Raw genomic sequence first — 57,671 nt, forward strand, 5'->3', positions numbered from 1 at the left:
GCAAACGTCACGGCTTCCGCACACCCATCCACATCCTCAATGACATACTCACCAAACCACCCACTGTTGCATCGACCGCGTGAATCCGCCCAAGAACCGAACAGCACCAGTTCCCCCTCGATCACGCCCGGCGCGGTGGGTCAGGGTTTGCGGAGGGCGGACATGAACATGGCGTCGGTGCCGTGGCGGTGCGGCCAGAGTTGGGCGGTGGGGCCGTCGCCGATGTCGGTGACGCCGGGGAGGAGGTCTCGGGTGTCGAGTTGTTCGGCGCCTAGGCGGCGGACGGCGTCGGCTACGACTACTACGGTTTCCGAGAGGTGGGGGGAGCAGGTGGAGTATAGGAGGACGCCGCCTGGGCGGAGAAGATCCCATGCGGCGGTGAGCAATTCGCGCTGCAGGGTGACCAGTTCGGCGACGTCGGCGGGGGTGCGGCGCCAGCGGGCCTCGGGGCGGCGGCGCAGTGCGCCGAGGCCGGTGCATGGCGCGTCCACCAGGATGCGGTCGTAGCCGGGGGTGAGTCCGCTGTCGCGACCGTCTGTGACGTGGACGTCGACGGGCAGGCCGTGCACGGACTTGCGGACGAGTTCGGCTCGGTGTTCGGCGGGTTCGACCGCGTCGACGCGGAAGCCGTCGATCGCGGCGAGGGAGCCGAGCAGTGCGGCCTTGCCGCCCGGCCCGGCACACAGGTCCAGCCAGCGGCCGCCGTCCGGCCCGCGCAGTGGCGCGCGGGTCAGCGCGAGCGCGACGAGCTGACTCCCTTCGTCTTGCACGCCGGCCATGCCGTCGCGGACCGGTTCGAGCTTGCCGGGATCGCCGCCGTCCAAATAGACCGCGTACGGCGACCAACGGCCCTCTTCACCACCTGTGACCAGCGCCAATTCTTCGGCGGTGATTTCACCGGGCCGGGCAACCAGATGGACCGCGGGCCGCGCGTCATCGGCGGCCAGCGCGTCACGCAGCTCACCCGCCCGTGCGCCGAGCGCGTCGGCGAATGCCTGCGCGATCCACACCGGATGCGCGAACTCGAATGCCAACCGCCCCACCGGATCCGACGGCGCGAGCTGCTGCACCCACTCCTCGACCGTCTTCTCCCCGGCGCGCCGCAGCACCGCGTTCACGAATCCCGCTTTGCCCGCACCGAATTCGGCACGCGCCAAAGCGACCGAGGTATCCACCGCCGCGTGCGCTCCGATCCGAGTCCGCAGCAGCTGATAAACCCCGAGCCGCAACACATCGAGCAACGGCCCATCGATCTCCGCGATCGGCCGCCCCGCTCCCGCCTCGATCACCGCGTCGAGCAACCCGCGCGAACGGCACGCCCCATAGGTGAGCTCAGTCGCCAACGCCGCGTCCCGCCCCGTGATCCGCCGCTCCCGAAGCAGCCCGGGCAGCACAAGATTCGCGTACGCGTCCCGCTCCCGCACCGCCCGCAACACATCACGCGCGACCATCCGAGGCGCGTCGACAGAATCGCTCGCACCAGGACGTCCACCCGAGGCAGTTCCCCGATCCTTCGATCCGCCACCACGTTTCGCCGACGCGGCGGGCCGACCGGCCTGCTCCGAGCGGGAACCACCTCGAACCGCCCCGCCCCGGCCCGATTCCGATCGGCCCGCCGAGGTCCGAGCGCCGCTTCCGCTCGGCTTCGACGATCCCGTCCGCCGCGCCGGGCGGTCACCATTCAGCTCGTCGGAACTGCCCGACTTCGCCCGTGCAGGGCGCTGATTCGCGCCGCTTGGCCCTCCGCGAGAGTCCTCGCGCCGTGGGGCAGACTGTCGCGGCGCGCCTCCCGCACGGGCACTATTCGCTCTAGCGCCCGCACTCCCGCGCCCCGATTCGCTACCGTTCGACCGATCACCACGCGAACGCTCAGACTCGCGAGACTCGTTGCCGCGCTTGCGTTCCGGGGGCGTCATTCGACCACCGCGCGCTGCTCGAAACCAGCCCCGTCGGCCAGGGTAATCCCGCATCGTGCTGTCATGCTCCACCGCTCTCGTCGAGGTCGCGGCGCATCGCCACGGATAGAAAGACCGCGTGCCATCGGCCGCGCTCGGGTCTGACGATCGAGGATCGTCACTCGACCACCGCGCCCGGCTGCAATCGCGCGCCGCGCGCCCAGTCGAGGGCCGCCATCATGCGTTTGCCTTGCGGCTGAACTTGATCCAGGCGCAGGGCCGTCGTTGCGGTGCCGACGTAGACACCGGACTTGCGGACCTCGATGCGCCGCGGTGGCAGCTCTTCCTCGACCATTTCGACAGGACCGAGCTTCAGTCGATTGCCATCGACCTCGGTCCACGCGCCGGGGGCCGGGGTGACGGCGCGGATGCGGCGGTTGATGGCGAGCGCGGGCAGATCCCAGCGGATGTGCGCGGCGTCGGCGGTGATCTTGGGGGCGTGCGAGACGCCCTCGGTGGCCTGCGGAACCCCTTGCAGGGTCCCGTCTTCCACTCCATCGAGGGTCGCTTCGAGCAGTTGCGCGCCGCTGATGGCGAGCCGATCGAGCAGCCCGCCCGCGGTGTCGGTGACGGCGATCTTCTCGGTCACCATGCCGAACACCGGACCGGTGTCGAGCCCGGCCTCGATCTGGAAGGTGGACGCGCCGGTGAACTCGTCGCCCGCGTCGATCGCGGCCTGCACCGGCGCCGCACCGCGCCACGCGGGCAGCAGCGAGAAGTGCAGGTTGATCCAGCCGAGCCGGGGGATGTCGAGCACCCGCTGCGGCAGCAGCGCACCGTAGGCCACCACCGGACAGCAGTCGGGGGCCAGCTCGGTGAGCTGTTCGATGAACTCGGGTTCGGACGGTCGGCGCGGCGTGAGCACCGGAATTCCGTGCTCGTCGGCCAGCAGTCCGACCGGTGATCTCGTCACCTTCCTCCCGCGACCGGCGACGGCGTCGGGCCTGGTCACCACGGCGATGACCTCGTGGCGATCGGATTCGATCAACCGCCGCAGCGAGGGCACGGCCGGATCCGGCGTGCCCGCGAAGACGATGCGCATCAGCGACCTCGCCCGAACGGATTGGCCTGACCCGAACCACTGCGTATACCCACCCCGCCGGCCGCCGTCCCCCCGGCCGACCGCGACGGTCGCGCCGTCACACCCGCACTGAACCAATCGGATTCACGAATGGTCCGCATCGCGTCCTTGCGATCGGCCGGGTCGAGCCGATCGATGAACAGCACACCGTCGAGATGGTCGGTCTCGTGCTGCACACACCGGGCGAGCAGTCCCTCGGCGGTGAATTCGACCGGCGCACCGTGCATGTCGACGCCGGTCGCCCGCACCCGCAACGCGCGCCGTGTGTCGTAGCGCACCCCCGGAATCGATAGGCAGCCCTCGGGCCCGACCTGCTCCTCGTCACCGACCACTTCCCACCGCGGGTTCACCAGATGCCCCACGGCGTCACGAGTGTCGTACACGAAAACACGCAACCCCACTCCGATCTGCGGTGCGGCCATGCCGACGCCACCATCGTCGTGCATGGTGTCGGTCAGGTCGGTCACCAGCTGCTGCAGGTCCCGGTCGAATGCGGTGACCTCCGCCGCGCGGGCGCGCAGAATGGGATCGCCGAACAGGCGAACAGGCTGAATGGTCACGGCAAACTCCCGGAAGCGGACGAACACGGTCGTCTCATTCTAGTGAGACGACCGAATGTCCCCGATCCAGCAGCCCGAAGCTGGTAGAACTCCATTGCGGTCGGTCGGGGTGAGCTGTCCCCCGCCCGGCCGCCCTGCGCCCGGCTCTCTCACGAGTTCCCGGCGATGATCACTTCCGGAATACCGGTGCCGAGCATCACCGGACGGCAGACCGGCGCCGGGATGCTCGGATCCAGCACGGTCAGCAGCAGCTGCTGCACGTATGGGTCGTAAACCATGTGGAAGTGTCCGGTCAGGTCGACCGGGCACCGATCCTGCAAGGAGATGTTCTCCGCACCGGGCCCGCGCAAGGCGATGTTGCTGTTCGGCTGGATCATCTCGTCGACCTTGCTGCCGATCGTCGTGTACTTCGGCCCTGGCACGGTGTCCCCGCCCGCGTTGAGCTCGACCATGACCTGCGAACCCTGCGCCTGCTGCACCGCGGCGAGCGAGGTCACCCGCGCGAACGCCTGCAATCCGCCCGGCACCGCCTGCACGATGGGCACCAGTCCGTACATCACCCCGCCGTAGCTCGGTGACGCGAGGCCGATCCACTTGCCGACCTTCGGCGCGCCACCGAGCTTGTTCACATAGAACCGGGTCACCGTGGCGCCCTGGGAGAAGCCGACCAGGTCGACCTGGGTGGCGCCGGTCGCGGCGAGCACCTGGTCGACGAAGTCGCCGATCTGGTACGAGCTGAGCACCACGTCCTCGGTGCCGTAGCTGTCGGCCCCCGGGCTGCCGCCGTAGTTGAGCGCGAAAACGCAGAATCCGGCGGCGGCGATCTGCGGCGCGATGGCCGAGTAGTCCGAATAGGCGTTGGAATCGGTGCCGTGTGCGAGCACCACCGGCCGCGGGTGCGCGGCGTTCGGCTTGCAGCCGAAATCATTGGTGCGCAACGGAACCACGTTCGTATGATTCTTCAGATACGCTGCCGCGCCGAGATGATCGGACTGCGGCGGGCCGGGCTGGGTGGGGATCTCGGGTGGGCGGTAGCCGGTCGGCGCGGCCTGTGCCGCACCGGCGCCAACGATCGCAACTATGGCGAGTGCGGCGACCAGCATCACCCTACCCAAGTGTGAAATTCCCCAAACCCACAAACCCCGAAACTGTCGCATCTCACAATGATCTACTGAACCCGCCCCAAATGCGCGCTCCAGCGGGGTGTTTCACCCCCCGTTACTTTTCGGGGGTCTCATCTTCGGCCAGGATTCGGTAAAGGGACTTTCTGGTCTCGGTGAGCAGCTCCGCCGCCTTGGCCGCCTGACCGGGCGTACCGGCCTGCGCGACCTGCGCGACCGCGCCCATCAGCTGACCGACGAGTTCCCGCAGGTCGATGGCCTGCGCGCCAACGTCTTCCTTGACGTCCGCCCACGGGTCACCCAGTTCGTCCTTGTGCTCGGTGACGTAAGTGGTGCCCGTCTCGGTCAGCTGGGCCGTCTTGCGCCCGGCGACCTTCTCGATGAGGACAAGGCCCTCGTCCTCCAGCTGTGCCAGCGCGGGGTAGATCGACCCCGGGCTCGGACGCCAGACGTCGTCGCTGCGCTCGCGGATCTGCTGGATGAGCTCGTAGCCGTGCATCGGCCGCTCGGTGAGCAGCAGCAAGACTGCCGCCCGCACGTCGCCGCGCCTGCCACGACCGCCGCGGCCTCGACCGCGACCGAAGTGCGGGCCGAAGCCTGGCCCGAAACCTGGGCCGAAGCCCGGTCCGAAGTCGGGACCGTGACCGTGCCGTCCGCCGCGGCGGAATCGCTGACGGGGATCTACGTCCTCGCCCTGACGCTGCCAGGGGCCGCGCCGTCCGAATTCTCGATGTCCTTGGTTTTCCATGAATGCCTCCTCAGGCTCTCGTGTTCGTTTCATGTTATCGACGATATATCGCCAATGCATCGAACGCAAGGGTCGATTCGAGAAATCCTGAGGGCCCAGCGGCTCACGGCACCAGCGAGTCGATCCAGCGCGCCAGCCGATCCCCTTCCGTCACCATCAGATCCGGCTCACGAAAGGTGTTGGTGAGCAACGAAATTCCCTGGTACGCGGCGAAAAGTGCGACGGCGAGCTCCCTGGCGTCCGGGCGGCCCATGGCCTCGAACTGCCCCTCGATCCAGTCGACCAGCTGGCGCATGACGTCCGCTAGCTCGCGGTCGAGGCCGTCCGCGCGCTTGTCCAGCTCGGTGGCGAGGGTGCCCGACGGGCAACCGAACCGGGCGGCCGTCTCGCGCTCATCGACCCAGCCGCCGATCAGCGCTTTGAGCCGATCCGCTGGCGTCGGCAGCTGTTCGAGCATCGCGATCAGGACGCTCAGCGCCTGGTCGTGCGCGCCGATCGCGGCCCGGACCAGCTGGTCCTTGGTTTTGAAGTAGTAGTAGACGTTGCCGACCGGGACGTCGGCGGCGCGCGCGATGTCGGCGATGGTGGTCTTCTCGACCCCCTGCTCGTGGAACATGCGAGCCGCGGCGGCGCCGAGTCGCTCGCGTTTACCACCCTTCGGGCGATCCTGGGCTGCTGAGTTAGTCACGTAACTAACTATAGACATGCTGGGTGTTCATCCGATAGCTTCATTTAAGTCAGCCAACTAACTAAATGGAGTGAGCAAGATGATCGTGGTTACCGGAGCAACGGGAAATATCGGCGCGCACCTCGTGCGGGACCTGGCCGAGGCAGGTCAGGAGGTCACCGCGGTCTCGCGCGGCAGCAGGGACGTCGAATGGCCTGACGGTGTGCGCTCAGTGGTCGCCGATCTGGCCGATCCGGACAGCCTCGCCCCTGCCGTCGCGGGTGCCGACGCACTGTTTCTGCTCGTCACCGGCGAGCAGCTGATGAGTGGGCCGGATCCCGAGCGAGTGCTGGAGGTCGTCGCGGCGGGCGGTGTCCGGCGGGTGGTGTTCGTGTCGTCGCAGGGCGTGGCAACCAGGGCCGGTACCGATGGGTATGCCCGGCTGACCGCTTACGAGCAGGCCATTCAACGGTCCGGGTTGGACTGGACCATCCTGCGGCCGTCGGGCTTCTTCGCCAATACCTATGCGTGGGCGGAATCCGTGCGGGCCGAGCGGACGGTGGCGGCACCGTTCGGTGCGATCGGTTTGCCGTCCATCGATCCGGCCGATATCGCCGCGGTGGCGGCCGCCGCGTTGTCCGAGGACGGGCACGCCGAGCAGATCTACACGCTGACCGGACCCACCCTGAGCACGCCACGGGAGCAGGCCGAGGCGATCGGCGCCGCGCTCGGCGCACCGGTCCGATTCGTGGAATTGACTCGGGCGCAGGCGTATACGGGGATGTCGCAATTCATGCCCGAACCGGTGGTCGAGCACACGCTGTCGATTCTCGGCGAACCGACCGCCGCCGAGCAGGAAATCAGCCCGGACGTACGGCGTGTACTCGGCCGGCTGCCCGCGAGTTATGCCGAGTGGGCACAGCGCAATCGGGCCGTGTTCGCCTGAGCGGTGCTAGCCCGAGAGGTCGAAGACTCGAATGTGCTGCTCCCCCCGGCGATCCCGGACGTCGATGCCGAGTTCGAGCAGTTCCTCGTCGAGTTCTTCGACGTCGAGGGGCTTTTCGTCGGCGAGCGCGCGCCGACGGGCGCGCAGGGCGGTGTCGATGGCCTGCCCGGTCTCCGGGCGGCCCTCGACCCAGCGGATGTAGTCCGGGCCGAACGGGTCGTTCTGATCCAGCCACGGATAGCCGTGATCGCGGAAAGCGTTCTCGATGTCGGTGCGGCTCAGGTCGTTTGCGCCGAATCGCGCGAGTCGGCGTTTGTTCCGGTCGGTGAGCACCAGGTCGGCGCCCTCGCGGAACACGGCCGCGACTCGCTCGCGTGGCACGTGCTGCGCGCGACCATCTTTCACCAGCTCGACGTGGTCGTCGGCGACGGTGAGAACGAGGCTTTCGGTGCGGGCCGCCTCGTAAAGCACAACGCCCGCAACAGCTCCGACGAGCGTGGTGACCACAACGAGCCACCCCGCCGGCACGCTCATCGCCAGTTTGAGCGGGCCGGGGCTCCCGTCGAAGGTGTCGGTGACCCAGCGGCCGACGGGATGCACGGCGAACCCGATGCCGCAGCCGACGGCGAGCCCGCCAACCGCGAACAGCCAGGCCCAAACCCTGGAAAAGCGCAGCACGGTGGGCGCGGAGGTGGTCGTCATGGATGCTCCGTTTCGATCGGTCGCAGCAGCCGGGACACGGTCGCGCGCACCAGCGGGCGCGGGTCGTATGGGTCGGCGGGATCAGTGTTGAGAAAGGCGCCGTCGACGACGGCGAGAATCCAGCGCGCGGTTTCCATGGGTTCGAAGCCCGGGTCGATCTGCCCGGCATGGATACCGCGATCGAGTAGCGCGGCGAGGGCCTCGGCGCTGAGCCGCGCGTCGTCCAGCACGATCTTCGCCAATTCGTCGTCGTGGCCGAGGCGGCGCAGCAGTTCGAACATCAGCCCGGGTGCCGACGGGTCCAGCACCTCGCCGGCCAGGCCGTCGACGATGTCGAGAATGGCAGCGAGGCAATCGGTTCGGTCGATGTGGCGCGCGATGAGTTCGGTGTGCTCGGGAATCGACCGCTCGAAGATCGAGCGGAAGACGGCGGCCTTGTCCTTGAAGTAGTAGAAGACGCTGCCCGAGCTGAGTCCGGCGGAGCGGGCGATCTGGGTGGCCGTGGTGCGTTCGTAGCCGTGGTCGGCGAACAGTTCGGCGGCGGCCAGGGTGATGGCGCGGCGGCGTTCGGCAACACGATTCGGGTCGACGGTGCGGGCCATACGGCGATCGTATCATTAACTGATCGGCCAGTTAAAGAATTAACCGGGCTTCAAACGCGCGCTCGGCACCGGGGTGTTCGTGGTGTGCGACAGCAATCGGGAACGCGGCGGCAGCTACGACTTTGGGGTTGCCCGGTTGAGTTGCTCGCCACGGTCGAGCGCGAGATCGAGGCGGTGCCCGCCCTAGAAGACCGGGGTGGTGCGGGCGCTCAGTTCACACTTGTTGCCGAACGCCTTGCGCCAGTCCACCTGCTTGCCCTGCCAGGTGCCGGTCACCGCGGCATCGACCGGCTCGAAGACCTGCACGCAGACGGCGGTGGGATCGCCGGTGAGCTTGTCGAAGTCGCCACCCACCGCCGCCAACGCGGTGCAGGCCGCTTCGGCGTTGGCGTGATCGCCGCCGGTCGGCTCGCACGTCAGGGTCACGTGCGTCGGCGCCGACCCCGGAGCCGCCGGTGTGACGGTCAGGTTCAGCGTGGACTTCGGCGTCTTGGGATCGTCCGAGGAACAGGACGCCAGTCCGAGCGCAACGACCACAAAGCACGCGGTCGCGAAGGTGCGGCGAAGCGAGGGTGTCGTCATCGGTCCACTCAATCACGCCGCCCCGCACGTGCCCGTGAACTGCAGGCTAACTCGCCGCATGACACGCCGCGGGCGTGCCGACCGGCAACGTCTCGCAGGGCGTCAGCCGATGTCGACCGGGTCGATCTGTACGCGCAGTGGTGCGTCGGAGCGGTGGGTGCTGCGGATGGCTTGGGCCGCGGTGAGGGCGCGGGCTAGGGCGGCACCGGATTTGCGGTCTACGCGCAGGAGGATTCGTTCGACTTCGGCCGGGGTGTCGCCGGAGGAGAAGGGTTTGCGGGCGCCGGGCGGCAGGGGTACTGGACCGAGCACCTCGACTTCGGTGGGAAGGTCGGTGGCGGAAAGTAATTCGGCGATGGAGTCGGAGGTGCCGTCGACCGCCGCCATGCGGACGGCGGGCGGGAAGCCGACCTCGGCGCGGGACGCGCATTCGACCCTGGCATGGCCGACCGGGTCCCAGCGGACCAGGGCTTGCACGGTGGGGATGCCCGGATCGGCCATCACGATGACCTGACCGTGCGAGCGCACTAGAGTCGCGGCGGTCATCCAGCGGCGCAGCGCGTCTTCGGAGGCTCGCAGGTCGGCGCGGCTGAGCAGCGCCCAACTGTCGAGCAGCAGCGCAACACCGTAACCACCGGGCAGGACCGGTTCGGCACCAACGGTCGCGACCACCACCTGGGGGCCGGGTTCCACCGTGTCGAGCATCGCGCCACCACCGGACCCGCGAATCGGCACGCCGGGGAAGGCCCGGCCGAGTTCCTCTGCGGTGCGGGTCGCGCCGATCACCACGGCACGCAGTGCCCGCGAACCGCAGGACGAGCAGCGGAACGCCGCCTCGGTGATGCCACACCAGCGACAGCTCGGGCTGTGCGCGGCATCGCCCTGCGAATCACTGTGCCGCGCACGACCATCCGGCAGTGCCAACGGTCCGTTGCAATGCCTGCACCTGGCCGGGGTCCGGCATTTCGCGCAGGCCAGCGATGGGACGTACCCGCGCCGAGGCACCTGCACCAGCACGCCCGCGCCCTCCTTCAGCGCCGCCCGCGCCGCCGCGTAAGCCACGCCGGGAATGCGGACCGCGCGCGCGACCGGATCCCGCTCCATCGCGATATCGGTATCGCCGGGCACGCTGATCCGCGGCGCCGCATCGCGCACCACCATTCGGTCAGCTACCAAATCGTGCGCCCAGCCGGACTCGACTACCGCCTGGATCTCCGCGGTCCGCGCGAATCCGGCCGCGACGAACGCCGCCCCCGTCTCGTGCGACCGCAGCATCGCCACCTCGCGCGCATGCGGATACGGCGAACGCGGCTCGGCGTAGGTGTCGTCCCCGTCATCCCAAATCGCGATCAGCCCAAGATCTTTCGCCGGTGCGAACACCGCACTACGCGTCCCGACCACCACTCGTGCGGTCCCCCGCAATACCGCAAGCCACCGCCGATACCGCGCCGCCGGACCGAGCCCCGCCGACAGCCCGACCGCTGAATCCCCCATCAGCCGCGTACATTCCGCCAACACCCGATCCAGATCTCGCTGATCCGGCACCATCAAAATCGCGCTACGCCCCTCCGCTGCGACAGCCGCCGCCAACTCCGCCAACCGCCGCGGCCAGTCCTCCCCCGGCAACGCCTGCCACGCCGCCCGCGGCCCCTTCCCACCCGCCAACGCGGTCAGAAATGCTGGGCCGTGAATGTATCGCCCCCAAGGCCCATGGTCGACGGGGGCAGCGGCCTGCTCAGCACCGTCCGATCCCGACTCTCCCCCGCCCTCCTCGGAACCTGGTTCGTCCGACGGTTCGGACGGGTCTCCTTGCGCCGCTGCGGAACTAGCCGCATCCGCGGTGTCAGTGGCAGAACTCTCGTCAACCGCGCGACTACGCATCGCCGAATCAGACTCGACGCCTGCGGGGTCACCATCAGATGGAGCAGCGGGCAACGGCTCTGACGATGCGACACCGCCGGACTGCCTACGCGGATCTTCTTGCGTCGCCGCCGACCCGGAAGCCAGTTCGGCCGTGGCCTCGACTGTCCCATCGACTTCGATCGAATCAGCTTCGGCACCAGCGTAATCAGTAGTCGAGGGCACCGATTTCGATGACTTTGCCGACCGCATTGGCACATTCGCGCCGGACGGCGCGGGCCGGACAGGTGGCGACCCTGCGGAACCTGCCGCGTCGGAAGCGGCAGTGCTAGAACTCGCATCGATCGGAGCAGCCTGCGTCACCGAATCTGCCTCAGCATCAGCGGAATCGACAGGAGACGTTGCATCGGGCATAAAGTTGACCCGGAGTGGGGCTTTCGCGGCCGAATCATCTTGCTCAGCTTCAGAATCCGCCGACTTCTTCTTCGCCCCACCGACCTCGGTACGCGCATGACGGGGCGGAATAGCCAGGCGCAGGACGTCGGCGCGGGTGCCTGCGTAGCGGGCGGCCACCGCGGTGGCCAGCTGCACGATCTCGGGTGTCAGGACGCGCTCGGCGGAGACGACCCGTTCGAGTTTCACCAGTTTGCCGCTGTGGTCGCTGTGCGCGCGACGTTCCAGCAGGTACCCGTCGACCAGGCGTCCCGCGAAGCGGACCCGGACCCGGACGCCGGGCTGGGCGATGGCGTCCAGCTCGGGCGGGACCAGGTAGTCGAAGTCACGGTCCAGGTGGGCCGGAGACAGCAACGGGAGCACCCGAGCGATCGGGTGCTCCACGGCTGCGGGGCCCGCCGGCGGGACCCCCGGGATGGCGGGGGTGTCCGCCGCGGGTTTGTTCACTCGGTGCGGTCGGGCCTACAGGCCGACTGCGGCGCGGAGTTTGTCCGCCCGGTCTGTGTGCTCCCAGGGCAGGTCGACGTCGGTGCGGCCGAAGTGGCCGTACGCGGCGGTCGGCGCGTAGATCGGGCGCAGCAGGTCGAGGTCGCGGATGATCGCGCCGGGGCGCAGGTCGAAGACCTCGGAGATGGCGGCCGAGATGCGGGCCGGGTCGACCTTCTCGGTGCCGAAGGTCTCCACGAACAGGCCGACCGGCGCGGACTTGCCGATGGCGTAGGCCACCTGGACCTCGACCCGGTCGGACAGGCCGGCCGCGACGACGTTCTTGGCGACCCAGCGCATGGCGTACGCGGCCGAACGGTCCACCTTCGACGGATCCTTACCGGAGAAGGCGCCGCCGCCGTGGCGAGCCATGCCGCCGTAGGTGTCGACGATGATCTTGCGGCCGGTCAGGCCCGCGTCGCCCATCGGACCGCCGAGCACGAACTTGCCGGTCGGGTTGACCAGCAGCCGGATGTTCGAGGTGTCCAGCGAGGGCAGCTCGAGGTCGGCGATCACGGCCTCGACGACCTTTTCCTTGATGTCGGGCGCGAGCAGATTGTCCAGGTCGATGTCGGCCGCGTGCTGGGTGGAGATGACGACGGTGTCGAGCCGAACCGGGCGGTCACCCTCGTATTCGATGGTGACCTGAGTCTTGCCGTCGGGCCGCAGGTACGGCAGCACGCCGGACTTGCGCACCTCGGTGAGCCTGCGGGAGAGCCGGTGCGCGAGCGCGATCGGCAGCGGCATGAGCTCGGGGGTGTCGGTGGTCGCGTAGCCGAACATCAGGCCCTGATCGCCCGCGCCCTGCTTCTCGATCTCGTCGTCGGACCCACCGACGCGTGCCTCGTGCGAGGTGTCGACGCCCTGCGCGATATCGGGCGACTGCGCGCCGATCGCGATGTTCACGCCGCAGGAGTTCCCGTCGAAACCCTTTGCGGACGAGTCGTATCCGATTTCCAGCACCTTTTCCCGGACGATGCGGGGAATGTCGGCGTATGCCGAAGTGGTGACCTCACCCGCGACGTGGACCTGGCCGGTCGTCACGAGGGTTTCCACTGCGACCCGGCTGCGCGGGTCCTCGGTCAGTAACGCGTCGAGAATGGAATCGCTGATAGCGTCACAGATCTTGTCCGGGTGACCTTCGGTCACGGACTCACTGGTGAATAGCCGGCTGCCGGACGTGCGCACAGTTCTTCCCTCTCCCTCAACGGGTATTTCGTCTCGGTTTGCGACAGTAACGCGATGCCGTTGCCGCGCAACCCTTCATTCCAGACTATGGCAAACCACCGACGTACCGCGGCCCGAGAGACCACTATCTCAGACAGTTCGTCCGATTTGTCTCCCGGTCAGCGCGCCGTCGATGGTTGATTACTGGGTCATCATCCCAGTCTCACAACGGTTTTCAGCGCAACAGCGGGCCGAGCGCGTCGAGCACCCGGCTGGCGAGCAACGCCTTCGACCCGTGATCGAGCGACTGTTCGGTACCGTCCGCACCGAGCAGCCAGCCGTTGTTGGTGTCGACCTCGAACGCCTTGCCCTCGCCGACCGCGTTGACCACCAGCAGGTCACACCCCTTGCGCGCCAGCTTGGCCCGCGCGTAGGTGAGGACGTCGCCGTGCTCGTCGCCGGTCTCGGCGGCGAAGCCGACGATCGCGGTGCCCGCCAACTGCCCGTCGCTACGCGCCTGCACCAGACCGGCCAGGATGTCGGTGGTCTTGGTGAGCGCGATGACGTCGGGTTCCCCGGCGCCCTTCTTGATCTTGGCCGCGGCCACATCGGTGGGCCGGAAATCCGCCACCGCCGCCGCCATGATCACCGCGTCGGCGCCGACCGCGTGCTTGTCCACGGCGGTCTTGAGCTGTTCGGCGGTGGTGATGTGCACCAGGTCGACGGCCGCGGGCGCGGCCATCTCGATCGTGTTGCCCGCGATGAGCGTGACGTGTGCGCCGCGCTGGGCCGCGACCCGGGCCAGGGCGTAACCCTGCTTCCCGGAGCTGCGGTTGCCGAGGAATCGCACCGGATCCAGCGGTTCCCTGGTACCGCCCGCGGTGATGACCACCCGGCGGCCTTCCAGGTCGCGCGGGATGGCGTCGGCGCGTTCCAGCAGCAGCGTGGCGAGCCCGAAGATCTCCTCGGGCTCGGGCAACCGGCCGGGACCGGTGTCGGTGCCGGTGAGCCGGCCCGACGCGGGTTCCATCACGATCGCGCCGTGCGCGCGCAGCGTCGCGACGTTGGCGATGGTCGCCGGATGCTCCCACATCTCGGTGTGCATCGCGGGGGCGAACAGGATCGGACATCGGGCCGTCAGCAGCGTGGCGGTGAGCAAATCGTCGGCGCGACCCTGGGCCGCGCGCGCCATCAGGTCGGCGGTCGCCGGGGCGATGACCACGAGGTCCGCCTCCTGGCCGAGCCGGACATGCGGCACCTCGGGCACATCGGTGAACACGTCGGTGTGCACCGGGTTCCCGGACAGTGCCTCGAAGGTTGCCTTGCCGACGAATTGCATCGCCGCCTCGGTGGGGATCACCCTGACCTGGTGTCCGGTCTCGGTGAACCGCCGGACCAGCGAACAGGCCTTGTACGCGGCGATCCCGCCGCCGACACCGACAACGATCCGTGTGGTCACTACGCCTCCGGCCTAATTGTTGTCACAGAACTCGCCTGGCTACTCGCCTTCGGCGTGCTCGAGCAGGTCGGAGTGGATCTCGCGCATGGCGACCGAGAGGGGCTTTTCCTGCAGGCCCGGCTCGACCAGCGGGCCGACGTACTCGAGGATGCCGTCGCCGAGCTGGTTGTAGTAGTCGTTGATCTGACGCGCGCGCTTGGCGGCGTAGATGACCAGGGCGTACTTGGACGAAGTGCGCTCCAGCAACTCATCGATCGGGGGGTTGGTGAGGCCGATCGGGGTGTCGTATGCGGGAACGACTTTGCTGTCCGTACTGCTCACTAGGGGTGCTCCTGCGGGTCTGGGGGCTGGCAGCCGGTGAAGCCGGCCGGGTCTGTGTTACGAACTCGAATTTGTGCTAACGAACAAGGATACCAACTGCTCGCAGGCGCTGGTCACCTCGTCGTTCACGATGACGATGTCGAACTCGTCACAGGCCGCCAATTCGATCCTGGCGGTTTCCAGCCTGCGCTCGATCACTTCCGGTGATTCGGTGCCCCGCGAGGTGAGCCTGGCGACCAGTTCGTCCCAGCTGGGCGGGGCGAGAAAGGCGAGGATCGCTTCGGGGATGGCCTTGCGTACCGATCGCGCGCCTTCTAGATCGACCTCGACCAGTACGGGCAAACCCTCTGCGAGGGCGGCCCGTACCGGTGCGGCCGGGGTGCCCGAACGTTGCAAACCACCGTGTATATCAGCCCACTCGAGTAGTTCGCCCGCCGTGATCATGGCGTCGAACTCTTCCCTGGACACGAACCGATAGTCGAGGCCGTCGACCTCCCCGGGCCGAGGGGCCCGAGTCGTTGCCGACACACTGAAGATCAGGTGCGGCAGTCGCTCGCGGACACAACGGACCACGGTCGACTTGCCAACGGCCGAGGGGCCGACCAGTACAACCAGCCGACCCTTTCGCGTATGTTCGACCACCCTCGTTATCAGGCGTCGAAGTCGAACCGGGCGAGCAGCGCCTTGCGCTGCCGATCGCCGAGTCCGCGCAGACGCCGGGTGGGGGCGATCTCCAGTTCACTCATGATTTCCGCTGCCTTGACCTTGCCCACCTTCGGCAAAGCCTCCAGCAGCGCCGACACCTTCATCTTGCCGAGAATCTCATCGGACTCGGCATCGGTGAGGACCTGCTTCAGGTTGGTGCCGCCTCGCTTCAGGCGCTCCTTGAGCTCCGCCCGAGCGCGGCGAGCGGCAGCCGCCTTCTCCAAAGCAGCGGCGCGCTGCTCGTCAGTCAGCTGGGGAAGGGCCACGGTTCCTCCGTCTCATCGTTCATTGCATCAACTCCTGCCGGTAACCCGGCAGTCTCAGCGACCGTACCCACGGCATCCGCAGATTGCGAACCCACCCCCCAGGTCAGCGCATGATTCCGGATGCCGTAGACGCGAGAGCGGGGCGATCCGCACTGCTCCTCTGTCGCTGCGCAGATCGTACCGCCGAAATCGCGAAATGCCTCCTCAGCAGGGAGTTTTCACGATTGACACAGGTTAGCGGGAGGGTTGCTATGACGTGACATGGGTCGCCAGCAAACCCATGCCTGCGCGACCAGGAACTTTCTCGAAAATTCCCGCGTGTCGCGTTGTCCTTCAGCGTGTCGTGGGCCACAGACAGGTCGAACGACCGATTCGGACGGACTCCGACACCGATCGATTGTCGAGGTGCACGGCCGAGTTTGTCGACCTGCACTGATCACATCGCGCTTCTGGGCCGATCCGAGCCCGTCAGCTCATCTGGGCACCATTTGGGCGGGAAACGGGCGCAGCAGGGCACCCAGACCCCGCTACGGACCACATGCACGCGTGCACATGACCGCACTCGGCCGGGAAAAGAGCCGAGACCGGCGCGATCGCGCCGGTCTCGGTGGGTTATTTCCGCAGGAACGCGAACGTCTCTTGGAGTTCGCTCACTCTGGCGCGTAACGCGGGGACCCCCGGTCCGTCGCGCAGCACCTCCCGCGAGGCGGTCGGCACCGCCGCCGCGAACATCGCCTCCGGGACCAGGTCACGGACGTTTTCCGGGCCCCCGCCCTGGGCGCCGACGCCCGGCATCAGGATCGGCCCGTTGAGCGCGGACAGGTCAGGCGCCTCGGTCAATGTCGCACCGATCACCACGCCGACCGATCCGAATTCCACCCCTGCGTTGCGGGCGGCGGCCGCGTCGACCATCGTCTGCGCGATGGTGCGGCCGCCTCCCGTGATGACCCGTTGCACCTGCGCCCCTTCGGGATTCGAGGTCGCCGCGAGCACGAAGACGCCACGGTTGTTGGCCTCGGCCAACTCCAAAGCCGGTGCCACCGAGCCGAATCCGAGGTACGGCGAGACCGTCACCGCGTCCGAGCCGAGCGGCCCGTCGCCGAGCCAGGCGTGCGCGTAGGCGTCCATGGTGGAGCCGATGTCGCCGCGCTTGGCGTCGGCGAGCACCAGGGTGCCCGAGGCCCGCAGCACCTCGATCGTGCGCTCCAACACCGCGATTCCGGCCGAGCCGTAGGTCTCGAAGAACGCGACCTGCGGCTTCACCAGCGCGACGCGGCCGTCGAAGGCCTCGACGCAGATCTCCGCGAACTTCTCCAGTCCGTCCGCGTCGGCGGTCAGACCCCACGACTCCAGCAGACCCGGATGCGGATCTATGCCGACACACACCGGACCGAAATGCCCCATGGCGTGCTGCAATCGAGCGCCAAAACTCTGCACCTCATCGACTCCGTCCAGGTCAGCCACGCAACACCGAATGCAGTTCCTGCAGCGAACGCACCCCGATCCCGCCGTTGATGCTCGCCTCGATGCCCTGCACGGCGGCGGCCGCGCCCTGCACCGTGGTGATGCACGGGATGTTCACTCCGACCGCGGCGCTGCGGATTTCGTAGCCGTCCACGCGCGGGCCGGAGTTGCCGTACGGGGTGTTGAACACCATGTCGATCTCGCCGTCCCTGATCTGTTCGACGATGGTCGGCTGCGGCGCATCGCCATTGGCGTCCACCGTATCCGGGTCGGAGTGCTTGCGCACCCGTTCACACGGAATACCGTTGCGGCGCAACATCTCCGCGGTGCCCTCGGTGGCCAGGATGCGGAACCCGAGGTCGTGCAGGCGCTTGACCGGGAACACCATGGCGCGCTTGTCCCGGTTCGCGATGGAGACGAACACGGTGCCCTCGGTGGGCAGCGAACCGTAGGCGGCGGTCTGGCTCTTGGCGAAGGCCGTGCCGAAGTCGGCGTCGATGCCCATCACCTCGCCGGTGGACTTCATCTCCGGGGAGAGCAGCGAATCCACGCCGGTGCCGTCGGCCTTGCGGAACCGGTGGAACGGCAGCACGGCCTCCTTCACGGCCACCGGCGCGTCGAGCGGGACGTGCCCGCCGTCGCCCTCGCCCGGCAGCATGCCTTCCTTGCGCAGGTCGGCGATGGTGGCGCCGAGCATGATCCGCGCGGCCGCCTTGGCCAGCGGCACCGCCGTGGCTTTAGAAACAAATGGCACGGTACGGCTTGCCCGCGGATTCGCCTCCAGCACGTACAGCACGTCGTCCTTGAGCGCGTACTGCACGTTGAGCAGGCCCTTGACGCCGATGCCCTTGGCCAGCGCGACGGTCGAGCGGCGCACCGCCTCGATGTCGCTGCGGCCCAGCGTGATCGGCGGCAACGCGCAGGCCGAGTCGCCGGAGTGGATGCCGGCCTCTTCGATGTGTTCCATCACGCCGCCGAGGTAGACCTCCTCGCCGTCGCACAGCGCGTCGACGTCGATCTCGATGGCGTCTTCCAGGAACCGGTCGACGAGCACCGGGTGCTCGGGGCTGAGCTCGGTGGCCCGGGAGATGTAGCCCTCCAGGGAGTTCTCGTCGTAGACGATCTCCATGCCGCGCCCGCCGAGCACGTAGGACGGGCGGACCAGCACCGGGTAGCCGATGCTCGCGGCGATCTTCTTGGCCTGCGCGAAGGTGGTCGCGGTGCCGTACTTCGGCGCGGGCAGCCCGGCCGCGGTGAGCACGTCACCGAATTCGCCACGGTCCTCGGCCAGGTCGATGGCGGCGGCGCTGGTGCCGACCACCGGGACACCGGCGTCGGTGAGCCGCTGGGCAAGGCCGAGCGGGGTCTGCCCGCCCAGCTGCACGATGACGCCCGTAACGTGCCCCGACTCGCTTTCCGCGTGATACACCTCGAGCACGTCCTCGAAGGTGAGCGGCTCGAAGTAGAGCCGGTCAGCGGTGTCGTAGTCGGTGGAGACGGTCTCCGGGTTGCAGTTGACCATCACCGTCTCGTACCCGGCCTGCGAAAGCGTCTGTGCCGCATGCACACACGAGTAGTCGAACTCGATGCCCTGGCCGATCCGGTTCGGGCCGGAGCCGAGGATGATCACCTTGTCGCGCTCGCGCTGCGGCGCGACCTCGGATTCCGCGGCGGGATCGAGCTCGTAGGTCGAGTAGTGGTACGGGGTCTTGGCCTCGAACTCGGCGGCGCAGGTATCGACCGTCTTGAACACCGGACGGACACTGAGCCGGTGCCGCAGCGCGCGAACGCCGGTCTCCCCGGCCAACTCCGGGCGCAACGCGGCGATCTGCCCGTCGGACAGGCCGTAGTGCTTGGCCCGGCGCAGCAGCGTCTCGTCGAGCACGGGCGCTGCCATGAGCTCCGCGCGCAGCTCGACCAGACCGGCGACCTCGGCGACGAACCACGGGTCGATTCCCGAAGCGGCGGCGACGTCTTCGATACTCGCACCGAGCCGCAGCGCACGCTCGACCTGGTAGATGCGTCCCTCGATGGGCGTGCGCAGGTCGGCCAGGATCGCTTCGACGTCAGTCCATGCGCCGTCGTCCTGAGTCCAGAACCCGGCGGCCTTGGTCTCCAGCGAACGCAGCACCTTGCCGAGCGCCTCGGCGAAGTTGCGCCCCAACGACATTGCCTCGCCGACCGACTTCATGGTGGTGGTCAGCGTCGGGTCGGCACCGGGGAACTTCTCGAACGCGAACCGCGGCGCCTTGACCACCACGTAGTCCAGCGTCGGCTCGAAGCAGGCCGGGGTCTCCTTGGTGATGTCGTTGACGATCTCGTCCAGGGTGTAGCCGATGGCCAGCTTGGCGGCGATCTTGGCGATCGGGAAACCCGTTGCCTTGGAAGCCAATGCGGACGACCGCGAGACGCGGGGGTTCATCTCGATGACGATCAGGCGGCCGTCGGCCGGGTCCACCGCGAACTGGATGTTGCAGCCGCCGGTGTCGACGCCGACCTCACGCAGGATGTCGATGCCGAGGTCGCGCATCTTCTGGTACTCGCGGTCGGTGAGCGTCATGGCGGGCGCGACGGTCATCGAGTCGCCGGTGTGCACGCCCATCGGGTCGACGTTCTCGATCGAGCAGACGATGACCACATTGTCGTTGCGGTCGCGCATCAGCTCGAGCTCGAATTCCTTCCAGCCCAGGATGGATTCCTCGATGAGCACGTTCGCGGTCGGCGAGGCGGACAGGCCGCCACCGGCGATGCGGTCGAGATCCTCGTCGTTGTAGGCCATTCCGGAGCCGAGGCCACCCATGGTGAACGAAGGCCGCACCACCACCGGGAAGCCCAGCTCGGCGACGGTGTCGCGCACCTCGTCCATCGTGTAACAGACACGGGAGCGGGCACTTTCGCCGCCGACCTTGGCGACGATGTCCTTGAACTTCTGCCGGTCCTCACCGCGCTGGATGGCGTCGAAGTCGGCGCCGATCATCTCGACGTTGTACTTCGCCAGCACCCCGTTCTCGTGCAGCGCGACCGCGGTGTTCAGCGCGGTCTGGCCGCCCAGGGTGGCCAGCACGGCGTCGGGGCGCTCCTTGGCGATGACCTTCTCGACGAACTCCGGCGTGATCGGCTCCACGTAGGTGGCGTCGGCGAACTCGGGGTCGGTCATGATGGTCGCCGGGTTGGAGTTCACCAGTGAAACCCGCAGGCCCTCGGCCCGCAGCACCCGGCACGCCTGGGTGCCGGAGTAATCGAACTCGCAGGCCTGTCCGATGACGATCGGGCCGGAGCCGATCACCAGGATGTGCTTCAAGTCATTACGACGTGGCATCAGATTCCCTTCCGCTGCGCGGCAGGGCCGCCTTCCATGAGACCGGCGAACCGGTCGAAGAGATAAGCAGCGTCGTGCGGTCCGGCGGCGGCCTCGGGGTGGTACTGCACGGAGAACGCGCGGCCGTCGATGAGGCGGACGCCCTCGACCGTGCCGTCGTTGGCGCAGACGTGGCTGACCTCGGCCTTGCCGAACGGGGTGTCGAACTGCTCGCCCTGCTCGCCCTCCAGCGCGAAGCCGTGGTTCTGCGCGGTGATCGCGATGCGGCCGGTGCCGTGCTCGATCACCGGGATGTTGATGCCGCGGTGGCCGAACTTCATCTTGTAGGTCTTGCGGCCGAGCGCGCGGCCGAGGATCTGGTTGCCGAAGCAGATGCCGAACAGCGGCAGGCCGCGCTCGAGCACGCCCTCGGTCAGCGCGACCGCGCCGTCCTGGGTGGCCGGATCGCCGGGGCCGTTGGACAGGAAGACGCCGTTCGGGTTCAGCGCGAGGATCTGGTCGATCGAGGTGTTCGACGGCACCACGTGCACCCGCATGCCGCGCTCGGCGAACATGCGCGGGGTGTTGGTCTTGATGCCGAGGTCGACCGCGACCACGGTGAAGCGGGGTTCGGCAGCGCCTTTCCCGCCCGCCGCCCCCACGGCTTCGATGGTGTAGATCGAGTCGGTGCTCACCTCTTCGGCCAGGTCGGCGCCGAGCATGGACGGCTGGCCGGTGACCCGGCCGAGCAGCTCGTCGGTGTCGGCGAGGGCGGCACCGGAGAAGATGCCCGCCTTCATCGAGCCGCGGGTGCGCAGGTGACGCACCAGGGCGCGGGTGTCGATGCCAGCGATGCCGACGATGTCCTGGCGTTGCATCGCCTCGGGCAGCGTGCCGGTGGCCCGCCAGTTGGAGGCGCGGCGCGCTGGGTCGCGGACCACGTAGCCGGCCACCCAGATCTTGCCGGACTCGTCGTCCTCGTCGTTCCAGCCGGTGTTGCCGATCTGCGGTGCCGTGGCAACCACGATCTGGCGGTGGTAGCTGGGGTCGGTGAGGGTCTCCTGGTACCCGGTCATCGCGGTGCAGAACACCGCCTCACCGAGCGTCTCGCCCACGGCGCCGTAGGCCGAACCGCGGAAAACCCGGCCGTCCTCCAGCACTAGAGCAGCGTCTTGTTGCGTCATCCCTCGTCGTCTCCCGTCGTAGTGCTGTTGTTCGCCTGCCGCGTCCAAGCCGGGTACACCGACTTGTCGTCACCTCGGAAACCGGTATCTATCTCGGTTCCGGTGGGCAGCTTCCAGCGAACTACCAGCACACCATCTGCTGTCATTACTTTGCCCGCGTGCCCGCGCTCGGTGCGCACCGCGGTGATGGACTCCTGCGGGATCCAGATCACCGTCGCGCCGTCGCGCTCGAGCAGAATTCCTCGTTCGAACCGGGTGAGTTCCGCCGTGGCCCGGAAACCCAAGTCGCCGACCGCGATCCGGTTCTGCCAGCTGGGCGCCATGGTGCTGCCGAGATACAGTCCGGTGGTCGGCTCCAGCACCTGTGCACCGAGATCGGCGGGCACGGTGGGCAATTCACCGATGCTGGCCTCTTGGCGCGCGGCCCGGTTCTGCCAGCCCCGGTACATCAGCCAGACGCACAGGGCGAACAGCGCGAGCAGCCCGATAACCCACAGTGTTCTCTCCACTTACGGACCTCCTCGGATCCCCACCGCTTTACCGTCGCGAGCAGTTACCCGACCCCGGAGCAACGTCGTTGTCACTCGGGCCGGGAACGTCATGTCCTCGAACGGTGTGTTGTTCGAGATGCTGGCGAGTTCCTTCGCGCGCACCGTCCAGCTGGCTTCGGGGTCGACCAGCGTCAGGTTCGCGGGCTCACCGACCTCGATCGGCCTGCCGTGCTCGTCGAGGCCGACGATCGCGGCGGGCTGCTCGCTCATCACCCTGGCGACGCCGCGCCAGTCCAGCAGGCCGGGTTCGACCATGGTCTGCACGATGATCGAGAGCGCGGTCTCCAGGCCGAGCATGCCGGGGCGGGCCGCGGCGAACTCGCAGCACTTGTCCTGTTCGGCGTGCGGGGCATGGTCGGTGGCGACGCAGTCGATGATCCCGTCGGCCAGCGCCTGGCGCAGCGCGGCGGCGTCGGATGCCTCACGCAGCGGCGGGTTCACCTTGTTGACCGCGTCGTAGGTCTCCAGGCGCGAGTCGTCCAGCAGCAGGTGATGCGGGGTGACCTCGGCGGTGATCGAAATGCCTTGCGACTTGGCCCATTTCACCAGCTCCACGGTGCCCGCGGTGGAGGCGTGGCAAATGTGCACGCGCGCACCGGCATCGCGGGCGAGCAGCGCGTCGCGGGCCACGATGGACTCCTCGGCGGCGCGTGGCCAGCCGGCCAGGCCGAGCCGGGCCGCGGTGGGGCCCTCGTGCGCGACCGCGCCTTTGGTGAGTCGCGGCTCCTCCGCGTGCTGGGCGATGAGCACGCCGAGGGTGTTCGCGTATTCCAGTGCGCGCCGCATGAGCAGCGGGTCGTAGACGCAGTGACCGTCGTCGGAGAACATCCGCACCGCGCCGGCACCGCTTGCCATGGTGCCCATTTCGGCGAGCTGCTTGCCTTCGAGGCCGACGGTGACCGCACCGACCGGGTACACGTCGACCAGGCCGACCTCCTGGCCGCGGCGCCACACATGATCGGTGACGACCACCGAGTCCGCGACCGGGCTGGTGTTGGCCATCGCGAACACCGCCGTGTAACCGCCCAGTGCGGCTGCGGCGGAACCGGATTCGATGGTCTCGGTGTCCTCGCGGCCCGGCTCGCGCAGGTGCGTGTGCAGGTCGACGAAGCCGGGCAGCAGGATTTGGCCCTGAGCGTCAATGACTTCCGCGTCGTCGGCGCCGAGATCGGCACCGATCTCCCGGATCACCCCGTCGGCGACCAACACGTCGACCGGTTCACCGGCGCCGTAGATCTTGGCGCCCTTGATCAGAAGTTGCGTCATGCCACCGCCTCCTGCGTACCGACCAGCAGCCGGAACAGGACGGCCATGCGCATGTGTACTCCGTTCGTCACCTGTTGCAAGATCGCGGCCTGCGCGGAATCGGCTACCGGCGAGGCGATTTCCATGCCGCGCAGCATCGGGCCGGGATGCAGCACCGTCGCGTGTTCGGCCAGCAGGGCGAGCCTGCGTTCGGAAAGTCCGTAATTGATCGAGTATTCGCGGGCCGACGGGAAAAAGCCGCCGTTCATCCGCTCGGCCTGCACGCGCAGCATGAGAACCGCGTCGGCACCGGGCAATTCGGCGTCCAGCGAATGCGCGATCCTGGCAGGCCAGGCGTCCACGCCGACCGGCAGCAGGGTGCGCGGGGCGACCAACACCACTTCCGCGCCGAGGGTGTTCAGCAGAAAGACATTGGAGCGGGCGACCCGGCTGTGCAGGATGTCACCGACAATGACGACCCGCTTGCCCTCGATATCGCCGAGCCGCTGACGCAGGGTCAGCGCGTCGAGCAATGCCTGAGTGGGGTGCTCGTGGGTGCCGTCACCCGCGTTGATGATGGCAGGCCCGGAGTTACCCGACGAGAGCGCCCAGGCGTCCATCCAACGCGCGATCTGGTGTGCCGCACCGGAAGCCGGGTGCCGCACGATCAGCGCGTCCGCGCCCGCAGCGTGCAGGGTGAGCGCGGTGTCGCGCAGGGATTCGCCCTTGGAGACCGAGGAGCTGCTGGCGCTGACGTTGATCACGTCAGCGCTCATCCACTTGCCCGCCACCTCGAAGGACACCCTGGTGCGGGTGGAGTTCTCGTAGAACACCGTCATCACGGTGCGTCCGCGCAGCGTCGGCAGCTTGTGTACTTCGCGGCCGAGTAAGGCCTGCTCGAAGCGCTCGGCCTCGTCCAGCAACTCCGTCGCGGTCGCGCGATCAAGATCACCAACGGTAAGCAGATGCCTCACGACTCCACCTCGCTGACGCTCGGCTCCGTCGTTCGGCACCAGGCCGCTGTGTTATCGGTTCGCTCGCTGCGCTCACTCACGACTCCACCTCGCTGACGCTCGGCTCCGTCGTTCGGCACCAGGCCGCTGTGTTATCGGTTCGCTCGCTGCGCTCACTCACGCTTCAGCCTCCTGACGCAGGTAAACGCCGTCGCGGCCGTCGTGTTCGGTGAGTAGGACCGAGATGTCTTCGGAGCGCGAGGTCGGCACGTTCTTGCCCACGTAGTCGGCCCGGATCGGGAGTTCGCGGTGACCGCGGTCGATGAGCACCGCGAGCTGCACGGCGCGGGGGCGGCCGAGGTCGCGCAGCCCGTCGAGTGCGGAGCGGACGGTGCGGCCGGAGAAGAGGACGTCGTCGATCAGCACGACCAGCGCGTCTTCGATGCCGCCCTCGGGGACCGAGGTGCGCTCGAGCGGCCGGTGCGGCCGGGTGCGCAGATCGTCGCGGTAGAGGGTGATGTCGAGCGAGCCGAGGGCCGGGCGGACGCCGGAGAATTCCTCGATCTTGTCCGTGAGCCGGGCCGCCAGGGAGGTGCCTCGGGTGGGAATGCCGATGAGCACGACGCGCGGTGCGCCCTGCTCGCCCGCGTCCAGCGCGGTCTTTTCGATGATCTGATGCGCGATGCGCGCGATGGTCCGACTGACATCGGAAGCCGACAACAGCTCCCGCCCCGCCTCCACCCCCTCGGGGGTGTGTCGCTGCGATGTTTCGGCAGCGCCGGACTTGGCGGCCCGTTCGGGCACGGCCATGCCGACCTCCTTCCCCGCCTCACCGGACGGTCCGTTAAAGGATGTCTTATGGCAAGCAGCGTAACAGCGGCCGGAGGCGGGCTTTCACCAGGTGCGGTGCGGTGTGAGCCGAGCCACGGGAAGGGAGTGGGCCCGGCCACAAGAGCGGGCGTTCCGGTTACTCGCGAACCGCGAGCACCAGGCCGACCTCGGGGTCGCCGATTGCCGCGGGGCGGCCCAGTGCGGCGACTAGGTCGTCCCAACTCCGGAAGCTGGTGCGCCAGCCGCGGGCGGTGAGCCAGCTCTCGGCGTCCGGCCCGAGTCCGCTCAGGTCACGACCTTCGCCGTGGTGCTCGCCACCGACCAGCCGTCCGAGTTCGGTGTAATGCGGCAGATTCCGGTCGACGTGAAACCGGCCCGCCCCGAATTGGCTTCCGGGAGCGGAGAGTTCGGTGAGGCTTTCGGCGACCCGCAGTGCGTCGCCGCGGCTCAGATATCCGAGCGATCCTTCATCGACCCAGTAGGTCGGCACGTCGGCACGAAAGCCGTTGGCGCGCAGCGGCTCCGTCCAGTTCCGGCGGAGATCGCCGGCGATGACTCTGCGGTCGTGCTTCGGTGCGACACCCGCGGCAGCCAGCACCGGCTCCTTGAACGCGAACAGTTCCGGCAGATCGATCTCGAAGAACCGAACGTCCGCGGGCAGCGTCAACCGGAACGCTCGGGTATCCAACCCCGCGCCGAGGATGACGATCTGACGGCAACCGGCCGCCACCGCCGCCACCATCCGATCGTCGACCAGCCGGACGCCGACGCTGCGCCCCTCGAAGAACGTGTCGGCCAGCGCTTCCAGCCGCGCCCAGCGCTGCTCCCCTTCCGGCGTCGCCCCGAAGCTGCGCCGCGCAGCGTCGGCGAAATGTCGCGCCAGCGGATCGTCGTACAGCCGATCCGACCTGATCGATTCCCGCGCCCGAATCACCGCCACCCCGATGGCCGTCATCGCCACACCCGCCGTCGGTGCCTCCGGCTCAGTCATGATCCCTCCAAATTAACTTGTCGACCGGCTAGGTATCTCGCCGCAGCCGTCACGCTAGGCTCCAACTAGCCGGTCGTCAAGCAAAAGGAGAGCCATGGATCGCCGTCGCAGCGACATGCGCGAACGAATCCGCGCGGTGGCGATGGAGTTGTTCTCCGAGCGCGGTTATGAGAAGACGTCGCTGCGGGAGATCGCCGAGCGCCTCGAGGTGACCAAAGCCGCGCTGTATTACCACTTCCGCACCAAAGAGGACATCGTCGCGAGCCTGTCCGACGACCTGCGGCGCGGCATCGACGACATCGTCACATGGGCCGAGACCGCACCGACGGGACCCGAACGCGCGCAAGAGATTCTCGACCGCTACGGCGCATTACTGCACGGCATCGGCCGCGACATGGTGCGCTTCATGGCCGAAAACCAGCCCGCCTTCCGGGAACTCGGCTTCGGCGTGAGCCTGCGTTATCAGTTCCGGGTGCTGGCCGACCTGATGACCGAGCCGAACCACGCGCCGCGCGCGGTTTTTCATGCCAGGCAGGCGCTGCTGGCCATCAGCTGGAGCACGGCCATGATGGGCGATCTGCCGCTGACCGACGACGAGTGCTACGCGGCGTCGGTCGACATCGCGCGCGACATCCTCGCCAGGAATTGACCGTCACGTCCGATTGTCGCTAGCACATACGTTCGATTGCGGGTAGATTCGCTGGCATGTCGACACCGCTGCAGGGATCACTGCTCGACGGGTTCGGTGATACCGAATTCGGGTCGCTTCGTGCCGCGCGCCGCACGGTCCTCGAGCACGGGGCCTGGGTGGATGTGCTGCCCGGCTGGCTGTCGGGCGCCGACGCGCTGTTCGATCGGCTGGTCGGCGATGTGCCGTGGAAAGCCGAGCGACGTCCGATGTACGACCGCATGGTGGACGTGCCCCGGCTGCTGAAGTTCTATGAAGAGCACGAGCCGCTGCCCGATCCGGTACTGGCCGACGCGCGGGAGGCCTTGACCGAGCACTACCGCCGCGAACTCGGTGAGTCGTTCCGCACCGCAGGCCTGTGCTACTACCGCGACGGACAAGACAGCGTCGCCTGGCACGGCGACAATTTCGGCCGCGGCGCGACCCAGGACACCATGGTGGCGATCGTGTCCATCGGCGCACCACGCGCATTACTGCTGCGTCCGCGCGGCGGCGGCGAGAGCCTTCGATTTCAGGTGGGCCACGGCGATCTACTGGTGATGGGCGGCTCATGCCAGCGCACCTGGGAGCACGCGGTGCCCAAGACCCGAAAGCGGACCGGGCCGCGGATCAGCATCCAGTTCCGCCCGCGCGGAGTTCGCTGAGCGCCGGACGATGCGCGAGGCGATAGCGGCCACGCTTGACCTAAAGCGATGTTCAGGTTCAATGCTTAATGCCATGAGTACCAAGACTTCTCAGCCGCCGGTGGCAGGCGATACGACCGTCGACCACGCCGCCGATATCGCGGCCATCAAGCAGATCATCGGCAACGTCGAAACCGCGTACAACACCAACGACCCCGAACTGATGACCGCCGACTTCACCGCGAACGCCGCCGTCGTCAACGCGGTAGGCGCACTGATGACCGGACGCGACGCGCTCCTCGAAGCGAACCGGCGCGGGCTGTCCGGCTTCCTGAAGGACGAGTACGTCCGCTACGAGGTCACCGACATCACCTTCCTGCGCCCCGACGTCGCGTTCGCCCACAAGGTCGCGCGAGCCACCACCGCTGACGGCGAACTCATCGACATCGATCACGCGATGATCGCGCTCTATGTCCTGGTCAAGGAACACGGCCGCTGGTGGACAGCGGCCAGGCAGAACACCTTGATCCCCAAGACCGAATGACCGCACGTCCAACCCCCAGCGCCGCAACATCTCCGAGGGGTGCGGCGCTGGGACGTTGGACCGTCGAAATCCGCACTCAAACTCGGGATCCGCACTCGAAATAGGCCTTAGAGTCGGGCGGATCCCGAGTAAGAGTGCGGATTTTGGGTAGCGGACGCGTTCTTGGCGAGCGGCAGGCGGCGACGGAATTTCCGCGCGACGTGGGGCGCGCGACGCCGTTAGATTGACAGCATGAGCAATCCTGGGGCGGGAGTCCTGGCCGTGATGCCGCTGCATACGATCAGCGAGGTCTACGGCGAGGCCGGTCTGCGCGAACGATTACTGCTGGAAATCGCGGAGCTGCCGGACGCGGGGCGGGTCACCGAGGCACTCGAGCTGGCCACGCAATTGCATCGCGACGATCGCTACGGCCGCGAACCGTATCTCAATCATCTACTGCGCGTGGCGGTTCGGATCATCAGCCACTACAAGGTCGCGGACGGCGAGCTGGTCGTCGCTGGCCTGCTGCACGACTCCGTCGAGGATCACCCTGCGGAACTGGCGGGCGACCGATCGGGTCCGCCCACCGAGGCCGCGCTCGCCGAACTCGCCGAGCGGTTCGGCGAGCGCGTGGCCGGGCTTGTCGCGGCGGTCACCAATCCCGAACCCGACCCCTCGATCGACCGGCACCTGCAATACCGCGAGCACGTCGCCGCCAACCTCGACCGGGACCCGTGGGCCAGGATCATCAAGCTGTCCGACTTCACCGACAACGGCGTCGGCATCCTGTACGCGACCGGCCCGGCCATGCATCGCCTCGCCACCAAATACCGCCCGCTCACCGCGATCTACCGCGACCTCGTCACCCGCCCCGACACCCCCTTGGCCGACGACGTCAAACAGCACATCCTCGACCAACTCGACAGCGCGGACCAACGATTCGCGGCCATCCTCGCCGGCGATTGAGCCGTCGTCCTTTCGGATGACATCCGGCCGATATCCGGCCCGCCGGGGCCGAACGCGCCGCCGCTGCTGACATCGTGATGCGCATGCGATCAAGGACCGGCGACTTCCTGCTGGCAGCGGGACTTCTGGTGTTCGCCGCAGCGGGGGTGACGCTGCTCTGGACCGGCCACACCGCGCTGCGCTACTCCGCCGACTCCGACGACACGCTGCCGCTGTGGGTGATCTGCCTGACGGTGTTCGGTGGACTCGCCGTCGCCCGGCTGGTGCCGCCGAAACACCACGACGACTTGTTGCCAAAGGATCCGCGCACCACGCGTCAGGCCTGGTGGCTTTTCGCGCTCGGCCTGGCCTTCGCGGTCGGCTACTACCTCTCCCCCGGCGGCGACGCGTGGTTCCTCGGTCTGAAACTGCCGCTGCTGCTTGTCATTCCGCTACTCTTCCGGCTGACGTCCTGGCGCGAAGGGTATCGAAACGGCACCAGCGGCCGATGGCTTCGACCCGCGCCCGCGGTGCTCACCTTCCTGGCCCTGTTCACGCTGTTCGGCCATGACTACACCGGCGCCCGACCGGATCCGGTCGTCGTACTATCGGTGTTCTTGCTGAATGCCGTGCTGGAGGAAACCTTCTACCGAGTCTGGCTACAGACCCGACTGGAGGCGAGCTACGGCCGCTGGCCCGCGATTTTGCTGAGCTCGCTGCTGTACGCGGCCTGGCACGTTGCGATCCACGGCGGCAACGGTTTCGGCGTCGACCTCGCCACCACCCTCATCCATCTAGGCGGCTACGGAGTCTTCCTCGGCTACCTGTGGTCTCGGTACCGAAATCCCTGGCTGCTCTTCCTGGTTCACGGCATCATCAACCTGCCCATCCCGATGCTTGCCGCAATGTGGTGATGGCACAAGGTATTTCATGGTGTGCGCACCACCGACTCGATCAATTCGCGAACAGCGGCGAGCAGCCGGTCGGTCTCGCCGGAACGGACCATCACCTGCACCAATTCGCCGCCGATCGCGCCGAGCAGCAGCCTGCCGACCGCTTCGGCGTCCAGATCGGGCCGCGCCTCGCGCAGCAGTGCGGTGATGTGGTTGTCCCAGAACGCGTGGAACTCCCCCGTGCGCGGATGCGGTGGCACCGTGCGGTAGGCGACCATGAGCTCGGAGTTATCGATCACCAAGCGCGTCATCGCGTCGAAATAGGCGAGCAGCCGCGCATCGGCCGGCGCGCCGGGCCCCAGCGGCGGTGGCCCGTTGGTGATCGCGTCCATCAGCGTGAGCGCGCTCTCCTCGACCATCTCGTGCAGCAGCCCGGCGCGATTGCCGAAGCGATGAAAGATGGTGCCCTTCCCCACGCCTGCCGCGACGGCGACCCGGTCCATGGTGATCGCCTCGGCTCCGTGTTCGGCAAGCAGCGCGGTGGTCGCGTCGAGAATCGCGCGCCGGTTACGCGCGGCATCGGCCCGTTCCTTCGGACGCCCGTCGGTCATCGCACTCGCTTTCGTTGACAACTTGACCGCCGGTCCATATCGTTGTGGAACAACTGGACCGACAGTCAACTTATGGAGTTCATGATGAAGGCAATCGTAATGACGAGCACCGGCGGGCCCGAGGTACTGGTCCTCCAGGAGGTCCCGGCGCCGCAGGCCGGACGCGGTGACGTCGTCATCCGCGCCGAGGCGATCCCGGTCCTGTTCCCGGAGACCAAGCTGCGCTCCGGCGAGTTTCCGCTCGGTGTCGAGCCGCCGCTGGTCTTCGGTTTCCAGGCCGCGGGCGTGGTGACCGAGGTGGGCACGGACGCTGATCCGGCCCTGATCGGCCGCCGAGTGGCCATCGCCACCATGGGTCTCGGCTCCTACGCCGAATTCGTCAGCGCACCAGCCGATTCCGTAACCCTGATCCCGGACGGCCTGTCCTCGGTCGACGCCGCCGCGGTACTGATGAGCGGTTCGGTGGCACTTCCCCTGCTGGAAACGGCCGCACTCACCGGCACCGAAACAGTGCTGATCGAGGCCGCCGCAACAGGTATCGGCAGCTACCTCACCCAACTCACCAAGGAGTACGGCGCGGCCCGCGTCATCGCCACAGCGGGCGGCCCCGCGAAAGCCGAACAGGCACGCAAGCTCGGCGCCGACGACGTAATCGACCACAACGACCCCGAATGGCCCGCCCGCCTACGCGAAACCCTCAGCGGCGCAACACTGGACGTAGTCTTCGATTCGATTGGCGGCAGCACCGCCCTGGACCTCCTCGACACCATGACACCCCTGCGCGGCCGAATGCTCAGCTACGGCTGGCTTTCCGGCGCCCCCGCCCAACTCACCGCCACCGACCTGATCACCCGCGGCCTGACCCTCACCGGCTGCGCGGGCCCCGACTGGCTGTCCCGAGTAGCCGACGCCCGCACCGCAACCCTGCACCGCGCCGCCACCGGCACCCTGAACCCACTGATCGAAGCAGTCCTCCCGCTGGACCAGGCCGCCCGCGCCCACCAACTCATCGAAGACCGCGCCCCACTGGGCAAGTACATCCTCCAACCCACCCACGACTCATAACCGGGCCAGACACCCTGCCGCGCAAACGTTCTCATCAAGCGCACGGAATCGCTTGCGCCGGAGGATAGCTGGGCACGCGGCGGTTCAGGCGGGGCGGCGGGCGAAGGCTGGGGCGTGTTCAGGACGGATGCCGCGGGCGACCAGGAACGGTGGGATGCTGCGGATTACGGGGATGCGGCGGAGGATTCGGATCGGCCGTGGCGCTCGGGAAGAACCGGCGAGGTCGACGCTGCCAGCGAGGGCGGGTTGGATCGCGCGGGCATGCAGAAAGCGTTGTATGCCTTGGGTTACCGCGGTCGGCAAGGATCGGCGGCGCTGGACACGAGCCAGGTCGCGGGTGCTGACGGTGCCCGCGATCAGCGGCGCGGCCAGGATTCTCGCCGCGGCGACGGCATCCTGGACGGCGAGGTTGATACCGACCCCGGCCACCGGGGACATGGCATGCGCGGCGTCGCCGATGCAGAGCAGGCCGTCGGTGTACCACGTGGTCAGGCGGTCGAGTTGAACGTCGAGGAGTTTCACCTCGTCCCAGCTGGTGAGGGCGTCGACGCGGTCTTTGAGCCAAGGCACCGAGTCGGACATGGTGCGCATGATTTCCTCGACCGGCCCGCGCCGCGCCGCCTCATCGGTGCCCTTGGCGATGAGGGTGGCGCACTGCCAGTAATCGCCGCGGTCGAGCATTACCGCGGCGCGGTGAGCGGTGACGATGGGGATGGCGCCCGCGGGGTCGATGTCGGTGCGCGGCAAGCGGAACCACCATACGTCCATCGGCGTCGGCCAACTGCGCGACGGCAGTCCCGCCGCCGCGCGCAGTACCGAGGCCCGCCCATCGCAGGCAACGGTGAGGTCGGCGACGATCTCGCCGACCGCGCCGTCGGTGGTCCGATAGGTGCTGCCGGTGACCTTGCCTTCCGACCAAACCAGTTCGGTCGCTTCGGTATTCATCCGCAGGTGGAAGCTCGGCTCCTGGCTGGCGGCGCGGGCCAGTAGATCGAGTAGGTCCCACTGCGGCACCATGGCGATGTACTTGTGCTTGCCCGGCAGATTCTTCAGCGAGGCCAAGGTCTGGAGTCCGCCGAGGGTCGGCAACGCGACCTGATCCAGTTTGCGCGCGTGCAGTTTCGCGAATTCCGCACCGAGCCCGAGCTCGTCGAGCAGATCCAGAGTGGTGGGATGCACGGTGTCGCCGCGGAAGTCGCGCAGGAAGTCTTTGTGTTTCTCCAGGACGGTGACGTCGACCCCGGCGCGGGCCAGTAACAATCCGAGGATCATCCCGGCCGGGCCGCCCCCGACCACCAGGCATGTCGTCTGTTCCATCGACTGTCCCTCCTCGGTCACCGCAAGGTATCGCCAGCACCAAGAATTCTACGCTTGGTGAATTCCGTGCGATGCCGATCTCGGCCGAGATGGGTTGTCGCGGCACATAATCCGAGGCGGACCACGATCGACGGCCGTCAAGTACCGTTGATCAGGACGCCACATCCTGCTGCAGGATGAAGAAATACGGCTCGGTCATCCCGCGCATATCCATCACCCCGAGCAGCGTGCGCTCATCGACCCGCCGGAAGTGATCGACGATCGGCAGGTGGTCATAGATCATCGCGGCGCTGACCACACCGCGATACTCCACATTCCGCAAACGCGCTGTCGGCCGCTGGGTTTGGAACGCGAACCGAAGGTAACCAAGCACCCTTTTGCCCGTGCGCACCCCCGACATCGGCAGCCGCCCGGCCAGACCGAGCGGCACCCGGCGCGGATCGACCGGAAATACGACACCGTCGACGGCGAACAGCAGCGGATGCACCGTGTCCGCGTCATCGAACTGTTTGCCGTACCACCCCGACGCGACCAGCACACCGGCCAACGCGTGCCCGGTATCGAGCTCGTCGCCGGTCCAGCGCCCGGTGGTGATCTCGGCGAACGGCACCGCGGGCAAGCTGTCGAACAACGCCAACGCCTGCTCAGCGGTGCAGCGATGGGCTCGGAGCGCCGCCAGCTCGGCTGCTCCCGTCCCCTTCGTCTCGGCCATGTCAGGTCTCCTCACTGCGGCAACGATTGCACCAATGACACTATCTCTGTGTCATAGCCGACGTCGATGCAGCTCGACGCAAACCTCAGAAGGCCGCGTCCAGCGGAAGCTGCCGCACCTCCGGCAGATACGGATCCAGCTCGCCGGACTCGAACCGCGACATGCCGATCACCTGCCAGAACTGGCCCGCGATATTGCCTTCGAACTTGTATCGCCCGTCGGGCGCGAGAGCCGCCCACCCTTCCGACAGGCCGAGCAGCTCCGCGCGAATGGCCGGCGCGGACTCCGTGTCCGGGTGGTCACCGCCCGGCACGGTCCACAGGATCGTGTTCCCGTCGTCGCCACCGCTGGCCAGCAGCCGCCCGGACGGGTGGAAGGCCAGCGACCACACTTGCCGCTTGTGCCCCTCCATGGTGTGCAGATGACGCCCAGTTGTCATGTCCCACAGGCGAACCACCAGATCCTCGCCACCGGTGGCGAGGATGCCGCGCTGCGGGTCGACCGCCGCCGCCCACAGTCGCCCGGTGTGCCGGGTCAGCTCGTGCAGGCTCGCGCCGGAGTCCACGTCCCAGATGCGCACCGTCATGTCCCACGAGACGCTGGCCAATCGGTCACCGTGAAAGACCACCCCGTAGACCCGGTCGCGGTGACCGTCCAGCTCACGCAGTAGTCTGCCGGATTCGACGTCCCACAGCCGCACCACCGAATCGTCACAGCCAGTGGCCATCACCGTGCCCTCGGCATTGAACGTGATCGACCGCACCCGTCCGTGGTGCTCCGCGCACACCATGTGCAGCGCGCCGGTGGTCCGCGACCAGATGATCACCGTGTCGTCGTCGTTGGCGGTGGCCACGTAGTGATCGGCGGGGTCGAAGGCGATCGCCCAGACGGGCGCGGCCTCGACATTGATGTGCCGCTGGAACTGCCCCGTATCGAGGTTGAGCAGGCTGAGCCTGCCGTCGTTGCCGACCACCGCGAGTTGCTGCGGCTGCTTACGGCTGAACAGCGCCGACTCGAAGGTCACCAGCCGGTCCTCACTACCCGCCAGACGCCGAATCTGCTTGCCCGTCACCGGGTCCCATAGCCTTATCAGGCCGTCGTTGCCACCGGTCGCCAACAGCGTGCCGTCGGTATTGAAGGTCACCGACCTGACCTGCCGGCCATGCCCGGTGAGCACGTGCCTGCACACCGCGGTCACCGGATCCCAGAGCCGCGTGGCGAATTGGTCGTCGGTGACGGCGAGCTGCCCGCCGTCGGGCCGGAAGGCGAACGGCCAGATCGAGCCGGTGTGTGCGGTGATGCGGTGCCGCAGTTCGGCTGTCGTGCTGTCGCGCAGGCAGAGCAGACCGGCGCTGTCCCCGGAGGCGAGCAGATCGCCGGTCGGGTCGAAGGTGACCCAGTAGATGGCGGCGTTGTGATCGGGCGGCGCCTGCTTCGACCCGCCGGTCTCGACATCCCAGATGCGCAGTCCCCCATCGGTATCGCCGCTGGCCAACAGCGGCAGCCGCGGATGGAAGGCGAGCGTGTACACCCGTCCGGTGTGGCCGGGCAGCTGGCGAATCAGCTCGCAGCGCACCGGATCCCACAGCGCCACCATGCCGCGGACATCGCCGACCGCGAGCAGGTCACCGGCCGGATTGAAGGCGATCCGGAACACCGCGCCCGTCGCGCCGACGAATTCGCCACGCTCGCGACCGGTTTCGACATCCCACAACCGAACCTTGCCGTCGCGATACGCGGCGGCGACCACGCCGTCGTGAAAAGCCAAGCTGAAGATCAGTTCCCGGCTGCCGTCCGCGGGCGCGCACTCGTGCCGCAGATCGCCGCCCGGCAGTGACCACAGCCGCAGCATCCCCTCGGCGTCACCGGTGGCCAGCAGATCACCCGTGCGGTTCAGCATGACTGGCCACGGCCATTGGCTGTGCCCGTGCAGGATTCGGCGCAGCTCACCGGTCGCCACGTCCCAGATGCCGACGGTGCCGTCGCTGGAACCGCTGATCAGCACGGTGTCGGTGTAGGCGACCGCGAACGAGCGGTTGCGATGTCCCTGCAGGGTGCGCAGTGGCCGCCCGGTCTCGCTGTCGCAGATCAGCACGCCGCCGTCGTCGCTGCCGATGGCCAGGGTGCCGCCGTCCGGGCTGTAGGCAAGCGGCTGCGGCAACCTGCCGTGCCTTGCGTGAAACCCGTGCCTGACTCCGATTGCGGCAGGGGCGAATTCGGTCCTGGCCACCGCGCCCGGCACCAACGCCGCGCCGCGCAGGTCGGTGCCCGCCGGGGTGCCGATGACGTCGAGCAGCGCCGCGCGGTTCCAGCGACTGCCGGTCCCACGCGAACCGGTCAGGTCCGCACGGGCCAGCCGCGCCCTGGTGAAATCGGCGTCGGTCAGGTCCGCGCCGACCAGGCTCGCCTCGTCCAGTCGAGCCCCGACCAGGCGCGCGCCGCGCAGTATCGCCCGGTCCAGGTTCACCCCGACGAGGCGGGCACCGGTCAAGTCCGCGCCGGTCAGGTCGACCTGCTGCATGTCGCGATAAGAAAGGTCCTCGCCAACCAGGATCGCGCCGCGCAGGTCGGCGGTCGGCGCGGTCCGCAGACGGGTGGTCAGCCGAATCGCGTTGGTACGGGACACCTCATCGGCGACCGGGTCGTCCAGCACGCCGTCGGCCCAGGCACGCGCGACCCGGACATCGGCGAGATCGCAGAGGAAGTCGATGGACAACTGCGACAACTGGCCATGCGCGAGCTGCGGTGGCGCGGCCGCACCAGCGGCGAACTGTTCCGCGATATGGTTCGCGACAAGCCATTCGGTCACCGACGAATGGATGAACCCGAACAGATTGTCCTCGGTCCGCACCAGCAGACTGCCGGAACCGATGGCATGCGCGGACTGCTGCACCGACATCCGGTTGGCACCGGTCATCTCCACGAGACCCTGTGCCACCTCGGTCAATTCGGCCAGTCGCAGATACGGCTCGCCGGTCTCCCAGATACGCAACGCGAATTCGGTGACCGCGAGCCACAATTCGTGCAGGCCGAGGCCGGGCAGCGAGCCCGCGGTCGCCGCGGTGCGACCCGTCTCATAGGACAGCCAGGATTCGAGGATCTCCCGATACAGTCCGGCCGCGCCGACGGCCTGCTGCGCGCCCGCCGCGGCCCGCAGCCGCCGCTCGTCCAGATCGGCGATAAAGCTGAGCATGCGCGGATTCTGGGCCAGCCCGAGCAGGTCCTCGATGCCGGTGATCAGCCGCAGCCTGGCGTCCGCGCGCCGCACGTCGCCGCCGTAGCGATTGGTGAGGAAGGCGTGTACCTGCGCGGGCGCGAAGTCCTCGATATTGAGGATCTGCCTGTCCTGGAGCAGCCCGACCCGCTCCCCGAGCGCGGTCAGCACCTGCGCGCGCGACTCGAAATGCTGAGTGCGGCTTGCCACAATGATCTTCGCCTTGCCGACGGCGGCCTGCAGCAGGGTTTCCAGATGGTCGGCGGCGAACTCGTAGCTGATCCGGGTGACGAGCTCGTCGAAGCCGTCGAACAGCAGCACCACGCGGCCCTCACGAAGCATGTAGCGCAATGCTTTCAGGTCGATCCGGTCCTCGCCGTGATTGGCCAGGTGCGCGGCCACCAGGGCATCCACCGAATGGGTCTTGTCCAGCGTGTGCAGGTCGATCAGGATCGGGATCAGCACGGGCCTGGTTTCGGTGATGCGGCGGGCCAATTCGTGCAGCGCGAAGGTCTTGCCGCGCCCGAAATCGCCGAGCACCAGGACGAACCGGCCGTGATCCGCCGCGACCAGGCGCAGCAGCTCGGCGACGAGATCGTCGTTGACCAGTTGCTCACCGTGTTCGAGCATCCGGAAACGTTGCGGCACATAGAGATCGGGCGGGTATCTGCGGTCGGTACGCAGCCGCTCGACCTGCTGGGCGAGGTAGTCGTCCAGATCGAGCAGTCCCTGGAATTCGGTGAAGCTGCGCACCCGCAGGCCGTGACTGGCGGCCTCGTCGCGCAGCGAACGCGGCGGCGGCGCACCGCGATAGACGAGTTCGGAACCGTATTCCGGGTCGTTGCCGAGGAATTCCTCGACCACCTGCCTGGTCATGTCGCCGACGTGCACGCCGACGCGCCACTGCGCGGTGACGTCGTCGCGCTGATGGGTGATGAACAGATGCGGCGGATCGGTCTCGACGCGGCGAATCCTGGCATCCGGGTAGCGGGTTTCGCACACCTCGGCCACCCGCTGCAGCAGGCGCCCGTGCGGGTCGACGATGGCGGGGGCGTCGGTGGCAGGCTCGTCGGGCCCCGTGAGTTCCGGCATCGTGTTGGCGGCTAGTGCCGCAACGGCATTCGTCCATGGCGAGGCCAGGCGCGCGGTGGGATCCGCGGGATGTGCCGCGGTAGCCGAGTATCGGGCGAGGCCGTCGGCGGTCAGGTGGATGATCTCGTCGCGGCCCGCCGCCCCGGCGGGGATGACGGGCAACCTGCCGTCCAGCCGATCCAGGTGCGGCCCACCGGGACCCGGGCCGTGCAGCAGCAGGTTCAGCCGTCCGCCGAGCAGCCGGGACAGCGTGTCCGCGTCGCGCAGCAGGGCCGGATCGCGCGGCGAGGCGGCCGGGCCGGGCAGCGGGTCGTGCCGGACCACGCCCAGTCGCAACCAGCCGTTCTCCTCGAACGCCCGCAGGCGCTCGGCGAACCAGGCGGCCTGAGGTTCGCCGATCCGGCCGTAGTCGTCGTCGGGCAGGTGCGTCGCGGCCATGGTCGAGTTCAAACCCGCGACCACCACCCGCAATTCGGGAATCGGGAACAGCGTCCACGGCTGGCCGACGTCGAACACGAGATGGTCAAGGCCCTGATACAGCTCGGCGAACAGCCGCGCGTACTGCTCGAGCTTCGGGAAGTACGGCGGCTGCGGCTTACGGTCGCGCGCTTCGCAATTCAGGAAGTAGGCGTGACACGCGACCTTGGAGACGTCATGGTTGCCCGGCACCACGATCAGCCGGTCCGGTTCGAGTCCGAGCAGCACGCGCAACCCGGTCAGGAAAATCAGCGCCTCGTCCACCTCGCGCGGGCGGCCGGATTCGGTGAGATCACCGGTCACCACGATTATGTCGGGTTTCGGCACGCCCTGATCGACCAGCTGGGTGACGTTCGCGTAGATGCGGGACTGCAGTTCACGCGCGGTGCTCGGCTCGTCCTGCGCGTACAGGCCACGGCCGAAGCGGGGACCGGCCACGTGCAGCACGCTGACGCCGGAGCGGTGCTCGTCGCGGTGCACGCCGCCGGGAAAGGCCGGGGCCGCAACGGGAGTGCGCCGGTTCAGCGGAGATTCGACCGGGCCCGCGTCGTCGTCGGCGTAGCGGTCCGGTAGCGCGGCGGTGCCGAGTTCGTTCGGGAACCGCGGTTCGTGCTGCGGTTTTCCGCGACCCGCGAGGAGGTGGCGCACCCGCTCCAGCAGGATGCGCCGCGCCTGCTCGTCGGTCGGCACGTCCACCAGGTCGATGTAGGTCAGGGTGGCGAGCAGGCCCTCCAGCGCGCAGTCGGCGACGCGGATCGGCAGCAGCTTGCCGGGGTCGGTGCGGAACGCGGCCTGCCATTCCATTGTCCCGTAACGCGATTCGAGGTAGTTGTCGGAGAGCACCGCGAGCACCACGGCCGAATCACGCACGCCGCGATCCATGAAGTCGATGAAGTTGGTGCCGGGCACGAAGTCCCAGGCCTGGATCAGCGTGCGATAACCGGAACTCTCCAGTTGCCAGGCAAGCCAGGTGGCCCACCGCTCATCCGCCGGGGAATAGCTGATGAAAAAGTCCCGCGCCCGCCCGCCCTGCTGTGTCACGCCCCCAGTATGACCGAGGCCAATAACATGGCAGGCGTGCCCGAACAGGTCGACTCCTCCGAACGGAACGCCACGGCGGCGGTGCGGCGCCCGCGCTGGGGCCTGAGCGTGCTGGACTTGGTCCGGATCGGGCTGCTGCTCGCCGGACTGCTGTGCGTGCTCACCGGGCTGCTGCCCAGGGACGAGGCCGCCGACAACATGCGCCGCATCGGCCCGTTGCTGCTGTTCCTCGGCAGCGTGATCGTGCTGGCCGAGCTCACCCGTCAGGCCAAGGTGTTCGACGTGATCGCGCACCGGCTCGCCATCCTCGGACGCGGGTACTATCCGGCGCTGTTCGTGCTGTGTGTGCTGTTCGCGTCGGCCACCACGATCCTGTTGAACCTCGACACCACGGCCGTGCTGATCACCCCGGTCATGCTCGCGCTCGCCGTGCCAGCGCGCATCCCGCCGCTGCCGCTGGCCATGACCACCGTCTGGCTCGCCAATACCGCCAGCCTGCTGCTCCCGGTCTCCAACCTCACCAATCTGCTTGCCGCCGACCGGGTCGCGCTGACGGCGACCGGATTCGCCGCGAAAATGTGGGCGCCCCAGCTCGTTTCGGTCACCGCGACAATGCTGTGCCTGTGGCTCTGGTATTGGCGGCGTGGACGCCGCGATACCGACCGCTACCTGCCGCCCGAGCCGATCCGTCCGCAGAACGCGAAAGAACGCGTGCTGCTGTATACGACGGCGGGGGCCTGCCTGCTCTTCATCCTCGCAATTCCCTTCGTCGGCAACAGCATCGGTGTCGCCGCGACCATTGCCGCCGCCATCGCGGTCATCGCCTTCGCGGTGTTCGACCGTGCGTCGCTGCGGTTCTCGCTGATTCCCTGGCGGCTACTGGTTTTCGTCGTCGGCCTATTTCTGGTGGTGCCCACCCTCGGCCGGCTCGGGCTTTCCGATTTGATGCATACGTTGATCGGATCCGACTCCGGTGCGGCGGGCGCCTTCCGCGCGGCGGGCGCGGGCGCGACCCTCTCGAACATCGCCAACAATCTGCCCGCCTACACCGCGGGTGAGGCCGTCGTGCCGCCCGAGAACCACAACCAACTACTTGCCTTGCTCATCGGCACCAATATCGGCCCGATCGTCACCCCGTGGGCCTCCCTCGCCACCCTGCTCTGCCTGGAGTTCTGCCGCACCCACCACGTTCGCGTCCCCATGCTCCGCTTCGTACTCACCGGTCTCGGACTCGCCGTAATCGGCACTACCGGCGCCGTCGCGGCACTGCTTATCATCGGATAAAAGCAGTTTCGGAGGGGGAATCAACAATGGACAAAGTCGACTTCACGGTGACCAATGTGTTCGATATCAGCGGACGCGGCGTAATAATGGTCGCGGGCCGCCTGGCTTCCGGCGGTATCGAGGCGGGCGATATCCTCTACGACTCGGTTACCGGAGCACGAATCACCGTGGCGGGCTTAGAATTTCACGGCGGCCGCGAATTCGACGAACACGTACTCGTCGTCCCCGCCGGCGAGGTCGACCGCGTCCACATCGACCAGCACCTGACCGACCAGCGCCCCGACGACGGCCTCATCCGAACACCCCGCCTACGCCGCGTCCTCGACACGGCCCCCGACATCGCCAAAGCCCAAGGTCACGACTACGTCGGCGTCGAACACCTGATGCTTGCCATCCTCGCCGACCCCGACGCGGTACCCACCCAGCACCTACGCAAGCTGGGCCTGGATCCGGACAACATCGCCCAGACGTTGCAGGAGTACCTGCACGAGATGGTCAGCAGCACTGAGAATTTCACCGGCGGGCATAAACCTCCGTCGCAGTGACTCCGCGATCAGCCGGGCAGGCCGGTGACGGTCACCTCCGCGGCGGATTTCACCAAGAGGGTGAGATCGGACATCATTTCGGCACTGCCCGCGATGAAATCTATTTCGCCGGTCGGTAATTCGAGGCGCTCGTCGAGGGTGGTGCCGTGGAAGTCGGTGATGTGCATGCCCGCTTCGCGGGCGAGCAGGGCGCCCGCGGGAAGATCGATGAGGCCCGCTCGGTAGCCGACGAAACCGTCGATGTCGCCGTTGCTCAGCATGACCCAGCACAGCAACGGTGACCAGAGTTGGATCAGGCGGCGGGAGGCCGATTCCAGGGTCAGGCGCAGGGCGCGGGCGGTGGGATCGGCGCGGGCGACCGGGTAGCCCTGCAGCCACGCGAGGACGGGGGCGGAGGCGGCGGGGCGGTGCGCCGGGTGCCACAGCGGGCCGCTCGGGCCGTGCGCGCCGCGGCCGCGGATGGCGGTCCAGGTGCGGCCTGCGATTGGTTCGTGCACGACGCCGAGGATCGGTGTTCCGTTGTGACACAGCGCGATACCAACGGTGCAGACCGGCAGGCCGATGGCGATGTTGTTGGTGCCGTCGAGCGGGTCGATGACCCAGCACCAGGCGTCGTCGGCGCTGTCGAGGACGCCGGACTCCTCGGCGAGGATGCGGTGGCGGGGGAAGGCGGCGCGAATGTGGCGCAGAATGATGTCTTCGGCCAGGAAGTCCAGGTCGGTGACCACGTCGCCGGTGGGATCCTTGGTGGTGATGGTCAGCGCCTCGAGCAGCCCGGCGCGGATCGCGTGCCCCGCTTCGACGGCGGCCGCGGCGGCGACACCGGCCGCGCGGTCGAGCAGCGTGTCCGGCAGCACCTGGTTCATCACGTCGCCCGCTCGCATCGGTTCTCCAGTCGCTTCGGCAGGGGTTGATCCCGCAGATGGGCGAGCACGGTGTGCGCCGCGCGCCGGGTTTCATTGGCGGTGCACACCGTTCGGTGCACCCAGTGGTCGGTGGTGGCGAGCAGGCCGAGCGACAGATCGGGGCGGCCGCGGCTGTCCTCGCCGAGGACGACGGTAGCCGCGTCGCCGTGCACGTCGGACACGTGGAACGCACCGTGTGGCAGCGTATACACCTCGCCGGTGTGGAAATCCTCGCGGGAGCGGGTGCGGTAGGTGACCAGTTGTGGCGTCGCGCGCACCAGATCTCCGTCCGCGGCGCTCTGGATCTCGAACAGACGATGGGTGGGATACGCGGGAGCGCTGAGGATTTCGATGATCTCGTTGCCGACGGTGCCGTACAGCACGGTGCTGAGCAGGTCCCAGCTGTGCGCGTGCATCTTGGACGTGGTCGGGTCGGCGCGCTCCCCCTCGGTCCAGACGTGCACGCAGATGCCGAGTCCGTCACCGCGCCAGGCGGGAAAACACAAGAAGCCCAACGGATGTCGCACCGCGCGCAGCTCAGAACTACCGTCGACGACACCCGCGAGCACGGCACGGGCCCACCTCCGCACCGCGGCCCCGGTGTTATCGGAGCCGATCAGCGTGCGCAGGCGGGCATATTCGTTCACTAATACGGGTTCCTCGGTTGGAGCGCGCGACGCACGATGTCGGCGACGTCGCGATCGGTGAACGCGGCCGGAAGTTCCAGCGAGAGCAGCTGGAACAGGCTGCGCACCTGGTCGACAGTCGGCTCGTCGGACAGCGGCAGTTCCTCGCTGCGGCTCAGCTCGACCTGCCGGGTCTGCTTGAAGCTGGCGACCAGTTCGCGGTTGAAATCGCGGTAATGCGGCTTGTCCCGCTCGAACATCAGCGCCGGTGTGTTCGGATTGTCCTGGGTGACAATGACGCAGCTGGACGACAGGTCCCAGCGGAACGTCGTCATCACCGTCGACAGACCCACGTCGATGGTCAGGAACGTGAACCGCTGCCGATACCAGCAGGCGGCCAGCACGGTAGCGAACGCCTCCTTGCGGGTGCGCTCGGTGGTCCACAGTTCGCCGGTGCGATCGGCCTCGGGCGAGAGCGAGGACCGGTACTGGGCATAGGTCTTGCACAGCACTTCGCTGGTCGGGTCGAGAATCTCCAACTGCATGCGCAGCGGGCGCTGTTCGCGCCGCGCGTTCTCCACGCACTCACGCAGCGTCACCGCCCGGATGTAAGTTCCGGTGCCGCCCTTGAAGATCCACTGCTCGGTACCGCGTCGAGCAAGGGTGAGTGCGTGGCCGATCTCGGGACCGGACAGCAGCTGCACCGAATTCGCGTCACGCATGGCCTTGGCCGACAAGTGCCGGTCACGTAGCAGCGTGGTCGCGAGCAACGCGAGGACGAGCAGCATCGCCGCATTCACGTTGTCGACCGGGATCACGTCGATGACCGTGAGCAAACCGACGGTCACGGCGAGTACCAGCGCGACGACACCGTCGACGTTGTTGCGCAACCAGATCAGCAACCGCGCCATGCAGCCCTCCCCTCTGTTCCCCCCAGGATAGAGGGAGCCGGACCTCCGACGCGAAGGAAACCAGAAGTCGTGCGCGCCAACGGCAATGCTCGCGGGCGTGATTCAGGCCACAAGCACTCGACTTGACCTCGAGTGCGGTTGAGGAACCACGATGGGAACCGGTCGTCGAACTACCCATTCGACGCCAGCATGCCCGGATGCCACGGCATCCCGCTCCCGCCGGTCCCCGTACACCCCCGGCGGGAGCGCAAGGGCGGCCGCGCAGAGCCGACCAGCCGCACGGTTCCTGATCTCCCGCACCGGAAATCGCATGCGAATCTCGGTGCCGGAAGTCAGAAAGCGTGCGTGTGCCTCGCTCAGTTGGGGGTGGTCGGTTCCCACTCGTAGACGGTGACGTTCGAGGAGCCGGTGGTGTGTACCGGGTCGGCGAACGCGAGTTCCCGTGCGGCGTCCAGGTTTTCGGCGGCGATGAAGTATGCCCCGCCGGTGCCGTCGGTGAAGCGCGCGCTCTCCACCAGGTGACCGCGCTCGCTCAGCTGCTTCAGGAAGTCCTTGTGCGGACCGAGCACGGCGGCGTCGAAGCGCGGCGTGCGCATCGCCATCACCAGATACTTCTTCACGCGTCGGCCTCCGGGCGCGCCGCGCGGGTGGCCGCCGCCGCGGCGCGGACCTGCGGCGCGACCAGCACGACCTGGCCGAGCACGCCGTTCACGAACGACGGGGAGTCGTCGGTGGACAGCTCCTTGGCCAGCTCCACCGCCTCGTCCACCGCGACGACCGGCGGAACGTCGTTGGCGTGGAACAACTCCCACACCGCGATCCGCAGGATGGCGCGGTCGACGGCGGGCAGCCGGGACAGCTCCCAGTCCTTGAGGTAGGACTCGATGGTGCCGTCCACCCGGTCCAGGTCGTCGGCGACGCCCTCGACCAGCGTGTGCGTGTAGGCGTGCACCGGCGCGACCGCCTGATCGCGGGCGGCCAGTTCGACCCGCTCGTCGAGCAGGTCGGCCGGGTCGACGTCGCGTGCCTCCGCCTCGAAGAGCAGATCGACGGCCCGGCGGCGGGCTTTGTGCCGCGTGCCGAGCTTCTTGAAGGACTTCTTGTCTACCGGCTGGTCAGCCACAGTCACCATTATCTCAGTCGAGGCAGGGCGATCAGGCGTTGACTCGGCCGAGGTAGCTGCCGTCACGCGAATCGATGCGCAGCTTGTCGCCGGTGTTGATGAACAGCGGGACCTGCACCTCGGCGCCGGTCTCCAGGGTGGCGGGCTTGGTGCCGCCGGTGGAGCGGTCGCCCTGCAGGCCGATGTCGGTGTGCTGGACCTGGAGCTCGACCGTGACCGGGAGCTCGACGTACAGCGGCGCGCCCTCGTGCGTGGCGACCTGCACGGTCATGTTCTCCAGCAGGAAGCGGGCGCCCGGGCCGATGGTCTGCTCGGAGATGGAGATCTGGTCGAAGGTGTCGCCGTCCATGAAGACGTAATCCGAGCCGTCGTGGTACAGGTAGGTCATGTCGCGACGGTCGACGGTCGCGGTCTCCACCTTGACGCCCGCGTTGAACGTCTTGTCGACGACCTTGCCGGACAGCACGTTCTTCAGCTTGGTCCGCACGAACGCGGGACCCTTGCCCGGCTTGACGTGCTGGAATTCGATGATCTGCTGAAGCTGACCGTCGATCTTCAGCACAAGGCCGTTCTTGAAGTCGCTGGTGTCCGCCACTGTCCTCGGATCTCCTAGTTCGTAAACAACATGTTGGTCAACCGACGTCATTCGACGACGGTCAGGTCTTTGCTGGTGTTGGTGAGCAACTCCGGGCCCCCTTCGCGCACCACGAGCGTGTCCTCGATCCGGACCCCGCCGCGGCCGGGAAAGTACACACCGGGTTCGACGGTCACCGCCACGCCAGCAAGAAGTGTACCGGTTCCGTTTTTGGCGATGCCCGGCGCTTCGTGGATCTGCAGTCCCACCCCGTGCCCGAGGCCGTGCACGAACAGCTTGCCGTGTCCGGCCGCCTCGATCACCGAGCGCGACGCCGCGTCCACCTCGTCGACCTTGACACCGGGCCGCAGCGCCGCGCACCCGGCCCGCTGCGAGGCCTCGACCAGCGCGTACACCTCGCGTTGCCAGTCGCTCGGCGGGCCGAGCACGAGGGTGCGGGTCATGTCCGAGTGGTAGCCGCCAATCATCGCGCCGAAGTCGAGCTTGACGAAATCGCCCGCGGCGAGCACGGCATCGGTCGGCCGGTGATGCGGGACAGCCGAATTCACGCCCGCGGCCACGATGGTCTCGAACGACACCGCGTCGGCGCCGTGCTCGAACATGGCCCATTCCAGGTCCCTGGCCACCTGCTTTTCGGTGCGGCCCGGCCGCAGCAGGCCGCGTTCGAGCAGCGTGGCGAGTCCATTGTCGCCCGCCGTGCAAGCCGCCCTGAGCTGGGCGACCTCGTAGGCGTCCTTGACCATGCGCAGCTGCTCGACCAGGCCGGGGGTGGCGACGAACTCCAGGCCGGTGCACTGCTCGACGAAGCCGCGGTGCTGGTCGACGGTGACGATGTGGCTCTCGTAGCCGATCCGGCCGAGCTGCCATTCCCCGGCCAGCTCGACGATCCGGCGGGCGGTGGCCCTGGCGATCTCGGCCCGCAGGTCGGGGACCTGCTCGGCGACCTGGGTCAGGTAGCGGCCGTCGGTGCCGATGACCGTGCGTTCCTCGGCGTTGCGCATGTCCCAGGAATGCACGAGTAGCGCCGCGTTGGATCCGGTGAACCCGGTCAAGTACCTGAGGTTCACCAGGTCGGTGACCAGCAAGGCGTCTACCCCGTTTTCCACCAGCAGACTCCGCAGCGCGCCACGCCGCGCGGCGTAGTCCGGCCTATGGCCCGCGTGATCAGCACACATGGTTCAAAGCTACCGCCGACACGCCGTATCTCCGCATGCAACACGTGTACCGGCCGCCGCCACTGCGCTGACCTGCTGCTGGCGATCTTGGTGACGATCGCGGAATGTCGTTGGCACTGGCGGATTTCCGTACCGGACGGCACGCGGAGAGCGGTTATTCACATGTTGGAAAGCTATCCACATTCCGGTGAAGCGGGGTTGTCTCGCGCCACGATCGGACAAGGGTGGACGGCATGCCGATTGTTGCCTTCGCCGCCCTCCTCGCGTGGTGTGTTGTGTTGAGCGTCATCGATTTTCGGCAGCGGCGACTGCCGAATCCGCTGACCGGAGGGGGTGCTGTCGCGGTGTTCGCGTACGCACTGTCCACAGCTCAATACACAGCCGCGTTACTGGGTGCCGTACTACTCGCGGTGCCATATCTGCTGGTGCACCTGGTCCTTCCAGCGGCCTTCGGTGCCGGAGATGTGAAGCTTGCCGTCGGGTTGGGCGCGGCGGCGGCACTGGGTGGCGGACAGGCGTGGGTGTGGGCGGCACTCGCCGCGCCGTTGCTCACCGCGTGCGCCGGAGTTGCCGTGCTCGGACTGCGTCGAATCCGAGCACCTACCGACTTGCCCGACGCGCCCCGCCGAACCGCGATACCGCATGGACCTGCCATGTGCCTGGCGACGATATGCGCGCTGGTCACCGCGAGTGCCGGATGATCGGGCCGAATCGAATGCGACCGCCCGCCGAATATCCGCACCGCACGGACCCACCCACCCGCCTGCCTGCATCGAATCCGAGGCCGACCGACTTGCCCGATGCTCCCCGCCGTATCGGGATACCGCGTGGGTCTGCCATGCGTCTGGTGACGGTATGCGCACTGGTCATCGAATGCCTGATGAGGCGCGGATTCCACCACCACCGCCTGGCACCCGCGGCTCGCGGAGCGGGATCGGCAGCGCGCGGGTCGAACACGGGTGTGCCGAACGTGCCAGCGATCACTGCGGGCCGAGTGGCTGAGCAGCCGCGCCGACATGGGAAGATGGACGGCGTGTTGCGCTGGATAACTGCCGGAGAATCCCACGGTCCCGCTCTCGTCACCATCCTCGAGGGGATGGTGGCCGGTGTCGAGGTCACGTCCGACGAGATCTCCGCGCAGTTGGCGCGCCGCAGGCTAGGGTACGGCCGCGGCGCCAGGATGAAGTTCGAGGCCGACAAGGTGACCGTCGTCGGCGGTGTCCGGCATGGCCGCACCATGGGCGGTCCGGTCGCCATCGAGATCGCCAACTCCGAGTGGCCGAAGTGGACGACGGTCATGTCCGCCGACCCGGTCGATCCGGACGAGCTCGCCGAACTGGCCCGCAACGCCCCGCTCACCCGGCCGCGCCCCGGGCACGCCGACTACTCCGGCATGCTCAAGTACGGCTTCGACGACGCCCGCAACGTGCTCGAGCGGGCCAGCGCCAGGGAGACCGCGGCGCGGGTCGCGGCGGGCACCGTGGCACGGAACTTTCTGCGGCAGGCGTTCGGCGTCGAGGTGATCTCGCATGTCGTCTCGATCGGCACCGCGCAGAACACCACCGGTGTGGTACCGACCGCCGGCGACCTCGCCGCCATCGATGAGAGCCCGGTGCGCTCGTTCGACAAGGACGCCGAGGCCGCGATGATCGCCGAGATCGAGGCCGCCAAGAAGGACGGCGACACCCTCGGCGGCGTCGTCGAGGTGGTCATCGACGGCCTTCCGGTCGGGCTCGGCTCGTTCACCAGCGGCGAGAACCGGCTCGATTCGCGGCTCGCCGGCGCGCTCATGGGCATTCAGGCCATCAAGGGTGTCGAGGTCGGCGACGGTTTCGAGACCGCGCGCCGGCGCGGCAGCCAGGCGCACGACGAGATGAAGCCAGGCACCGACGGCGTGCTGCGTTCCACCAACCGGGCAGGCGGCCTGGAGGGTGGCATGACCAACGGCGAGGCGCTGCGCGTGCGCGCCGCGATGAAGCCGATCTCGACGGTGCCGCGGGCGCTGGCGACCGTCGACATGACCACCGGCGAGGAAGCCGTCGCCATCCACCAGCGCTCGGACGTGTGTGCCGTGCCCGCCGCGGGCGTGGTCGCCGAATCGATGGTCGCTCTGGTCGTCGCGCAGGCCGCGCTGGAGAAGTTCGGTGGCGACTCGCTCGGCGAGACCCTGGAGAACATCACCAGCTACGTCAAGCGGATCAGCGACCGCCCGCACAACGCGACCGCTGACACCAGCACGCCATGATCGTGCAGACCGATCCGCGCGCGCCGCGCGTGGTGCTGGTCGGACCGCCGGGCGCGGGGAAAACGACGATCGGCCGCAAGCTCGCCAAGGAACTCGGCGTCGAGCTGTACGACACCGACGCGGGCATCGAGCGCGAGACCGGTCGCACCATTCCCGAAATCTTCGCCGCCGACGGCGAACCCGAATTCCGCAAGATCGAGGAGCGGGTGGTGCGCCGCGCGATCCTCGCCGAGCGCGGCGTCGTCTCGCTCGGCGGCGGCGCCGTGCTGTCCGCGGACACCAGGGCGCTGCTGCGCAACCGCACCGTCGTCTACCTGGAAATCAGTGTGGGCGAAGGACTCCGCCGCACCGGGGCCAGCACCAACCGGCCGCTGCTCAACGGCGCCGACCCGGCCGCCAAGTACCGCGAGCTGATGCGCCTGCGCCGCCCGCTCTACCGCGAGGTCGCCTCGATCCGGGTGCGCACCGACGGTCGCAGCCCTGGCCGCGTCGTCAAAATGGTCTTGGCTAAGCTCGGCGTCGAACCCGCCGACCCTGGCAACGGGACGGGCGCCGACTGCACGGACCTGCCCGCGACTGCGCAGGCAACGACCACCGAGAACACCGGAACACCGCAGGGCAGCAGCCGATCTCGGGCCCGGCGTCGGGCGCGGGCACGTGCCGCCGCTCGTCGAGCGGCGGCCGCGCGGGAAGCCGCGGAAGCGGCGGGCGAGGCGGTCCCGACAGGTAAGGCCACCGCGAACACGGGTGGCCGCGGCTGGCGCACGCGTCGCGCCGAGGCGGTCGCCCAGCCCGGCGAGACCGCGGCGGCGGACGGCTCGGCAGCCGGAGAGCCCACGACCGGCGGAACGGCGAAGTCCACGGACGGCGCGAGCTCGACCGGGCGAAGCTGGCGCGCTCGTCGCACGGCCGCACCGGGCGATACCGACACACCAGCCGAGTCGGACGGCGCGGAAGAACCAAGCAAGAGTTCGCGATCCAGCGGCCGAGCCAGGCGGGCCAGGGCCAGGCGCGCACGCGTGCGGGCCCGCAAACGCCAAGAAGCATCAACAGAATCGGAGCAGACGTGAGCGAGCGTAGCGAGACAACCACAGCACCGGCTGGCGCGACGGAGCCGAGCGTCCGCGAGGCGCGGTCGTGACCGAGCCGAATCGTCTGGAAGTTCGTACCGCCGATCCGTATCCGGTGATCATCGGCCGCGGCTTGCTCGGTGAGCTCGTCGAGGCCGTCAGCGGCGCGACGAAGGGCGTGCGGACGGTGGCGATCTTCCATCAACCGCCGCTCGCCGAGACCGCCGAGGCGGTGCGGAAGGCATTGGCCGACACCGGCATCGACGCGCACCGCATCGAAATCCCGGACGCCGAGGCCGGCAAGGAACTCGCCGTCGCAGGCTTCTGCTGGGAGGTGCTCGGCCGAATCGGCTTGACCCGCAACGATGTCGTGGTGAGCCTCGGTGGTGGCGCCGCCACCGACCTGGCCGGTTTCGTGGCCGCCACCTGGATGCGCGGCGTCCAGATCGTGCACGTGCCGACCACGCTGCTGGCCATGGTCGACGCGGCCGTCGGCGGCAAGACCGGCATCAACACCGAGGCGGGCAAGAATCTGGTCGGCTGCTTCCACGAGCCCGCCGCCGTGCTCGTCGACCTGGTCACGCTGGAAACGGTGCCGCGCAACGAGATCGTCGCGGGCATGGCCGAGATCATCAAGGCCGGTTTCATCGCCGACCCGGTCATCCTCGACCTGGTGGAGCGCGACCCAGCAGCCGCCCTCGACCCCACCGGCGAGGTGCTGCCCGAGCTGATCCGGCGCGCGATCCAGGTGAAGGCCGATGTGGTCGCCGCCGACCTCAAGGAGGCCAGCCTCCGCGAGATCCTCAACTACGGTCACACCCTCGGCCACGCCATCGAGCGCCGCGAGCGCTACCGCTGGCGGCACGGCGCCGCCGTCTCCGTCGGCCTCGTCTTCGCCGCCGAACTCGGCCGCCTCGCAGGCCGTCTCGACGATGCCACCGCCGACCGGCACCGCGCCGTCCTGGAAAGCGTCGGCCTGCCGACCACCTACGACGCCGACGCCCTCCCCCAACTCCTCGAAACCATGCAGACGGACAAGAAAACTCGTTCGGGCGTTCTGCGCTTCGTCGTGTTGGACGGCCTCGCCAAGCCCGGCCGCCTGGAGGGCCCCGATCCCACCCTCCTCGCCGCGGCCTACTCCGCGATCCTCCGCGAAGGCACGCCGAGTACCGGCATCCTGCTGTAGTCGACCCGCCCTGCTCCGGTCACAACTCGGACTGTGTTGCGCCGGAGTGGGGTGCTCGGTCGGCACGTCGAGCTCCGACCAGCAGCAGAATGCTCGCGACCAGCGGGATCGGCCATGGCGTCGGGAGCAGGACGACGGCACCGACAATGGTCCAGATCCCCAGCGTCCACCCGATGAACTGCGGAGGCCTGATCCCGCGGCGGTCCAGCCACAGCACAATCAGGCCGACCAGGATCAGTGGTATGCCGAAGCTGTCCATCGACAGCCACCACGCGCTGTTGGCCGGACTCATCTCGGCGAAGTCGTTGCCCCACAGTTCGCCACTGAACCACGCCCCGAAGTGTCGCCACGCCTGCTCCACCGTCAGGGCACTTATCGTGTGCGCAGCTCCGAAGAACACGATGAGCCGGCCAGCCCACTTGATCATGTGTATCCCCCCTTGTCACAGCCACCGACCCGGTGGCTATCGGATCAGTACGGAGGGCTCGGTCGGCCGGAATCCAGAGGTCATTCCCGCTACCGTCCGTGCGCACGACGCACTCCGCCCGCGGCTGCCAGTTCGGCCCATGACAATGCCCCCCTGAAATACATTGCTGAGCAAGATAATACCGGCGGCCCGTGCGCTGACAAGGGCGCGCCCGGACAGCAGAAACGGCGCACCCTACAATCGGAGTGCGCCGTTTCGCGTGCGTCAGGCGGCGGTGTGCGCGGGTGTGGACTGCTTGTTGTGGGTGCGATCCGAGAGCATCCGGCCGATGCCGACGCCGATGAGCGCGGGGATGAAGATCAGCAGGACGATGAAGGCGGCGCCCGCGGTGAGTTCGAAGAGGATGCCGTTGTCGCCGAGGTCGAACTTGGGCAGCCAGTCGATGATCCAGGCGCCGAGGCCGCCGCCGAGTCCGCCCGCCGCCGCGGCCTTGAGCCACAGCAGGGTCAGGTCGGTGCCGCGTTCCGGATCGGGCTGGGCCGACCGATCCTTGCGTCCGTCCAGCAGACCCCAGTACAGCACTGCGGCCACGAGCACGATCAGGCAGAACACCCGCATCCAGACCCCGTGGGTCGGCCAGTTCACCATCGCGAACCCGAGCACCGCACGCAGCAGCACGACCAGCGCACCGAGCACGACCGCCCGCAACACCCAAGCATTCATGCGCACCACCATAACCCTGCGCATCGCCGAACCAAACTAGAACCGGTATCAGTTTCTGGACGGCGGGACGCCACCACCGCGACAGGCGGAATCGCCAACCAGCGCGAACACCGAATGCCCCGGCCAGGTCGCGAGGTTCGCGGGGCCACCCAGGAGAGCAGGCTCAGGCCGAATTCTCTAGCGCCGCCGCCATTTCGGCACGCGGGGCCGGACTGCCGGTGAACAGTTCCACTTGCCCATACGCCTGGTTCAGCAGCATCTGCAAACCGCTGATCACCGTGTGCCCCGCCCGCGACACCGCCTCGGCCAGCGGTGTCGGCCAAGGGTTGTAGATCGCGTCGAGCACCACCGGGGCCGTCGCGACCGCGTCCGCGACCACCGCGGCGGCCTCGGCCGGGATCGTGCTGACCACGGCACCCGCTCGCTCACAGAGTCCGGCGAGCGCGGCCGGGTCGAAACTGGTCACCGCCGCGTTCATGCCGAGCCGTTCCGCGAGATCCAGCGCACTGCCTGCCCGTCCGGCGTCCCTGGCGATCACGGTCACCGTCTTCGCCCCGAGTTCGGACAACGCGAGCAGCGCGGGTCGCGCGGTCCCGCCCGCGCCGAGCACCACGGCCTCGGCCACATCGGTGACCCCGCCGCCGCGCAGCGCACCGAGCACGCCGTCCACATCGGTGCAGTCGGCCCGCCAGCCGCCCGCGCCCCGGACGAGCGTGTTGGCCGAGCCGACCAGCACCGCCCGCTCGGTGCGCTCGGCGGCGTACGCGAGCGCGGCCTCCTTGCCCGGCATGGTCACCGACAGCCCGACCCATTCCGGCCCGAGCCCGTCGACCAAACCGGGCAGCTGCGCACCCGTGCATTCGATGCGCTCATAGCTCCAATCGAGCCCGAGCGCGCGATACGCGGCCAGATGCAACTGCGGCGAGCGGGAATGCGCTATGGGCTTACCCAGCACCGCCGCTTTACGTTCAGCGGCCACTGTCGAGGATTCCGCTCGCCTGCGCCTGCTGGATGTAGCGCTGGTGCTGCTTGTAATCGTCGGTGAACAGGGTGGTGCCCTGTTTGTCGACGGTCACGAAGTACAACCACGACCCGGCTTCCGGATTCTCCATGGCGCGCAACGCGTTCAGCGACGGCGCGGCGATCGGCGTCGCGGGCAGGCCGATTTTCGCGTAGGTGTTCCACGGTGTTTCCGCGGCGCGGTCGGCGTCGGTGGTCTGCACCTCGGTGCGGTCGAGCGCGTAGTTCACCGTCGAGTCGAACTGCAGCATCTGCGGTACCCGCAGCCGGTTCACGATCACCCGCGCGACCTTGCCCATGTCCTGCGGCTTGGCCTCGCGTTCGACGAGCGACGCGGCGACCAGCGTCTGGTACGGCGTCAGCTTGGTCTCGCCGCCGGACTGCGGCAACCCGGTGGATTCATACATCTTGGCGCTCTGCGCGACGACCTGCCGCAGCATCTGCTCCGGCGTGCCACTCGGGTCGAAATCCAAGGTGCCCGCGGCGATCAGGCCCTCGAGCTGCCTGGTCCGGTCCGGGCAGTCCTTGACGCCCTGCGCGGCCCAGGCGGGCACGCCGAGCGCGGCCAGATCGACGTTCGCACCGGCTGCGTCGAGCTGTTCGTAGGTCGCACACTTCTGGGTCGGGCCGGTGCCGATGCAGCTGGCCGCCGCCATCATCCGGTAGATGCCGTCGGTGCGCCTGCCGGTGCCGCCTACCTCGAACTGATCGTGCAGCAGCCGTCCCTCGGGAATGACCAGGTTCCCGACGCGGGCTTGCTTGCCGAGCAGCGCGGTGACCGCCTGCGCGGCCGGGATCTTGCTCGGGATCGCGTAGAAGCCCGGCTGCACCGAGTTCATGTTCGAATTCCGCACAGCCGCTTCGAAGAACGCGCCCGTGCTGGCGACGACGTCGTGCTCCTTCATCGTCGCCGCGATCTGCTGCGAGGTGTCCCCGTCGTGCACTTGCACCACCACCAGCGGACCGGGCTGGCCGCCGGTGGCGTAGTCCTCGGGGCTGCCGAGCGACTTGATCAGCTTCATGCCCGCGAATACCGCGGCACCCGCGAACAGCAGCACGAAGACACCCGCGACGAACCACAGGGTGCGGCGACGACGCTTGCGCTCTTTGGCTTTGCGCGAGGCGGCCCTGGAGCGCCTGCTGCGCTGCGGGCTCTTCGACCGGCGCCGCGTTTGAGGCTCATCGTCGTCGTCTACCGGTTCCCGGCGGCCGACCCGCGGGCGTGGTGCCTCGCGCCGCTCCCTGGACCGCGGCGCCGGGGCGGGCGGCGGCTGGTCGTCCATGTCGTCGGTGTAGCGCGGGATGACCGTCGTGTCGTCCTCGTAGTCGTCCCAAGCGTCCTGCTCCCGGCCGACCACGCGGTTCGTCTTGCCCCGGTTGTCTCTGCTGTTCTGCCCACCCCAGGCTCGGTCGTCACGCCGGTAACGCCGATCAGCTTCGCGCTGTCGGAACCGTTCCTCGGCCCGCGCCCATCGATCCGTCATGCGTCGTCCTCAGACGACGCATGACGCACCGCTTCAACCGACCTCAACACCGCACTCCGTTCGTCCAACCATCCTTGCAGGATCGAGACGGCCGCCGCCTGATCGATCACCTGCCGCTGGCCACGCGCGCGAACTCCACTGTCCCGCAATGCACGTGCAGCTGACACCGTAGTCAACCGTTCGTCGGAAAGTCGTATAGGTACCGGCGACACGGCGGCCCGCAACTGCTCGGCGAATGCGGTGGCAATGGTAGCGGCAGTGCCCTTCTCCCCGCGCAATGTTCGTGGCAGACCGACGATTACCTCGACTGCCTCGTACTCCCGCACAATTTCAGCAATTCTGGCGATATCGGGTGCTGGGCCGACCGAGCGCTTGTTCGGCTTCGCACGAGGCACTGTTTCGACGGGCGTGGCGAGGACGCAATCGGGGTCACTGGACGCGACACCGATACGGACACTCCCGACATCGACGGCAATTCGCCTGCCGCGACCGGGATCTGAGTCGGGATGGGGCCGGTCGGCGCCGTGCGGCGCCGACCTCTCGGAACTATCAGGGTCGGCCGTCTCCCGGCCACGACCCGGATCGGTGTCGGAGTGGAGCCGGTCGGCGCCTCGCGACACCGACCTCTTCGAACTATCAGGGTCCGCCATCACCCGGCCAGTTCGGCCACCCGAGCGCGGACCGCGGCAAGGCCGGTGGGAATCCCCGACGGATCAGACCCGGCGCCCTGCGCCATCTCAGGCTTGCCGCCGCCACGTCCGGCGATGCTCGGGCCGAAGGCGCCGACCAGATCACCGGCCTTGAAACCGAGCTCCTGGGCACCCTTGTTGACGGTCACGACGAACGGCACCTTGCCGTCGGCATTGCCGAGCAGCACCACCACGGCAGGCAGGGTGCCGAACCGGCCACGGATATCGGTGGCGAGCGTCCGCAGATCGCCGGCCGGGACACCCTCGGGCGCGGCGACGGCGACCAACAGCACACTCCCGATCCGCTCGGCCTCCTCGACGAACTTGCCCGCAGAAGACAACACCGCGGCCATCTTGGTGCGCTCGAGTTCCTTCTCAGCAACCTTGAGCCGCTCGACCAACTGCTCGACTCGCGCGGGCACCTCATCCGAGGGCACCTTCAGCGAGGACGCCACACCGGCCAGCAGCGCACGCTCCTTGGCCAGGTACTTATACGAGTCCAGGCCGACAAAGGCCTCGACGCGACGGATACCGGAACCGACCGAGGACTCGCCTAGCACGGTGATCGGGCCGATCTGCGAGGAATGCTGCACGTGCGTGCCACCACACAGCTCCATCGAGAACGGGCCGCCGATCTCCACCACGCGCACTTCGTCGCCGTAGTTCTCGCCGAACAGCGCCATCGCGCCCATTTCCTTGGCCTTGGGCAGGTCGGTGACGAAGGTGTTCACCGGGAAATCCGCGCTGACCGCGTCGTTGGACACGGCCTCGATCTCGGACTTCTGCTGCTCGGAAAGCTGGCCCTGCCAGTTGAAGTCGAACCGCAGATAGCCCGGCTTGTTCAACGAACCCGCCTGCACCGCGTTCGGGCCCAGGATCTGACGCAGCGCGGCATGCACCATGTGCGTGCCGGAGTGCCCCTGGGTTGCGCCGCGACGCCACGCCGGATCCGCTTGCGCGAGAACGACATCGCCCTCGGTGACCTGCCCCTGTTCCACGGTGGACTTGTGCACCCACACCTTCTTGGCGATCTTCTGCACGTCGTTGACGCGCAACTTCAGCCCGTTCGCGGTGATCGAACCGCGGTCGGCGATCTGACCACCGGACTCCGCGTAGAGCGGGCTGCGATCCAGGATCACCTCGACGTCCTGACCGACCGTGGCGACGGGAACCCGCACACCATCGGCGATCAACGCGAGCACGTGCGCCTCGGAGGTCAGCTCGTCGAAACCGGTGAACTCGGTGGCGCCGCGGTCGACCAGTTCCTTGTACACCGTGAGGTCGGCGTGCGCGTGCTTGCGGGCCTGCGCGTCGTCCTTGGCTCGCTTGCGCTGCTCGGCCATCAACGAACGGAAGCCGTCCTCGTCCACCGAAAGGCCCGCCTCGGCGGCCATTTCCAGGGTGAGATCGATCGGGAAGCCGTACGTGTCGTGCAGCGTGAAGGCGTCCGTACCCGCAATCGTGTTGCTGCCCTTGGCCTTCACCGCTGCGGCCGTGTTGTCGAACAGGGTGGAGCCGGTGTTCAGCGTCTTGAGGAACGCCGTCTCCTCGCCCACCGCGACCGTCTCGATGCGCCGGAAATCGGTGGCGAGTTCCGGATACGACGGCGACATCAGGTCGCTGACGACCTTCATGAACTCGCCCATCACCGGCTTCTCCGCGCCGAGCAGGCGCGCCGATCGCACGATCCGGCGCAGCAGGCGGCGCAGCACGTAGCCGCGGCCGTCGTTACCCGGGTTGACGCCGTCGGCGATCAGCATCGCGCCGGTGCGCGCGTGGTCGGCGATCACCCGGAACCGCACGTCGTCCTCGTGCGTGACACCGTAGGACCGGCCGGTCAGCTCCTCGGCCTTGTCGATGATCGGACGCAGCAGATCGGTCTCGTAGACGTTGTCGACGCCCTGCAGCAGGAACGCGACGCGCTCCACGCCCATGCCGGTGTCGATGTTCTTCTTGGGCAGCGGGCCGAGGATCTCGAAGTCGTCCTTGCTGGTGCCCGCGCCGCGCTCGTTCTGCATGAACACGAGATTCCAGATCTCGATGTACCGATCCTCGTCGGCCTCGGGACCGCCCTCGATGCCGTAATCGGGGCCGCGGTCGTAGTAGATCTCCGAGCACGGGCCACACGGGCCGGGGATGCCCATCGACCAGTAGTTGTCGGCCATGCCGCGGCGCTGGATGCGGTCGGCGGGCACGCCCATCGAGCGCCAGATCTGCTCGGCCTCATCGTCATCGAGATAGACGGTGGCCCAGAGGCGCTGCGG

Annotated in this window: 53 protein-coding genes and 1 pseudogene (1 of these 54 running past the window's edge); 14 read left to right on the plus strand and 40 right to left on the minus strand. The window is 68.1% G+C overall.

The window, feature by feature from the left end; genetic code table 11:
• Positions 1-140: 140 nt before the first annotated feature.
• From ACIA8C_RS17490 to ACIA8C_RS17515, 6 genes are all read right to left on the minus strand, one after another.
• Positions 141-1,451: an RsmB/NOP family class I SAM-dependent RNA methyltransferase gene (locus ACIA8C_RS17490; protein WP_397135735.1), complete on the minus strand. Its 1,311-nt coding sequence runs from the start codon at positions 1,449-1,451 to the stop codon at positions 141-143.
• 622 nt (positions 1,452-2,073) lie between these two features.
• Entirely contained in the window at positions 2,074-2,997 is a 924-nt protein-coding gene (fmt, locus tag ACIA8C_RS17495) for a methionyl-tRNA formyltransferase (protein WP_397135737.1), read from the minus strand.
• A complete protein-coding gene (gene def / locus ACIA8C_RS17500; RefSeq protein ID WP_397135739.1) occupies positions 2,997-3,596 on the minus strand; it encodes a peptide deformylase in 600 nt (199 codons plus the stop codon). Before def ends, fmt begins: the two co-directional genes overlap by 1 nt.
• Before the next feature lie 149 nt (positions 3,597-3,745).
• Positions 3,746-4,699 carry an esterase/lipase family protein gene (locus tag ACIA8C_RS17505; RefSeq protein ID WP_397136541.1) on the minus strand — a complete coding sequence of 318 codons (954 nt, stop codon included), beginning with the start codon at positions 4,697-4,699 and terminating at the stop codon, positions 3,746-3,748.
• Between the two features lie 115 nt (positions 4,700-4,814).
• A complete protein-coding gene (locus tag ACIA8C_RS17510; protein WP_397136543.1) occupies positions 4,815-5,465 on the minus strand; it encodes a PadR family transcriptional regulator in 651 nt (216 codons plus the stop codon).
• 103 nt (positions 5,466-5,568) lie between these two features.
• Entirely contained in the window at positions 5,569-6,153 is a 585-nt protein-coding gene (locus ACIA8C_RS17515) for a TetR/AcrR family transcriptional regulator (RefSeq protein WP_397135741.1), read from the minus strand.
• A gap of 79 nt (positions 6,154-6,232) precedes the next feature.
• Here ACIA8C_RS17515 and ACIA8C_RS17520 point away from each other — a divergent pair, with 79 nt between their 5' ends.
• The gene (locus ACIA8C_RS17520; RefSeq protein ID WP_397135743.1) at positions 6,233-7,078 is read left to right on the plus strand and encodes an SDR family oxidoreductase; all 846 of its coding nucleotides are present in this window, start codon (positions 6,233-6,235) and stop codon (positions 7,076-7,078) included.
• Between the two features lie 6 nt (positions 7,079-7,084).
• Here ACIA8C_RS17520 and ACIA8C_RS17525 read toward each other — a convergent pair whose 3' ends face one another.
• Entirely contained in the window at positions 7,085-7,780 is a 696-nt protein-coding gene (locus tag ACIA8C_RS17525) for a hypothetical protein (RefSeq protein ID WP_397135745.1), read from the minus strand.
• The gene (locus tag ACIA8C_RS17530; protein WP_397135747.1) at positions 7,777-8,382 is read right to left on the minus strand and encodes a TetR/AcrR family transcriptional regulator; all 606 of its coding nucleotides are present in this window, start codon (positions 8,380-8,382) and stop codon (positions 7,777-7,779) included. The genes ACIA8C_RS17525 and ACIA8C_RS17530 overlap by 4 nt, the downstream gene beginning before the upstream one ends.
• Before the next feature lie 82 nt (positions 8,383-8,464).
• On the opposite strand from ACIA8C_RS17530, the gene ACIA8C_RS17535 reads away from it, so the two are divergent.
• Positions 8,465-8,569 (plus strand): hypothetical protein, encoded by a 105-nt coding sequence (locus ACIA8C_RS17535; RefSeq protein ID WP_397135749.1) that lies wholly within the window; start codon positions 8,465-8,467, stop codon positions 8,567-8,569.
• On the opposite strand, the gene ACIA8C_RS17540 is transcribed toward ACIA8C_RS17535, so the two are convergent.
• The 15 genes from ACIA8C_RS17540 to ACIA8C_RS17610 all read right to left on the minus strand — a co-directional run bounded on the left by ACIA8C_RS17540 (position 8,566) and on the right by ACIA8C_RS17610 (position 26,198).
• Complete coding sequence (locus ACIA8C_RS17540) at positions 8,566-8,964, minus strand: SSI family serine proteinase inhibitor (protein ID WP_397135751.1); 399 nt, start codon at positions 8,962-8,964, stop codon at positions 8,566-8,568. The genes ACIA8C_RS17535 and ACIA8C_RS17540 overlap by 4 nt on opposite strands.
• Positions 8,965-9,066: 102 nt before the next feature.
• Positions 9,067-11,724, minus strand: coding sequence for a primosomal protein N' (locus tag ACIA8C_RS17545; protein ID WP_397135753.1), 2,658 nt, complete (start codon positions 11,722-11,724; stop codon positions 9,067-9,069).
• 15 nt (positions 11,725-11,739) lie between these two features.
• Positions 11,740-12,951, minus strand: coding sequence for a methionine adenosyltransferase (gene metK / locus ACIA8C_RS17550; RefSeq protein WP_396991002.1), 1,212 nt, complete (start codon positions 12,949-12,951; stop codon positions 11,740-11,742).
• Between the two features lie 214 nt (positions 12,952-13,165).
• The gene (coaBC, locus tag ACIA8C_RS17555) at positions 13,166-14,389 is read right to left on the minus strand and encodes a bifunctional phosphopantothenoylcysteine decarboxylase/phosphopantothenate--cysteine ligase CoaBC (protein ID WP_396991004.1); all 1,224 of its coding nucleotides are present in this window, start codon (positions 14,387-14,389) and stop codon (positions 13,166-13,168) included.
• 39 nt (positions 14,390-14,428) lie between these two features.
• Positions 14,429-14,710, minus strand: a complete 282-nt coding sequence (gene rpoZ / locus ACIA8C_RS17560) for a DNA-directed RNA polymerase subunit omega (protein WP_397135755.1) — start codon at positions 14,708-14,710, stop codon at positions 14,429-14,431.
• A 57-nt stretch (positions 14,711-14,767) separates the two neighbouring features.
• Positions 14,768-15,352: a guanylate kinase gene (gene gmk, locus ACIA8C_RS17565; RefSeq protein ID WP_397135757.1), complete on the minus strand. Its 585-nt coding sequence runs from the start codon at positions 15,350-15,352 to the stop codon at positions 14,768-14,770.
• 8 nt (positions 15,353-15,360) lie between these two features.
• On the minus strand, positions 15,361-15,681 hold the full coding sequence (gene mihF, locus ACIA8C_RS17570; RefSeq protein WP_014986450.1) for an integration host factor, actinobacterial type: 321 nt from the start codon (positions 15,679-15,681) through the stop codon (positions 15,361-15,363).
• 612 nt (positions 15,682-16,293) lie between these two features.
• Entirely contained in the window at positions 16,294-17,118 is an 825-nt protein-coding gene (pyrF, locus tag ACIA8C_RS17575) for an orotidine-5'-phosphate decarboxylase (protein WP_397136545.1), read from the minus strand.
• Positions 17,119-17,137: 19 nt separating this feature from the next.
• The gene (gene carB / locus ACIA8C_RS17580) at positions 17,138-20,464 is read right to left on the minus strand and encodes a carbamoyl-phosphate synthase large subunit (protein ID WP_397135759.1); all 3,327 of its coding nucleotides are present in this window, start codon (positions 20,462-20,464) and stop codon (positions 17,138-17,140) included.
• Positions 20,464-21,627 carry a glutamine-hydrolyzing carbamoyl-phosphate synthase small subunit gene (gene carA, locus ACIA8C_RS17585; protein ID WP_397135761.1) on the minus strand — a complete coding sequence of 388 codons (1,164 nt, stop codon included), beginning with the start codon at positions 21,625-21,627 and terminating at the stop codon, positions 20,464-20,466. Before carA ends, carB begins: the two co-directional genes overlap by 1 nt.
• Positions 21,624-22,136: a transporter gene (locus tag ACIA8C_RS17590; RefSeq protein WP_397135763.1), complete on the minus strand. Its 513-nt coding sequence runs from the start codon at positions 22,134-22,136 to the stop codon at positions 21,624-21,626. The genes carA and ACIA8C_RS17590 overlap by 4 nt, the downstream gene beginning before the upstream one ends.
• Positions 22,137-23,444 carry a dihydroorotase gene (locus ACIA8C_RS17595; RefSeq protein WP_397135765.1) on the minus strand — a complete coding sequence of 436 codons (1,308 nt, stop codon included), beginning with the start codon at positions 23,442-23,444 and terminating at the stop codon, positions 22,137-22,139. It abuts the gene before it with no gap.
• A complete protein-coding gene (locus tag ACIA8C_RS17600) occupies positions 23,441-24,397 on the minus strand; it encodes an aspartate carbamoyltransferase catalytic subunit (RefSeq protein ID WP_397135767.1) in 957 nt (318 codons plus the stop codon). The genes ACIA8C_RS17595 and ACIA8C_RS17600 overlap by 4 nt, the downstream gene beginning before the upstream one ends.
• Positions 24,398-24,553: 156 nt before the next feature.
• Positions 24,554-25,186 (minus strand): bifunctional pyr operon transcriptional regulator/uracil phosphoribosyltransferase PyrR, encoded by a 633-nt coding sequence (gene pyrR / locus ACIA8C_RS17605; protein WP_364731667.1) that lies wholly within the window; start codon positions 25,184-25,186, stop codon positions 24,554-24,556.
• Positions 25,187-25,343: 157 nt separating this feature from the next.
• On the minus strand, positions 25,344-26,198 hold the full coding sequence (locus ACIA8C_RS17610; protein ID WP_397135769.1) for an SAM-dependent methyltransferase: 855 nt from the start codon (positions 26,196-26,198) through the stop codon (positions 25,344-25,346).
• Between the two features lie 94 nt (positions 26,199-26,292).
• On the opposite strand from ACIA8C_RS17610, the gene ACIA8C_RS17615 reads away from it, so the two are divergent.
• The 5 genes from ACIA8C_RS17615 (at position 26,293) to ACIA8C_RS17635 (ending at position 29,891) form a co-directional block, all read left to right on the plus strand.
• A complete protein-coding gene (locus ACIA8C_RS17615; RefSeq protein ID WP_397135771.1) occupies positions 26,293-26,847 on the plus strand; it encodes a TetR/AcrR family transcriptional regulator in 555 nt (184 codons plus the stop codon).
• Between the two features lie 56 nt (positions 26,848-26,903).
• Positions 26,904-27,530 carry an alpha-ketoglutarate-dependent dioxygenase AlkB gene (locus ACIA8C_RS17620; protein WP_397135773.1) on the plus strand — a complete coding sequence of 209 codons (627 nt, stop codon included), beginning with the start codon at positions 26,904-26,906 and terminating at the stop codon, positions 27,528-27,530.
• Positions 27,531-27,603: 73 nt separating this feature from the next.
• Entirely contained in the window at positions 27,604-28,053 is a 450-nt protein-coding gene (locus tag ACIA8C_RS17625) for an SgcJ/EcaC family oxidoreductase (protein ID WP_397135775.1), read from the plus strand.
• A gap of 231 nt (positions 28,054-28,284) precedes the next feature.
• The gene (locus ACIA8C_RS17630; RefSeq protein WP_397135777.1) at positions 28,285-28,998 is read left to right on the plus strand and encodes an HD domain-containing protein; all 714 of its coding nucleotides are present in this window, start codon (positions 28,285-28,287) and stop codon (positions 28,996-28,998) included.
• Between the two features lie 83 nt (positions 28,999-29,081).
• Complete coding sequence (locus tag ACIA8C_RS17635; protein WP_397135779.1) at positions 29,082-29,891, plus strand: lysostaphin resistance A-like protein; 810 nt, start codon at positions 29,082-29,084, stop codon at positions 29,889-29,891.
• 14 nt (positions 29,892-29,905) lie between these two features.
• On the opposite strand, the gene ACIA8C_RS17640 is transcribed toward ACIA8C_RS17635, so the two are convergent.
• Positions 29,906-30,481, minus strand: a complete 576-nt coding sequence (locus ACIA8C_RS17640) for a TetR/AcrR family transcriptional regulator (RefSeq protein ID WP_397135781.1) — start codon at positions 30,479-30,481, stop codon at positions 29,906-29,908.
• Between the two features lie 84 nt (positions 30,482-30,565).
• On the opposite strand from ACIA8C_RS17640, the gene ACIA8C_RS17645 reads away from it, so the two are divergent.
• A complete protein-coding gene (locus ACIA8C_RS17645; protein ID WP_397135783.1) occupies positions 30,566-31,546 on the plus strand; it encodes a zinc-binding alcohol dehydrogenase family protein in 981 nt (326 codons plus the stop codon).
• An 84-nt stretch (positions 31,547-31,630) separates the two neighbouring features.
• Here the strand turns inward: ACIA8C_RS17645 and ACIA8C_RS17650 are convergent, their stop codons facing one another.
• From ACIA8C_RS17650 to ACIA8C_RS17660, 3 genes are all read right to left on the minus strand, one after another.
• Positions 31,631-32,863 (minus strand): FAD-dependent oxidoreductase, encoded by a 1,233-nt coding sequence (locus tag ACIA8C_RS17650; protein ID WP_397135785.1) that lies wholly within the window; start codon positions 32,861-32,863, stop codon positions 31,631-31,633.
• A 151-nt stretch (positions 32,864-33,014) separates the two neighbouring features.
• Positions 33,015-33,575: a DUF4334 domain-containing protein gene (locus ACIA8C_RS17655; RefSeq protein WP_397135787.1), complete on the minus strand. Its 561-nt coding sequence runs from the start codon at positions 33,573-33,575 to the stop codon at positions 33,015-33,017.
• 85 nt (positions 33,576-33,660) lie between these two features.
• Positions 33,661-39,399: a TIR domain-containing protein gene (locus ACIA8C_RS17660; protein WP_397135789.1), complete on the minus strand. Its 5,739-nt coding sequence runs from the start codon at positions 39,397-39,399 to the stop codon at positions 33,661-33,663.
• A 9-nt stretch (positions 39,400-39,408) separates the two neighbouring features.
• On the opposite strand from ACIA8C_RS17660, the gene ACIA8C_RS17665 reads away from it, so the two are divergent.
• Positions 39,409-40,683, plus strand: coding sequence for an SLC13 family permease (locus ACIA8C_RS17665; RefSeq protein WP_397135791.1), 1,275 nt, complete (start codon positions 39,409-39,411; stop codon positions 40,681-40,683).
• Positions 40,684-40,709: 26 nt separating this feature from the next.
• Positions 40,710-41,228 (plus strand): Clp protease N-terminal domain-containing protein, encoded by a 519-nt coding sequence (locus ACIA8C_RS17670; RefSeq protein ID WP_397135793.1) that lies wholly within the window; start codon positions 40,710-40,712, stop codon positions 41,226-41,228.
• An 8-nt stretch (positions 41,229-41,236) separates the two neighbouring features.
• Here the strand turns inward: ACIA8C_RS17670 and ACIA8C_RS17675 are convergent, their stop codons facing one another.
• The 7 genes from ACIA8C_RS17675 to ACIA8C_RS17705 form a co-directional block, all read right to left on the minus strand.
• A complete protein-coding gene (locus ACIA8C_RS17675) occupies positions 41,237-42,112 on the minus strand; it encodes an inositol monophosphatase family protein (protein WP_397135795.1) in 876 nt (291 codons plus the stop codon).
• Positions 42,094-42,780, minus strand: coding sequence for a hypothetical protein (locus tag ACIA8C_RS17680; protein ID WP_397135797.1), 687 nt, complete (start codon positions 42,778-42,780; stop codon positions 42,094-42,096). The genes ACIA8C_RS17675 and ACIA8C_RS17680 overlap by 19 nt, the downstream gene beginning before the upstream one ends.
• A complete protein-coding gene (locus tag ACIA8C_RS17685) occupies positions 42,780-43,670 on the minus strand; it encodes a hypothetical protein (protein WP_397135799.1) in 891 nt (296 codons plus the stop codon). Before ACIA8C_RS17685 ends, ACIA8C_RS17680 begins: the two co-directional genes overlap by 1 nt.
• Before the next feature lie 356 nt (positions 43,671-44,026).
• A complete protein-coding gene (locus tag ACIA8C_RS17690) occupies positions 44,027-44,290 on the minus strand; it encodes a YciI family protein (protein ID WP_397135801.1) in 264 nt (87 codons plus the stop codon).
• Complete coding sequence (gene nusB, locus ACIA8C_RS17695; RefSeq protein ID WP_397135803.1) at positions 44,287-44,793, minus strand: transcription antitermination factor NusB; 507 nt, start codon at positions 44,791-44,793, stop codon at positions 44,287-44,289. Before nusB ends, ACIA8C_RS17690 begins: the two co-directional genes overlap by 4 nt.
• Before the next feature lie 31 nt (positions 44,794-44,824).
• Positions 44,825-45,388: an elongation factor P gene (gene efp, locus ACIA8C_RS17700; protein ID WP_397135805.1), complete on the minus strand. Its 564-nt coding sequence runs from the start codon at positions 45,386-45,388 to the stop codon at positions 44,825-44,827.
• Positions 45,389-45,435: 47 nt separating this feature from the next.
• On the minus strand, positions 45,436-46,563 hold the full coding sequence (locus tag ACIA8C_RS17705) for a M24 family metallopeptidase (protein WP_397135807.1): 1,128 nt from the start codon (positions 46,561-46,563) through the stop codon (positions 45,436-45,438).
• Between the two features lie 233 nt (positions 46,564-46,796).
• Here ACIA8C_RS17705 and ACIA8C_RS17710 point away from each other — a divergent pair, with 233 nt between their 5' ends.
• The 4 genes and pseudogenes from ACIA8C_RS17710 (at position 46,797) to aroB (ending at position 51,064) form a co-directional block, all read left to right on the plus strand.
• Positions 46,797-47,264 carry a prepilin peptidase gene (locus ACIA8C_RS17710; protein ID WP_397135809.1) on the plus strand — a complete coding sequence of 156 codons (468 nt, stop codon included), beginning with the start codon at positions 46,797-46,799 and terminating at the stop codon, positions 47,262-47,264.
• Positions 47,265-47,596: 332 nt separating this feature from the next.
• Complete coding sequence (aroC, locus tag ACIA8C_RS17715; protein WP_396991180.1) at positions 47,597-48,808, plus strand: chorismate synthase; 1,212 nt, start codon at positions 47,597-47,599, stop codon at positions 48,806-48,808.
• Positions 48,805-49,323: pseudogene (locus tag ACIA8C_RS17720) on the plus strand (shikimate kinase); the annotation flags it as partial. The gene aroC and the pseudogene ACIA8C_RS17720, both read left to right, overlap by 4 nt.
• Positions 49,324-49,945: 622 nt before the next feature.
• Positions 49,946-51,064: a 3-dehydroquinate synthase gene (gene aroB / locus ACIA8C_RS17725; RefSeq protein WP_397135811.1), complete on the plus strand. Its 1,119-nt coding sequence runs from the start codon at positions 49,946-49,948 to the stop codon at positions 51,062-51,064.
• 19 nt (positions 51,065-51,083) lie between these two features.
• Here aroB and ACIA8C_RS17730 read toward each other — a convergent pair whose 3' ends face one another.
• From ACIA8C_RS17730 to alaS, 6 genes are all read right to left on the minus strand, one after another.
• Complete coding sequence (locus tag ACIA8C_RS17730) at positions 51,084-51,491, minus strand: DUF6463 family protein (protein WP_397135813.1); 408 nt, start codon at positions 51,489-51,491, stop codon at positions 51,084-51,086.
• Positions 51,492-51,755: 264 nt separating this feature from the next.
• Positions 51,756-52,214: a B-4DMT family transporter gene (locus tag ACIA8C_RS17735; RefSeq protein ID WP_397135815.1), complete on the minus strand. Its 459-nt coding sequence runs from the start codon at positions 52,212-52,214 to the stop codon at positions 51,756-51,758.
• A gap of 163 nt (positions 52,215-52,377) precedes the next feature.
• Positions 52,378-53,193, minus strand: a complete 816-nt coding sequence (locus tag ACIA8C_RS17740; RefSeq protein WP_397135817.1) for a shikimate dehydrogenase — start codon at positions 53,191-53,193, stop codon at positions 52,378-52,380.
• Positions 53,183-54,718 carry an endolytic transglycosylase MltG gene (mltG, locus tag ACIA8C_RS17745; protein ID WP_397135819.1) on the minus strand — a complete coding sequence of 512 codons (1,536 nt, stop codon included), beginning with the start codon at positions 54,716-54,718 and terminating at the stop codon, positions 53,183-53,185. Before mltG ends, ACIA8C_RS17740 begins: the two co-directional genes overlap by 11 nt.
• On the minus strand, positions 54,715-55,338 hold the full coding sequence (gene ruvX, locus ACIA8C_RS17750; protein WP_397135821.1) for a Holliday junction resolvase RuvX: 624 nt from the start codon (positions 55,336-55,338) through the stop codon (positions 54,715-54,717). The genes mltG and ruvX overlap by 4 nt, the downstream gene beginning before the upstream one ends.
• Positions 55,339-55,367: 29 nt before the next feature.
• Positions 55,368-57,671 carry the 3' portion of an alanine--tRNA ligase gene (alaS, locus tag ACIA8C_RS17755; RefSeq protein WP_397135823.1) on the minus strand. 360 nt of this gene lie beyond the right edge of the window, so only the last 2,304 of its 2,664 coding nucleotides appear in the window; its start codon lies beyond the right edge, outside the window; it ends in the stop codon at positions 55,368-55,370.

The sequence above is a fragment of the Nocardia sp. NPDC051321 genome (genome assembly GCF_044455225.1).
Classification (GTDB): Bacteria; Actinomycetota; Actinomycetes; order Mycobacteriales; family Mycobacteriaceae; genus Nocardia.

Excerpts from the sequence above, each read along its gene's own strand:
- ACIA8C_RS17540 (WP_397135751.1), bottom strand. The coding sequence starts at position 8,964 with ATGACGACACCCTCGCTTCGCCGCACCTTCGCGACCGCGTGCTTTGTG.
- ACIA8C_RS17530 (WP_397135747.1), bottom strand. The coding sequence starts at position 8,382 with ATGGCCCGCACCGTCGACCCGAATCGTGTTGCCGAACGCCGCCGCGCC.
- ACIA8C_RS17675 (WP_397135795.1), bottom strand. The coding sequence starts at position 42,112 with ATGCGAGCGGGCGACGTGATGAACCAGGTGCTGCCGGACACGCTGCTC.
- ACIA8C_RS17510 (WP_397136543.1), bottom strand. The coding sequence starts at position 5,465 with ATGGAAAACCAAGGACATCGAGAATTCGGACGGCGCGGCCCCTGGCAG.
- ACIA8C_RS17730 (WP_397135813.1), bottom strand. The coding sequence starts at position 51,491 with ATGATCAAGTGGGCTGGCCGGCTCATCGTGTTCTTCGGAGCTGCGCAC.
- ACIA8C_RS17615 (WP_397135771.1), top strand. The coding sequence starts at position 26,293 with ATGGATCGCCGTCGCAGCGACATGCGCGAACGAATCCGCGCGGTGGCG.
- ACIA8C_RS17595 (WP_397135765.1), bottom strand. The coding sequence starts at position 23,444 with ATGACGCAACTTCTGATCAAGGGCGCCAAGATCTACGGCGCCGGTGAA.
- ACIA8C_RS17625 (WP_397135775.1), top strand. The coding sequence starts at position 27,604 with ATGAGTACCAAGACTTCTCAGCCGCCGGTGGCAGGCGATACGACCGTC.
- ACIA8C_RS17635 (WP_397135779.1), top strand. The coding sequence starts at position 29,082 with ATGCGATCAAGGACCGGCGACTTCCTGCTGGCAGCGGGACTTCTGGTG.
- ACIA8C_RS17655 (WP_397135787.1), bottom strand. The coding sequence starts at position 33,575 with ATGGCCGAGACGAAGGGGACGGGAGCAGCCGAGCTGGCGGCGCTCCGA.
- ACIA8C_RS17685 (WP_397135799.1), bottom strand. The coding sequence starts at position 43,670 with ATGGCGCGGTTGCTGATCTGGTTGCGCAACAACGTCGACGGTGTCGTC.
- ACIA8C_RS17490 (WP_397135735.1), bottom strand. The coding sequence starts at position 1,451 with ATGGTCGCGCGTGATGTGTTGCGGGCGGTGCGGGAGCGGGACGCGTAC.
- ACIA8C_RS17735 (WP_397135815.1), bottom strand. The coding sequence starts at position 52,214 with ATGAATGCTTGGGTGTTGCGGGCGGTCGTGCTCGGTGCGCTGGTCGTG.
- ACIA8C_RS17610 (WP_397135769.1), bottom strand. The coding sequence starts at position 26,198 with ATGACTGAGCCGGAGGCACCGACGGCGGGTGTGGCGATGACGGCCATC.
- ACIA8C_RS17645 (WP_397135783.1), top strand. The coding sequence starts at position 30,566 with ATGAAGGCAATCGTAATGACGAGCACCGGCGGGCCCGAGGTACTGGTC.
- ACIA8C_RS17525 (WP_397135745.1), bottom strand. The coding sequence starts at position 7,780 with ATGACGACCACCTCCGCGCCCACCGTGCTGCGCTTTTCCAGGGTTTGG.
- ACIA8C_RS17710 (WP_397135809.1), top strand. The coding sequence starts at position 46,797 with ATGCCGATTGTTGCCTTCGCCGCCCTCCTCGCGTGGTGTGTTGTGTTG.
- fmt (WP_397135737.1), bottom strand. The coding sequence starts at position 2,997 with ATGCGCATCGTCTTCGCGGGCACGCCGGATCCGGCCGTGCCCTCGCTG.
- ACIA8C_RS17670 (WP_397135793.1), top strand. The coding sequence starts at position 40,710 with ATGGACAAAGTCGACTTCACGGTGACCAATGTGTTCGATATCAGCGGA.
- ACIA8C_RS17640 (WP_397135781.1), bottom strand. The coding sequence starts at position 30,481 with ATGACCGACGGGCGTCCGAAGGAACGGGCCGATGCCGCGCGTAACCGG.
- ACIA8C_RS17620 (WP_397135773.1), top strand. The coding sequence starts at position 26,904 with ATGTCGACACCGCTGCAGGGATCACTGCTCGACGGGTTCGGTGATACC.
- ACIA8C_RS17520 (WP_397135743.1), top strand. The coding sequence starts at position 6,233 with ATGATCGTGGTTACCGGAGCAACGGGAAATATCGGCGCGCACCTCGTG.
- ACIA8C_RS17665 (WP_397135791.1), top strand. The coding sequence starts at position 39,409 with ATGACCGAGGCCAATAACATGGCAGGCGTGCCCGAACAGGTCGACTCC.
- ACIA8C_RS17505 (WP_397136541.1), bottom strand. The coding sequence starts at position 4,699 with ATGCTGGTCGCCGCACTCGCCATAGTTGCGATCGTTGGCGCCGGTGCG.
- ACIA8C_RS17650 (WP_397135785.1), bottom strand. The coding sequence starts at position 32,863 with ATGGAACAGACGACATGCCTGGTGGTCGGGGGCGGCCCGGCCGGGATG.
- pyrR (WP_364731667.1), bottom strand. The coding sequence starts at position 25,186 with ATGGCCGTGCCCGAACGGGCCGCCAAGTCCGGCGCTGCCGAAACATCG.
- mltG (WP_397135819.1), bottom strand. The coding sequence starts at position 54,718 with ATGACGGATCGATGGGCGCGGGCCGAGGAACGGTTCCGACAGCGCGAA.
- carB (WP_397135759.1), bottom strand. The coding sequence starts at position 20,464 with ATGCCACGTCGTAATGACTTGAAGCACATCCTGGTGATCGGCTCCGGC.
- ACIA8C_RS17630 (WP_397135777.1), top strand. The coding sequence starts at position 28,285 with ATGAGCAATCCTGGGGCGGGAGTCCTGGCCGTGATGCCGCTGCATACG.
- carA (WP_397135761.1), bottom strand. The coding sequence starts at position 21,627 with ATGACGCAACAAGACGCTGCTCTAGTGCTGGAGGACGGCCGGGTTTTC.
- ACIA8C_RS17705 (WP_397135807.1), bottom strand. The coding sequence starts at position 46,563 with ATGTGTGCTGATCACGCGGGCCATAGGCCGGACTACGCCGCGCGGCGT.